The following is a 45684-nucleotide window of genomic DNA, read 5'->3' as shown; positions in this document are numbered from 1 at the left end:
GTCGGACAGCGTGCGCAGGTCGGAAGGGTGCACGCCCTTTTCATCGAAGGCGCGGCGGTAGTGCGGCACATGGTCGTAGGCATGCTGCAGCGACCAGCGCAGGCGCAGCAGCTGCAGCGAGGCGATCTCGTCGCGGCTGGCGGTTTCGATGGGATCGAGTTCGCCGGGGGCGGGGCGCTGGACAGGCATGGCTGGGTCTTTTCAGACGGGCTGGTTCAGGCCGGGCACGGTGGGCCGGCCCTTGAAGCTGTGCGAGCGGCCACGGAACAGCGCGATCACTTCCTGGCGCTGGTTGGTGACCTGCACGTCATAGACGCCCGTGCGGCCTGCGCGCGAGACTTCGCGGGCCTGGGCCGTGAGCACGTCGCCGGGCCGGCCGGGCGCGACGAAGTCCACGCTCAGGCCCGAGGCCACCGTCATCTCGTTGCGCGCATTGCAGGCATAGGCAAAGGCCGTGTCGGCCAGCGCCGTGATGAAGCCGCCGTGGCAGATGTCGAAGCCATTGAGCATGTCGTCGCGCACGGCCATCTCCATGCGCGCCGTGCCGGGCGCGATCTCGGTGATGCGCAGGCCCAGTCCTTGCGCGGCGCGGTCGCGCGCCAGCATGCCGTCGCGCACCTGCTCGGCCAGTCGCTGGGCGGCCTCGCCCGGGGTGTGGTTGTCTTGCATGGCGGGCTCCTCAGCGGTCCGAGAACACGGCAGCCCGCTTGCCCAGGAAGGCGGCCACGCCCTCCTGGTAGTCGTGGGCTGCGCCCAGCTGGCCCTGCTGGCGCGCCTCGCGCGTGAGCGCATGTTCGTAGTCCAGCAGCTGGGCCGAGTCCATGGCCTCCCGCGTGCGCGCCAGGGCCCGCACCGGCATGGCGGCCAGGCGCTGCGCCAGGGCCTGGGCCTCGCTGCGCAAATCGGCATCTTCCACGCAGCGCCAGATCAGGCCGATGCGTTCGGCCTCGGCCGCAGGCAGCTTGTCGCCCAGCAGCGCAAGGCCCAGGGCGCGCGCACGGCCCACCAGGCGCGGCAGCAGCCAGGTGCCGCCGCAGTCGGGCACCAGGCCGATCTTGGCAAAGGCCTGGATGAAGCTGGCCGAGCGTGCGGCCAGCACCAGGTCGCAGGCCAGCGCGATATTGGCGCCCGCGCCGGCAGCCACGCCGTTGACGGCGGCCACCACGGGCACGGGCATGGACTTGAGACGCAGGCACAGCGGCTGGTAGCGGCGCTCGATCAGGTCGCCCAGGTTCTGGTCGGGCGCGGCCTCGGGGTCGGACAGATCCTGGCCCGCGCAAAAGCCGCGCCCCGCGCCCGTGAGCACCACGCAGCGCACCGAGGCATCGCCGGCAGCCTGTTCCAGGGCCGAAAGCAGCTGCTCGTGCAGCTGCGCGTTGAAGCTGTTGAGCGCGTCGGGGCGATTGAGCACCAGGGTGCGGACGGCGTCGTGCTGCTCAACCAGAACCAGCGATGGGGGCATGGAAGTCTCCGTGGCCTGTCTGCCGTCTTTATGCGGCAGATCAAACATAATTTACCGAATGGTCGGTAAATGTTAGTCGCCAGACCCTTTCCACCACAAGCGCCCAGGCACCGAGGAAACCCTAGGCCCCATGAAAAATGACCCCCACGCTGCCCTTGCTGCGCAAGGTCCGCTGCCCCCCGAGGGGGCGTTTTTCATCTTGGGGCGGCCCGGCGATGAAAAAAGGCCCGCACGGGCCATTTTTCTTGAAGGTTCAGGGCTTGAAACCCGAGCGCTGCACCACCGGCGTCCACTGGGCGCGGTAGGCCTTGAGCATCTCGGCCGTCTGCGCGCTGCTGCTGGAGACCGGGGTCAGCCGGCTGGCCTCGAATTTCTGGCGCGTGTCGGGCTCCTTCATGATCTCCTGCACCATGCGCGACAGGCGCTCGGCAATGTCGGGCGCCATGCTCTGGGGCGCGAACAAGGTGTTCCAGCCCATGCCCGACAGGTTCAGGCCCGATTCCTTGAGCGTGGGGATGTCCGGCGCCATGGTGCTGCGGCGCTCGCCCGACACGGCCAGCACGCGGATCTTGCCGGCCTCGTGCTGGGGCAGCAGCACGTCGAAGGTGTCGATGGCCAGCGGCACCTGGCCGCCCACCAGGTCGGTCAGCAGCGGGGCCGAGCCCTTGTAGCCCACGGTTTCGGTCCGGACCTTGGCGGCCTCGCCCAGCATCAGCGAGAAGAAGTGCGGCAGGCTGCCCGTGGCCGGCACGCCCACGTTGGCCTGCTGCGGATTGGCACGCAGCCAGGCCAGCAGGTGCGACAGCTGCCTGACGGGCACGGCACTGGCCACGGCCACGCCGAATTCATAGCGATTGACCTCGCTGACCGGGCGGAAGTCCTTGTCGGGGTCGTAGCCCGAGTCGGGGAACACCAGGGGCGCCACCAGCATCACGGCCGGATTGGCCAGCAGCAGCGCAGGCTGGGAGGCCGGCGCGTTCTTCACATACTGGGCCGACAGGCGGCCGCCCGCGCCGGGCTTGTTCTCCACCACCACGGGCGAGCCCACGCGCGCCTGCAGCTTGTCGGCCACGATGCGCGCCACGCGGTCGGTGGCGCCACCGGGCGGGTAGCCCACGACGATGCGCAGCGGCGCCTTGCCCGGAAACAGCGGCTCGGCCGCCGTGGCACTTCCAGCCAGCCCGCTGGCAGCCCAAACGGCCGAGGCCGGTGCCAGGGCCAGGATCTGGGTCAGGGTTCTTCGCTGCATCGCAAACTCTCTCCTTGCATGGACGGATTCCCGTGCGGAACGCACGCCGCACAATGTAGCGGCCTCAAAAAGCCCGTTGCCGCCGATATTGACCAGGGTTAACCCGGGGCAAGACGCCCTGCGCTGCTCGGGCATCGCGGCAACCTGGCGAAGCCGACTCGGCGACAATCGCCCACCATGAGCTTCGCCCCCCTGACCAACGACACCTTCCTGCGCGCCTGCCGGCGCCAGGCCACCGACTACACGCCGCTGTGGCTGATGCGCCAGGCGGGCCGCTATCTCCCCGAATACAAGGCCACGCGCGCCCGGGCCGGCAGCTTCATGGGCCTGGCCACCAACGTGGACTACGCCACCGAGGTCACGCTGCAGCCTCTGGAGCGCTTCCCGCTGGACGCGGCCATCCTGTTCTCCGACATCCTGACCGTGCCCGACGCCATGGGCCTGGGCCTGTCCTTTGCCGAAGGCGAAGGCCCGCGCTTTGCCAAGGTGGTGCGCGACGAGGCCGCCGTGGCCGAGCTGGCCGTGCCCGACATGGACAAGCTGCGCTATGTGTTCGACGCCGTGACCAGCATCCGCCGCGCGCTCGATGGCCGCGTGCCGCTGATCGGCTTCTCGGGCAGCCCCTGGACCCTGGCCTGCTACATGGTCGAGGGCAAGGGCAGCGACGACTACCGCCTGGTCAAGAGCCTGATGTATGCGCGCCCCGACCTGATGCACCGCATCCTGTCCGTCAACGCCGACAGCGTGGCCGCCTACCTCAACGCCCAGATCGATGCAGGCGCCCAGGCCGTGATGGTGTTCGACAGCTGGGGCGGCGTGCTGGCCGATGGCGCCTTCCAGGAATTCAGCCTGGCCTACACGAAGCGCGTGCTGGCCGGACTCAAGCGCACGGGCGTCGATGGGCAGGACGTGCCGCGCATCGTCTTCACCAAGGGCGGCGGCATCTGGCTGCCCGACATGAAGGACCTGGACTGCGAGGTGCTGGGCCTGGACTGGACGGCCAACCTGGCCCGCGCCCGCGCCATCGTCGGCGGCGAGGTGGGCGGACCCGGCAAGGCGCTGCAGGGCAACATCGACCCCAATGTGCTGTTCGCGCCGCCCGAGCGCGTGGCCGAGCAGGCGCGCGCCGTGCTCGACAGCTTCGGCGCCCCGCACACCGACAGGACCACCACGGGCCCCACGCACATCTTCAACCTGGGCCACGGCATCAGCCAGTTCACGCCGCCCGAGCATGTGGCCGCCCTGGTCGAGGCCGTCCACGGCCATTCGCGCGCCATGCGCCAGCGCTGAGCGCCCGCCCTGCTCCTCATCACCCGCAAGGCCGGATGCCAGCGCAGCGCCGGCCCCCTGCCGTGACAGCCACCGGCCCGGCTGGGCCGCGCTGTCCACAGTCCGCGCGCCCGGCCGGCGCTTGCTGCACAAGATGGCCACAGACCATCTTATGCACAGAAAAATCTGAGCGAGGTCTTAGGACTCACAGTTGTCACCCGCGCCTGCACGCGGGCGACATATCGATATAAGCCGTTGTTTTTGAAGATTTTTTTTGATAGCACCGTTTTCAGAATGCACCACTCGGAAAGGTCAGACAAATGGGGGGATGGCCATAGATCCGAATAATCCCCACAAAGTTATCCACAGAAATTGACGATATACCCAGAAACCCGTAGCCACCGCCCGGGATGTCTGGTGTAGAACGCCGCTTCCCACGCCTCGGACGCTGCCCAAGGCTTATGCTTGGCGGCTTTGTTGCCGCTGTTCGTGCCCTGCGGCGCCAGCGTTTTCAGGCCCCGCTTTCTTCCCATGCCCCTTCCCGCCCATACCGTCCATGTCGCCGTCCAGACGCCGGCGCACAGCGCCGTGGGTGATCTGCTGAGCTACACCTGCGAGCAGCCGCTGGAGCCGGGCACCCTGGTGCGCGTGCCGCTGGGACGCCGGGAACTGCTGGGCGTGGTCTGGGACGCGCCGGCCCAGCCGCCCGCCGTGCCCGAAGGCGTGGAGCTGCGCGCCATCTGCGCCGTGCTGGAGGGCATCGCGCCGCTGCCGGCGGCCTGGCGGCGGCTGGTGGCCTTCGCCGCCTACTACTACCAGCGCAGCGTGGGCGAGATCGCCGTGACGGCCCTGCCGCCGCAGCTGCGCGACATGACGGCCGAGCAACTGGCGCGCCGGCTCAGGCCGACCAAGGCCGCGGCGAAGAGAGCGGCCAAGGCTGCAAAGGCGGAACAGGCGCAACCGGCGCCTGGCGCTGCGCCTGCATCAGCGCTCGCACCGGCCCCGGCCGCCGCAGACATTCCCCCCATCGTCCTCAGCGCCGAGCAGGCCGACGTCTTCACGCAGATCGCCGCCCACCCCGGCCCCTTCCTGCTCTACGGCAGCACGGGCAGCGGCAAGACAGAGGTCTACCTGAGGACCACCCAGGCCGCGCTGGATGCCGACCCCGGCGCCCAGGTGCTGGTGATGGTGCCCGAGATCAATCTCACGCCCCAGCTGGAGCAGCGCTTCCTGGCGCGCTTTGCGCCGCAGTACGGCGCGGCCTGCGTGGTCAGCATGCACAGCGGCATGACCAACCCGCAGCGGCTCAAGAGCTGGCTGGCGGCACACACGGGCACGGCGCGCATCGTGCTGGGCACGCGCATGTCGGTGTTCGCCAGCCTGCCGGGGCTGTCGCTGATCGTGGTGGACGAGGAGCACGACGCCAGCTACAAGCAGCAGGAAGGCGCACGCTACTCGGCGCGCGACCTGGCCATCTGGCGCGGGCGCGATACCGGCGCCAAGGTCATCCTGGGCAGCGCCACGCCCTCGCTGGAGAGCTGGCACGCCAGCCGCCCGCCCAATGCCGACGAGCCGCAGGGCGGCCGCTACCTGCGCCTGCACATGCCCAGCCGCATCGGCGCGGCCGCCCTGCCGCGCGTGCGCCTGGTGGACATGGGCCAGCAGCCGCGCAAGGCCGTGTTCTCGCCGCCGCTGATCGATGCCATCACCGAGCGTGTGCAGCGCGGCGAGCAAAGCCTGGTGCTGCTCAACCGCCGCGGCTTCGCGCCCGTGCTGTTCTGCGCCGACTGCGGCTGGAAAAGCGACTGCCCGCACTGCAGTGCCCACCAGGTCTTCCACAAGGCCGACCGCACGCTGCGCTGCCACCACTGCGGCTACACCCAGCGCGTGCCCATGGCCTGCCCCGGCTGCGGCAATCCCGACATCCTGCCGCTGGGCAAGGGCACGGAGCAGCTGGAGGAAGAACTGGCCCGCCTGCTGCGCAACGTGCAGCGCCCCGACCGCGAGCCCGCCCGCGTGGCGCGCATAGACGCCGACACCACGCGCGCCAAGGGCGCGCTGGAGGAGCAGCTGGCCCAGGTGCATGCCGGCGACATCGACGTGCTGGTCGGCACCCAGATGGTGGCCAAGGGCCATGACTTCCGGCGCATCACCCTGGTGGCCGCCGTGCAGCCCGACAGTGCGCTGTTTTCCAGCGACTACCGCGCGCCCGAACGCCTGTTCAGCCTGCTGATGCAGGCGGCCGGCCGCGCAGGGCGCGACGCGCACTACGTGGCCGCCCAGGGCAGCCATCCGGAGATGTGGATACAGACGCACGACCCGTCCCATCCCGTCTACACCGCGCTGCGCTCGCACGACTACCCAGCCTTTGCGGCGCGCCAGCTGCGCGAGCGGCGCGATGCGGGCATGCCGCCGTTTGCCTTCCAGGCCATCGTGCGGGCCGATGCGCGCAGCCAGGAGGCCGCCCAGGCCTTTCTGGCCGCCGCCGCCCAAGCCGCGCGCCAGGCCGGCCTGCCCCATGTGGACGATGTGTTTCTCTACCCGCCCATTCCCATGTCCGTCCAGCGCGTGGCCAATGTGGAGCGGGCGCAGATGCTGATCGAGTCGGCACAGCGGCCCGCCCTGCTGCGCTTTCTCTGGGCCTGGCAGGCGCATCTGCACTGGATCAGGGCACAGCCCGAGCACCGCGCCCTGGTGCGCTGGCTGGTGGACGTGGACCCGCTGGCCATCTGAACGTGGCACAGCCTCTGGAACGGCCCCAAAAAACCCCAAGCCTTTCAGGCCTTTGGTGCAATCCCACAAAGCGTTCACCGCTCCTTTTTCGGAAGCGCTTTTAGCGCATCCGCCGCACGGCTCCCATCGGGATTTGCGCTGATGCAGGCGGGGCATGTTTATTGCATCGTGCCGCATTCAGCCCACAAGGCTGGATCATTCAATGCCTTTCCAGGAGCGATACATGCCGTTCACCCCCTTCCGTATGACCTTGATGGCCGTCGCGCTTGCGCTGGCAGGCTGCGCGTCCCAGCCCGGCGCCAGCCAGGCCCCCGCAGCCGCAGCGCCCGCCGCGGCGACCGCCCCTGCACCCGCTCCCGCCGCACAGGCCGGCAAGCCCCATGTGGTCGTCCTGGCCACGGGCGGCACCATTGCCGGCGCGGGCGCCAGCGCCGTCAACAGCGCCACCTACACGGCCGCCAAGGTCCCCGTGGACAAGCTGCTGGCCGGCCTGCCCGAGCTGAGCAACATCGCCAACGTCTCTGGCGAGCAGGTCTTCCAGATCGCATCCGAAAGCTTCACCAACAAGGAGCTGCTGACGCTGGCACGCCGCGTCAACGAGCTGGCCAAGCAGCCCGGCGTGGACGGCATCGTCGTCACCCACGGCACGGACACGCTGGAGGAGACCGGCTACTTCCTGAACCTGGTGGTGCCCACCGACAAGCCCATCGTCATGGTCGGCTCCATGCGCCCCGGCACGGCCATCTCGGCCGACGGCGCGCTGAACCTGCTGGGCGCCGTGGCCACGGCCGCCTCCAAGGACTCGGCGGGCAAGGGCGTGCTGGTCAGCATGAACGACAACATCGACTCCGCGCGCGATGTGGCCAAGCTCACCAACATCAAGACCAATGCCTTCTCCAGCCAGTGGGGCCCGCTGGGCATGGTGGTCGAGGGCAAGACCTACTGGTTCCGCGCCCCCGTCAAGCGCCACACCAGGGGCAGCGAGTTCAACATCGAGCAGATCACCGACCTGCCCGCCGTGGACATCGTCTACGGCTACGGCAACGTGCCCGCCACGGCCATCGACGCGCTGGGCAAGGCCGGCGTCAAGGCCATCGTGCACGCCGGCACGGGCAACGGCTCGGTGGCCGACCGCATCGTGCCCAAGCTCAATGAACTGCGCCAAAAGGGCGTGATCGTGGTGCGCAGCTCGCGCGTGCCGGCCGGCTTCGTGCTGCGCAACGCCGAGCAGCCCGACGACAAGTACGACTGGGTCGTCGCCCATGACCTGAACCCGCAGAAGGCCCGCCTGCTGGCCGCCGTGGCCCTGACCAAGACGCAGGACACGAAGCAGCTGCAGCGCATCTTCTGGGAGTATTGATAGGCACCCCCTGAGGCGCTGGCGCGCCTTCCCCCCGTGGCACGGCGCCTCTCTACCCGCTTCGCGGGGGAGGGGGACGACAGCCTCGCTGCGGGGCGGCCCTTGCTTGCTGTCCCTTGCTTTGGGCCTCGTCGGTTTTTTGCGCTGCGCCCACATGGCCCGGTCCATTTTTGGCCGGGCCTTTTCTATTGCTGCTTCTTAGTTCGTTGTGAACAGCGGGGTGAGGGGGCCTTGGGCGATGTGGCAGTGCGCTTGTTCCAGGGCCTGGGCGAAGGCGTCGGAGCGCAGGTAGGCGTATTCGACGGCGCGCTGGGCGCCTATGGCGTCGCCCTGGACGGGGGCGGTGGCGGGGTGGCACATCATGAGGCTGCCGGGCTGCAGCTGGGCCAGCCATTGGGCCATGTGGCGGCCATAGCCTTCGGGCGTGGGCTGGTCGAAGGCGTAGACGCCGCCGAAGCCGTGGTTGAGCGGCACGCCCTGGCGGCGCAGGCGGCGGGTGGTGGTCCAGCCGCCGAGCAGGGCGATGATGGCGGCCTTGGGGTCGCGCCAGAGCTGGCCGGCCGGGGTGGTGGAGCGGACCCAGGGCAGGTCGTCGGCGTTGTCGCCATAGCGCTGGCGCAGTTCCTGCACCAGCGCGGCGCGCACGCCGGGCAGCTGGTGCACGTGCTGGTGGCCGTCGATGAAGTCGGGGGCCATGCCCAGCGCGTCCTCGAAGGCGTCGAGCTGGCGGCGCCAGGCGTCGCGCATGGCGCCGCCGCCGAGTGCACCGGCATAGGCGCGCGCGATCACGGCACCGATGCCGGCGGCGGGCTGCAGGCCGTGGCCTTCGGTCAGGTTGAAGTGCAGGCCCAGCGACAGGCGCGGGCGCAGCGCGGGCAGGCGCCTGGCCGCCTGCCTCCAGTGCGGCGAGGTGGTCATGCAGCTGGTGGCCGACAGCCGGCCCTGCAGCGTGAGCTGCTCCACGGCGTCGTCGACCAGGGGGTGCAGCGCATAGTCGTCGGCGCACAGGACGACGGTTCTGGCCGGGGACTTCTCCCCGTTTATGGCAGGCATGGTGTTCATGGGGATTCCTTGCGTCCGGGGGCCGCAAAGGCCCAGAACTTGGCCAGGACGAAGGTGCCCACCGCCACCAGCACCAGCACCAGGGCCAGGCTCCAGAAATAGTGCCAGTGCAGCCAGTGCAGGGCCGCCCAGTACAGCAGCTCATTGGCCACGAAGGAGACGCAGGCCACGGCGAAGTATTTGGCCACCACGGCCCGGCCACGCGCCTGGGTCTGCACGAAGGTGAACAGCGCATGGCCGTTGTAGCTGACCACGAAGGCCACGAGAAAGGCCAGCACATTCGCATGCAGCGGCGCCATGCCCGCCAGCTGCACCAGCAGGGCGACCACGGCCAGGTGCGTGGCGGCCGCGCAGCCGCCCACCAGCACGAACTGCAGCGCCTGCGGCAGGCGGCGCAGCTGCGCGATCACATCGTGCATGGCTACTCCCGCGGCGCCAGCGGGCTGCGGTCCTCGTCGCGCGCCAGCAGATAGGTGGGACGGCGCTTGACCTCGTCATAGATCCGGCCGATGTACTCGCCCAGGATGCCGATGGACATCAGCTGCACGCCCGAGAACAGCATGATGCTGGCCGCCAGCGTAGGCCAGCCGTCCAGCGGGTTGCCGAAGATCAGCGTCTCCATGGTGATCCACAGCCCGTAGAGCAGGGCCGCCAGCGAGATCATCCCGCCCACGATGCTCCACACGCGCAGCGGCAAGGTGGTGAACGAGGTCAGCCCCAGCAGGGCCAGCGAGCCCAGGCGCCGGAAATTGAAGCTGGACGCCCCGGCCGTGCGGTCGGCCGGCACGAACGGCAGTGCCGCCGCCTTGAAGCCCACCCAGGCGTACAGGCCCTTCATGAACCGGTGGCTCTCGGGCAGGGCCTTGAGCGCGTCGGCCACGCAGCGGTCCAGCCAGCGGAAGTCGCCGGCATTGGGCGGGATCTTCACCAGGTTGCCGGCATTCATGAGCCGGTAGAACAGGTTGGTGCCCACCCGCTTGGCGCCGCTTTCGGCGCCCCGGTCGGCGATCACGCCATAGACCATGTCGTAGCCGGACTGCCACAGCTCGCACATCTGGGGCAGCATCTGCAGCGGATGCTGGAAGTCGGCATCGATCAGCACCACGGCATTGCCGCGCGCATGGTCTATGCCGGCCGACAGGGCCGCCTCCTTGCCGAAGTTGCGAGACAGCGCCAGGTAGCGCACGGGCAGCTCCTGCGCCATGCGCAGCGCGATCTCGTGCGTGGCGTCGCGGCTGCCATCGTTGACGACGATCAGCTCGTAGTCGGGCGTCAGCGTGCGCACGGTCGCGTCCAGGGCCCGCAGGAACGCCTCCAGGTTGCCCTCTTCATTGTGGGCCGGCACCACGCAGCTCAGCCGCAGCGGCGCACGCGGCAGCATTCCCTTGGGAGCGGCCGGAGCAATGTCAGCATGCAATTCGGTCATAGGCCAGCATTGTCAGCGGGCTGGCTGCCCGCGCGCGGCAACACATCAAAAACCGCATACGCATAAGGTGTGGGCACAGGAAAACGCCAGCCCGAGCGTTGCAGCGTGAGCACACGCGGCTCCTGCGGCAGGCCCAGCTTCGCCAGCCAGGCCTGCGCCTGCCGCTCGCAATCGCGCGATTTCGCGGTCGGCCCGGGCTCGCCGGCCACGGGGCCGCGCGGGCACAGCAGCAGGCCGGGCTGGCGGCGCCAGTCCGGCAGCGCCAGCACACGCGCATATTCGCTGTCGGGCAGTCCGGGGATGGTGCGCAGATGCGGCTGTGCATAGAAGGAGAGCATGGCGTTTTCCGCCCAGTCGCCGCCCACCCACTGCAGCGGCTGCTCCGGGTGGCGCTGGTTCCAGGACAGCACGATGGCCTGGGCCGCATCGGCCGCGGGCCGGTAGTAGTCGGAGCTGCTCTTTCGCGCATTGCCCCAACCCGCGGCCACGCCAATCACCAGCACCACGGCCAGGCTCGGCCACCAGGCGCGGCGCAGCGCGGCCAGGGCGGCCTGCGTCGCGGCAGGCGCCTCGGCGTCCAGGTTGCGCAGCCACAGCAGCACGAAGGCATAGCCGATGGGAATGGCCCAGGGCGTGGACAGCTCCACCACGCCGGTGGCGCCAAAGCCCAGCGTCGTCAGCCAGGGCATGAGGGCCAGCCAGAACAAGGTGTCGCCCCGCCCCTGCCAGGCCCAGCTGCGGCGCAGAAAGCGCGCGCTCCAGCGCAGCCAGCCACCGCCTTGCTGGCGGGCCTGCATGAAGCCATACACCAGGCACACGGCCAGCCAGGCCGGCAGCCAGTAGAAGATGGGCGCCAGCGCAAAGCGCAGCACATAGCTCCACACCACCTGCCCGCCGCCCTGGTCCATGGCATAGCCCAGCGTCACCCACTGGTGGTGGGCAATCCAGGCCACATGCGGCGCCAGCGCCAGGCCAAAGGCTGCCAGCGCCACATAGGGACTGGGAGTGAGCAGCCACTGGCGACCTTCGCGAACCAGGAGGATGGGCAGCAGAAAACCGGCCAGGAACACGCCGCTGTAGTACTTGCTGAGCATGCAGGCGGCCGAGACCACGCCCAGGGCCACGCTGAAGGCCAGGCCCCGCACACCCTTTTCCTGCCAGCTGGCCAGCAGCAGGGCCGCCGCCCAGGGCCACAGGGACAGCAGCTGGCTGTTGGCGTTGAACTTGCCGGCCAGCGTCGTATACGGGAAGCACCACAGCAGCAGCAGCGCCCCCAGCGGCGCCAGGCGCGCCAGCCCCAGGCGCCGGCCCAGCACATAGACACCCCACAGGCCCACGCCCACATTGGCATAGGACAGCAGGCGGTAGAAGGCGTCGTTCTGCGGAAACACCATGAACCACAGGCCGACCACCCAGGCGAAGAACGGCGGGTGCTTGTGCGTGCCCAGCTGCAGCGGCTGGGACCAGGCATAGTTCTCCAGCATGTCGTGGTAGCCGTCCAGGTTGCCATTGGCCAGCCAGGACACCAGGGCCCAGAGCAGGCAGGCCAGCGTCACCATCCAGAGCAGGCCCGCGCCCGTGGGAGCGCCGGCCAGGGCAGAGGGGGAGGGTTTCATGCAATCCCGTCGAGGTGGTGAAAAAACATGGGCGCGATTGTAGAGAGCGCCAGCCTGCCGACAGGCCTGGACTGACCGGGCCTGCCCAGTCCTGCCGCTCGGACCTGCTCAGGCCATCAACGCCACGGCACCCGAGAAACTCAGGAAGGCCAGCACCGTGGACACCAGGATGATGCGGGCCACCCGCCCGCCATGCGCACCGAAGCGCTCGGTCAGCAGCGAGACATTGCTGGCGCTGGGCAGTGCGGCCAGCAGCACCAGGGCCACGAAGGCCTCCTCACCCAGCGGCAGGCCCAGCGCCATGGCCGCGCGGGCCACGGCCCAGACCAGCAGCGGATGGAGCAGCAGCTTGGCCAGCGCGATGGGCACGTAGTCGCGCGCGGCCACGCGCTCATGGCTGTTCATCTGCGAGCGCGCCAGCACGGCGCCTATGGTGAACAGCGCCACGGGCGAGGCCGCGCCCGCCAGCATGGCCACGGTGCGGTCGATGGGGCCGGGCAGCGTCCAGCCTGCCGCCGACGCCACTGCGCCCAGCACGATGGACCAGGGCATGGGGTTGGAGGCCATGCCCGCCAGCGCGCGGCGCAATGCCACCGTCACACCGTGCCCGCCCGGCATTCCGAGGCGCGACAGCGCAATGCACAGCGAGGTGGTCACCACCATGTCGATGGCCATGGTGACGATGACCGGGCCCGCCGCACGCTCACCCAGCAGCGCCACCAGCATGGGCACGCCCATGAAGCCGGTATTGGGGAAGGCGGCCACCAGCGCGCCGAAGGCCGCATCGTTCCAGCCCACGCGCCGCAGCGTGAGCGCCACGGTGGCGCCCACCATCAGCAGCGCGCACAGCAGGTAGACCACGGAGACGCCCACATCCAGCAGTTGCGCGATCGGCGTCTGCGCGCCAAAGCGAAACAGCATGCAGGGCAGCGCGAAATACAGCACGAAGGCGTTGAGCCCCGGTATCGCCGCCTGCGGCAGCACGCCACGCCAGGTGGCTGCGAAGCCGCAGGCCACGAGAGCGAAGAAGGGGAAGGTGATCAGCAGGACGGACAGCACGCGGCGATTCTGGCAGCAAGCCGGCGCGTACGCTGCGCGCCCGTGGCGCACCGGTGACGGCGGGCGAAAAAAACCTGCCGGAATCCGTCTCCGGCAGGTCTGGCGGCAAGAGCGCGGGCGCTCTCAGAGTGCCAGGTCCTTTTCGATCTCCTGCACCTTGCGGCGGGCCAGCGCCAGGTTGGAGCGGCTCTTGTCCAGCACCAGGTAGAAGAACACGCCTTCATGGGCGGCCACGGGCCGGATGACGTGGTACTGGTGGGTCAGGGTGATCAGGATGTCGTCGATGGCATCGTCCAGCTTGAGCATGCGCATGGTCTTGAGCTTGGCGCGCACCACCTCCGTGTTGCCGGCGGCGGCCAGCTCCATGTCGAGGCCGGAGCCCGCGCTGCCCATCAGCATGCCGCTGGTGCTGTCCACCAGGGCTGCGCACAGGGCGCCATCGATGCCCAGCAGGCCGTTCAGAGAATCATGTATCGAAGCCATATGCCACCTCTTTCAAATAGCAAGGGCAGGCGATGCGATGGACTCATCGCGCCCGCTCCTCGGGGGAGAAAACTCTTGAATCGGATACGGGGGTCAGAGACGGGACAGATCGCCGGCCACTTCGCCCGCGGCCCACAGCGCACGTCCCAGCAGGGCGCTTTGATCGACCACCATGCACAGGATGGCCGGGTGGCTGCCGCCCACGGCCTGGAAAAGGACGGTACCCAGTTCGGTCTCGAAGGTCAGGCGGTGGCAGGACTTGTGGCCTATCTCGGCGGCCACGGCCTTTGCCATGGCCATCAGCGAGCCCGCCATGGCAGACAGGCGCTCCGTCGGCAGCTCGCTCTTGACCCGCAGGGCCGTGATCTCGAAACCATCGGGCGTGCACAGCAAGGCGATATGCACGCCCTCGAGAGGCGCCACCACGCGATTGAGTGCAACTTGGCCAGCTTCGATCACGGTGGAGGAAATCTGGGGATGCGTTGGTGTCTTCATGCCTGACTTTGCAAGGAAAGCAAGGAAACGAGCACCCCCAGCGCATCCAGCAACTGCTGCCGGTCACGGGGGTCCGCCTGGATGACGGGCACTATACCGCGACCTCGATCGGCCAAGGCGGTGCTGAACGCCTCCTGCTGTTGTTCGCTGGCGTCACGGCAACTGAGCAGCAGCACCTGGGGTTCGACCTCCAGGGTGGCGATCTCGGACAGGAGCTGCGCGGCATAGTCCGGCGCCGAGGCATCGCCCACATCCACCATCAGCAGCACGCCCACCGAAGCATTGAGCACCCAGCGGCGCACGAAGTCGAAGCGGTCCTGGCCCGGGCTGCCCACCAGCTGCAGCCGCATTCCCTCGCCCAGGTCGATCTCGCCGAACTCCGCGCCCACGGTGGTGAACTCCTTGGAATGGGCGGCCCGGTCGAGATTGGGCACATCCGTTGCGGCCATCAGCGCTCCGCACAGGCTGCGCAGCGCCGTGGTCTTGCCGATGCCCATGGGGCCGATCAGGCTCACCCGCACCAGTCCCGCACCGGGCTGGTCGCTCATCCACATGCTCATGCCTGCCCTCCGCGGCGTATCCAGCCGGTCAGCCGCTGCACCCACTGGCGCGACAGGCCTGGCGCCACGACAGTGGCAGCCCCGTGCGCCTGCGCGCGGTGGCCGCCCAGCGGCGTTGGATCGTCCGCACGGGCCGGCCTCAGGCTGCAATCGAGCGTGCCGCGCAGCCGGGGGTGGCGCAGCAGTTCGGCCACGGCGGCAGGCTCCATGCCGCTGTGCTCGCACAGTGTGGCCACATCCATCGGGCCACGGCACAGCATGGCCAGGGCCCGCAGGGATTCGGCACTGTTCCAGGGCGCGGGCAGCGCCACCCATGCCTTGAGCCGGAATTGATAGCGGCAGCCCTCAGCCTGCTGCCGAAGGTCATCCAGGGCGCGCACCAGGGTCTGCGAGGACGCCACCTGCTGGCGCACCGTCCAGTCCATGAGAAAGACGGCGGCCCGGTCCAGCATGTCGATCAGGTCGGAGAGCGTGAAATCCAGATCCAGATAGGTGGCCAGGCGCTGGGGCGTGCGTTCCAGGTGCTGCCCCTGGGGCACACCGCCCACATAGACCACGCAAGGCAGCCATCCGGCCGCCTCGGGCACGGGCAGGCTGCCGTCCACCACCAGCACCTGGGCGCTGACCAGGGGCACCTGCCGCCAGCCGCGCAGCGACTTGCGGGACGCCACGGCAAACAATGTCTCAAAACGCTGCTTGAGCAGCGGCGACCACAGCTCGGCAGCCAGGCCAATCTCATCGGTAGTGCGAGCCAACTTCAACGCCTCCCCGGATAGCAGCGGGAAATGAACAGATCGAGGTCGCCTGGAGCAAATATAGGCGAGCGCTGATATTTTCGATAGTTTTCGCTCAACGATCACACCCATCAATGTGAACTTTTCTATCGGTGGCTGTACAGCCACAGACAGCTCCCCGCGGGTCGCGAGATTTGTCGCCGAATTCCAAGGGTGCTTACACCTGCCCGGACGGCCCCGACCCCCGAAGCGGTATGCTCCCGCTTCCCTCACTTCCACGCCTTTCCCCGCGCAACGCACCCATGTCCGCAGGACTCAATCTGGCCCAGCTCCAGGCCGTCCACTACACCGAAGGCCCCTGCCTGGTCCTGGCCGGCGCGGGCTCGGGCAAGACACGCGTGATCACGCACAAGATCGGACGCCTGATCGAGACGGGCATGGCGCCACGGCGCATCGCAGCCATCACCTTCACCAACAAGGCAGCGGCCGAAATGCGCGAGCGCGCGGCCGGCCTCATCGGCCGACAGGCCAAGGATGTGCTGGTCTGCACCTTCCACGCCCTGGGCGTGCGCATGGTGCGCGAGGACGGCCATGTGCTGGGCCTCAAGCCCCAGTTCAGCATCCTGGATGCCGACGACGTGACGGGCATCCTCAAGGACTGCTCGGGCGGCACCACCGACCTGGCCACGGCGCGCCAGTGGCAATGGACCATCAGCAACTGGAAGAACGCCGGCTGGGACAGCCGCAAGGCCCTGGCCATGGCCCAGGACGACAACGAACGCAGCACGGCGCTGATCATGCAGCGCTACGAAGAGCGCCTGACCGCCTACCAGAGCGTGGACTTCGACGACCTGATCGGCATGCCCATGCGCCTGCTCAAGAACCACGCCGAGGTGCGCGAGAAATGGCAGCGCCTGCTGGGCCATGTGCTGGTGGACGAATACCAGGACACCAACGCCACGCAGTACGAGCTGCTCAAGCTGCTGGTGGGCAGCCGGGCCCACTTCACGGCCGTGGGCGACGACGACCAGAGCATCTACGGCTGGCGCGGCGCCACGCTGGACAACCTCAAGAAGCTGCCGGTGGAGTTCCCGCAGCTCAAGGTGATCAAGCTGGAGCAGAACTACCGCTCCACCTCGGCCATCCTGCGTGCGGCCAACAACGTGATCCAGCCCAACCCCAAGCTCTATCCGAAGACGCTGTTCTCGGAGCTGGGCGAAGGCGAGCCCGTGCGCATCGTGGACTGCGACACCGAGGAGCACGAGGCCGAGCGCGCCGTGGCCCGCATCCAGAGCCTGCGCGCGGCCAGCAACCCGCCGCCGGACTGGAAGGATTTCGCCATCCTCTACCGCGCCAACCACCAGGCCAAGCCCTTCGAGAAGGCCTTGCGCAAGGCCAACATTCCCTACAAGGTCTCGGGCGGCACCAGCTTCTTCGACCGCGCCGAGATCAAGGACCTGTGCGCCTGGTTCCGGCTGTGGATCAACAACGACGACGACCCCGCCTTCCTGCGCGCCATCGGCACGCCCAAGCGCGGCATAGGCCACACCACGCTGGGCAAGCTGGGCGAGTTTTCCTCGCAGCACAAGCTCAGCATGTTCGGCGCCCTGTTCGCGCACATGCTGGAAGCGGCCCTGCCCAAGAAGGCGCATGACAGCCTGCTGGAGTTCGGCCGCTACATCAACGACCTCGAATACCGCGCCCGCCACACGCTGGGCGCCGAGCAGTCGCGCGGCTTCATGCTCGACTGGCTCAAGGAGATCGGCTACGAGCAGTACCTCTATGACAGCGAGGACAGCGAATCGGTGGCCGCCGCGCGCTGGAGCAACGTGCTGGAGTTCTGCGACTGGATGGCCCAGCGCGCCGGCGGCCAGATCGAGGATGCGGCGGGAACGACCACGCACACCGAGGTCAAGAGCCTGCTGGAGGTGGCGCGCAACATCGCCCTGCTGTCCACCATCAGCGAGCGCGAGAAGGAGCAGGACATGGTCATCCTGTCCACGCTGCACGCCTCCAAGGGCCTGGAGTGGCCGCATGTGATGCTGGTCGGCGTGACCGAGGGCATGCTGCCCTTCAAGCTCGACGACGACGATGGCCGCCAGCAAAAGGTCAGCGACGAGACGGCCCAGCGCCTGCAGGAAGAGCGCCGCCTCATGTACGTGGGCATCACGCGCGCCCGGCGATCGCTGGCCGTGAGCTGGACCAAGCGCCGCAAGAAGGGCCGCGAGATGGTCTCCACCCTGCCCAGCCGCTTCATCAAGGAAATGGGCCTGGACGCCGCCACCTCGCGCGAAGACCCGCGCGAGAAGCTGCGCCAGCTGCGCGCCGAGTTCGCGCTCAAGGCACAGCAGTCCACGCCCGCCGACTCCTGATTCCCCGAAAGACACCGCATGCGTTTTTACCGCCCCGTTCTCAGCCTGGCGCTGGTGGCCGTGACCGCCGCCTGCTCCAGCACCGCCTTGCAGCCCACTGCCCAGGCCACCGCCCAGGCCAAGGCCGCACCCAAGGCCGCCCGCACAGCCTCCGCACAGTCCCCTCTCTCATGCCCCGAGGGCGAGGAAATGAAGGACAGCCAGCTGCAGGGCGAATGGACCGGCACGGTCGAAGGCCAGGCCCAGCCCGTGCGCCTGCAGCTGGGACCGCACCCCCAGTGGAAGGGCAACGTCAAGGGCACGATCGCGCGCGGCGCAGACACCCGGCCCATGGTCGGCGACGTGGCCGATGACCACATCACGCTGGAAGAAAGCGCCGACGGCAAGCGCATCACCGCCACCTGGCTGGGCGATGTCGTCGAAGGCAGCTGCGCCCGCGAGATCCGCGGCAACTACCTCGAAGGCGAGGATGCCGCGCCCCGGCCCTTCGTGCTGCGCAAGCTCGCGCCCTGACCGGCCCCCGAGCCTGCACACGAGCCCCCTGCTGCCTCTTCACTCATTACCCCTTACTCTTCGCTCCTTCCATCACCGGACCCCTGCCATGACGAATCCTCCACACCTGGATCGCCGCAAGCGCCCAAGCCGCACGCCGACACCCCTGCAGTGGGCCCTGGCCATGGGCCTGGGCGCCACGCCCTGGCTCGGCGCCCAGGCGCAGACCGCGCCCCGCCCCCTGTCCGAGGACGCCTGGCGCCAGTGCGCCGCCACCACGGACAACCAGTCTCGCCTGGCCTGCTTCGACACCTGGGCACAGCAGCAGCAACCGCTGACCGCGCCGCCGGCCACCGGCTGGAGTGCTCCGGCCGCCAGCGCCGCAGCCGATCCTGGCGCCCTGCCCACGCCCGCCCCCGTGGTGACGGCCGACAGCGGCCAGGGCCTGGCGCTGCCCACCACCCCCACCAACGGCGGCTGCCGCGACCCGCGCTACAGCGAGCTGTCGCGCTACTACGAGCTGGAACCGGGCAGCGACTGCGGTACCTTCAGCTTCCGCGGCTATCGGCCCATGTCCGTGTCCGTGGTGACGGCCGACCATGTCAACCGGCAGCCCACCACGCCCGGCAAGGACCCTGCGCAGTCGCAGCCCTACAAGACCGAGGAAATGCGCGTGCAGCTGTCCGTGCGCACCAAGGTCGCCCAGGGCCTGCTGACCGGCAGCACCTCGGCGGGCAAGGACTCGCTGTGGGTCGGCTACACCCAGCAGTCGTACTGGCAGCTGTTCAGCCCCGCCATCTCGCGGCCCTTCCGCAACACGGACCACGAGCCCGAGATCTTCTACGTCTACCCCACCGATGCCCGGCTGCCCTTCGGCTGGCGCTGGCGCTACAGCGGCGTGGGCTTGGTGCACCAGTCCAACGGCCAGAGCGATCCGCTGTCGCGCAGCTGGAACCGCTGGTATCTGATGACCGGCTTCGAGCTGGACAACCGCTGGCAGCTGCACGCCAAAGCCTGGCAGCGCATCCGCGAAAGCGCCGAGCACGACGACAACCCGCGCATCCAGGACTACATAGGCCGGGGCGAGGTGAAACTGGGCTGGAACGTCAATGCGCAGAACTATCTGGGCTTCACTGCGCGCGGCTCGCTGGGCCAGGGCCGCGGCTCCGGCCGCGTCGAATGGCTGCGCACCCTAGGCGAAGGATGGAACGGTGGCAAGAGCAATTTGCGCCTGCATGTCCAGCTTTTCAGCGGATACGGTGACAGCCTGATCGATTACAACTACAAGCGCACCGTGCTCAGCGTGGGCTTCAGCCTTCTGGACTTCTAGAAGGCCGGCCCTCGCGGGCACGCTTTGCCGCTTGCCCTTCGCGGGGAAGCCCCGCCCCGCTGGCTGCATTGCCAGCGGCCGGGGCCATGCGTCAGAATGCGCCGATGCCCCGGGCCTTTGCAGGCAGGCCCGGAACCCGCCCCAGAACGAACCGCGGAGGTCCGCCATGGATTTGCAATACCAGCTCAAGGCCGGCAGTTACTGCCTGTACGACATGCGCGAGACGCCCAGTGCCATCACGGGCGAGCGCCGCTGCCGGCTCAGGACCGAGCTGGTGGCCATTGCCTTCGACCTGGTCACGGGCCAGGTCCATGAGCATGGCTCGCCCACGCGCATCCATGCCTGGGCGCTGTGCACGCGCAGGCGGCTGCGCGCGGCCGGCGACTGGGACCAGGCCGACAGCATCGTCGTGGTCTCCGGGCCCCTGCCGGTGGATGAGATCAACAAATGCCTGGGCATACGCGGCTACTGCCGCCGCATGTTCCAGCGCCTGGCCAGCCTGCCGCACGGCAAGCTGCAGCCCCACGCGCATTCGCACGCTCATGGTGCCCACGGCGCCTACGGAGCTTACGGCGCCCATGCAGGCCGGCACCAGAGCCATCAGGGCCAGCAGCGGCGGGCTGCCTGAAGGCCCGCGCGCCTGCCCGGCGCGGCCTCACTCGGGACTCAGGTCCTGCTCCTCATCTTCATCGCGCGGCTCGGCATGCTTGACGATGGTCACCGGCAGCCGGCTGTTGCGCGCCACCTCGCGCGAGACCGAGCCGATCAGCACGCGCCGCAGGCCGCCCTGGCCCAGCGCGCCGATGATGATCTGCTCGCAGCCCGTGCTCTCGGCAATGTCGGCCAGCGCGGCGGCGGGCTCGCCCAGGCCGATCTCCACCTCGTAGGAAATGCCGGCAGCCCGCACCAGGGCCACGGCCGGCGCCACCAGGTGCATACCGGCGTCCACGCTGGCGGCGGCGATCATGTCCGAGTCCTGCGTGGCCAGCTCGAACAGCGAGGCCTCCTGCTGCACATGGGCCAGCACGAAATGCGCCTGAAGGCCCTGGCGCACCAGGGAGATGGCGTGGTGCACGGCATCCAGCGAGGGCTCGGACCCGTCGACGGCAATCATGATCTTCAGCATGCAGACCTCCTTTTTTGTAGCTGGCGAATCGCAACCATCCCAGTGTAGACGCGGGCCGGCTAAGCCGGACGGGCTCCGGGGACAGTCGCGGCGCGTCCGACACGCGCATGCGGCCATCTGGGACAATGGAGGGCTATGCTGCAATTCGACCTGCTCAAGACCGATCCCTCCAGCCACGCGCGCCGCGGCCAGCTCACGCTCAACCACGGCGTGGTGCAGACACCCATCTTCATGCCCGTGGGCACCTATGGCACCGTCAAGGGCGTGATGCCGCGCAGCCTGCAGGAGATGGGCGCGCAGATCATCCTGGGCAACACCTTCCACCTGTGGATGCGCCCGGGGCTGGACATCATGCAGAGCTTCGGCGGCCTGCACGGCTTCGAGAAGTGGGACAAGCCCATCCTCACCGACTCGGGGGGCTTTCAGGTCTGGAGCCTGGGCGCCATGCGCAAGATCACCGAGGAAGGCGTGCACTTCGCCAGCCCCGTCAATGGCGACAAGCTGTTCATGTCGCCCGAAGTCAGCATGCAGATCCAGACGATCCTGAACTCGGACATCGTCATGCAGCTGGACGAATGCACGCCCTACGAGACCAACGGCCACAAGACCACCGAGGCCGAGGCACGCAAGAGCATGGAGATGAGCCGCCGCTGGGCCAAGCGCTCCAGCGACGAATTCCAGCGCCTGGGCAACCCCAATGCGCTGTTCGGCATCGTGCAGGGCGGCATGTACGAGAACCTGCGCGAGGAATCGCTGCAGGCCCTGGTCGAGATGGACTTCCCCGGCTACGCCGTGGGCGGCGTCTCGGTGGGCGAGCCCAAGGACGAGATGCTGGCCATCATGGCCCACACGCCCCACCGCCTGCCGGCCCACAAGCCGCGCTACCTGATGGGCGTGGGCACGCCCGAGGACCTGGTGCAGGGCGTGGCCGACGGCGTGGACATGTTCGACTGCGTCATGCCCACGCGCAATGCGCGCAACGGCACCATCTTCACTCGCTATGGCGACCTGAAGATCCGCAATGCACGCCACAAGACCGACCACCAGCCGCTGGACCCCAGCTGCACCTGCCACGCCTGCGCCGGCGCCAGCGGCGTGAGCTGGGAGCAAGGCGGACGCGACGGCTTCTCGCGCGCCTACCTGCACCATCTGGACCGCTGCGGCGAGATGCTGGGCCCCATGCTCACCACCATCCACAACCTGCACTACTACCTGAACCTGATGCAGGAAGTGCGCAATGCGCTGGAGGCGGGCAACTTCACTGAAATGCGCGCACGCTTCAAGGCCGAGCGCGCCCGGGGCGTCTGACGCCCCGCAGCCGATCGTTCAGGTCACTCAGGTGGCCAGGGTCGCTCAGGTCGCCATATCCTTGAGCGACCAGGACACGCCGGTCTCGAAGCCGGCGCGCATCTCGTCGGCCACGCGCTCCAGCTCGTCCAGAAACAGGCGCATGGCGGCCGCCCTGGTGTAGCCGATGCGCTGGTACAGACAGCTTGGCAGCTGTGCTCCTGCATCGTGCAGGGGCCGCCAGAGCAGGCGGCCGGCCGCCACATCCTCGGCCACGTTGTCGGGCACCAGGAATCCCAGGGCCGTGCTGCCGGCCACCAGGCGCCGCACCATGGGCACGGAGCTGGTCTCCACCAGCGGCCGCTGCTGGTGCAGGGCTGCGCTGTCCATCTGCTCCAGCATGCTGCGCAGCTCCATGCCCGGCGCCATCAGGATCAGCGGATAGGCCACGCAATCGCGCAGGCGCAGCAGGCGCGGCTCGGTGGCCAGCGGATGGCCGGGAGCCATCACCGCGCCCAGCGGCTGGGGCCAGGCCCGCACCTCCTGCACGCCGGGCGGCGGCGGGCGGCGCAGGCAATAGGCCACATCGATCTCGCCCTGCGCCACGCCGCGCAGCAGTTCCTCGCCCGTGCCCGAACGCACGCTGAAGGTGATGCCCGGATAGCGCCCGTGCAGGCTGGCGATCACCAGCGGCAGCAGGTACTCGGCCGTGGCATGCGACACACCCACGCGCACATGGCCCCGGCGCAGGGCGCGCAGGTCCTCCACCTGGGCCAGCGCGTTGTCGAAGTCACGCTGGCTGCGCCGCACGGCCGCCAGCATCAGCTCCCCGGCCGTTGTCAGCTGCATGCCGCGCGGCAGGCGGTCGAACAGCGGCACGCCGACCTGGGCCTCCAGATTGAGGATTTGCTGGTTCACGGCGGCCGCCGTCAGGTGCAGCGTGACGGCGGCCTTGCGCACCGAGCCACGGCGCGCCACCTCGTCAAAACAGCGAAAGGCCTGGGAGATTGCGGGCATGGCGCGGAGTGTAAATTTTTATCTGACACCTCATCCAAAACAAACAGCTATTCCTGACGCTTGCGACTGCCTACAGTGGCGCTCATTCCCCGCCCTCCTTTGAAAGCAGCCCATGGCAAGCACCGTAGACCAAGTCACCCAGCGCCGCCGCGGCGTCGGACTCATCGCCCACGACCCCGCCCTCTCGGCCGGCGGCTACACCCTGATCGCGCCGCAGACGGCCGACGGCCATGTCTACCTGGTGGACATCGAAGGCCGCGTGGCCCATGAATGGAAGCTGCCCGTGCGCGCGGGCCGCCATGCCGTGATCCTGCCCAACGGCAACCTGGGCTACAACGGCAACCATCCCCGCTCGCCCGACCGCTATGCGCCGTGGTCCATGTGGCACGGCGGCGATTTCTACGAGGTCACGCCGCAGGGCGAGATCGTCTGGCGCCACGAGGACCCGGACCACCACCATGACGCGCAATGGCTGCCCAACGGCCACCTGCTCTATGCCGCCTGCGCGCCCGTGCCTGCGGGCTTTGCCGAACGCGTGCCCGGCGGCACCGCGCACGGAACCGGCGAGGTGATGTACGGCGACGTGATCCGCGAGGTGGACCGCAGCGGCCGCCTGGTCTGGGAGTGGAAGGCCTGGGAGCACCTGGAGCCCGAGGATTTCCCCATCCACCCGGGCTTTGGCCGATACCACTGGCCGCTGGTCAATGGCCTGGGCGTGAGGGCCGACGGCAGCGTGCTCATGAGCCTGCGCACCACCTCCGGCATCATCGCCGTGGACAAGGCCAGCGGCGCGGTGACGCTGCACATTCCGCCTTCCGTGGTCTCGCACCAGCATGCGCCCGTGGCGCTGGCCAACGGCCACATCCTGGCCTTCGACAACGGCAACTTCCGCAAAGGCGCCCACGTGGCCTTCTCGCGCGTGGTGGAGATCGATCCGGTCGACCACCGCGTGGTCTGGAGCTACCAGGACGAGATGGTCAACGCCTTCTACACCGCCTTCATGGGCAATGCCCAGCGCCTGTGGAACGGCAACACCCACATCACCGAATCGGCCACGGGCCGGCTCTTCGAGGTCACGCCTGCGGGGGAAGTGGTCTGGGAATACATCCTGCCCTGGTTCGCCGAGTATCCCGATGCCGCAGCGCGCCGCACCGGCCCCGGCAGACTCAACAGCGTGTTCCAGACCTGGCGCTACCACGCGGACCAGCTGCCCTGGCTGGGCGCTGCCGGGAGGCTGGCATGAGCCTCAACCGCAGGCAACTGGCGGCCTGGATGCTGGGCGCGCCCTGGCTTTCGCCGGCAGCCCGCGCCTCCACGGCTGGGGCCGACGCCTGGCCCAGCCAGCCGCTGACCGTGGTGGTGCCCTTTTCGCCAGGCGGCAGCGTGGACGTGGCCGCACGCCTGGTCATGCCGAGGCTGGCCGAGCGGCTGCACCAGCCCGTGGTCATAGAGAACACGGTGCGCGCCTCGGGCACCATCGCCACCCAGCGTGTCACCAAGGCCCGGCCCGACGGGCACACCGTGCTGTTTGGCGTGGCCAGCTGCGTGCTGATCGCGCCGCTGGTCTCGCCAGAACGCTTTCGCTATGACGGCCTCAGGGAGCTGCTGCCCGTGGCGCCCGTGGCCTCTTCGGCCTTCGTGCTGGCAGGCCGCCCCGACCTGCCGGCCGCCACGGCGGCCGAGCTGGTGCAGCTGTCACGCCAGCAACCGGGCCGGCTGACCGTGGGCACCGACGGCGTGGGCACCAGCCTGCACCTGACGGCCGAAATGCTCCAGCAGCAGGCCGGCCTGTCATGGACGCATGTGCCCTACAAATCCGGCCCGCAGGCGCTGACCGAGCTGGCAGGCGGGCAGATCGACCTGGCCGTGCTGCCCGTGGCCCTGGTCCAATCCTTCGTGCGCGAGGGCAAGCTGCGCGGCCTGGGGGTGACATCGCGCCAGCGGGCCGCCACCTTGCCGCAGACACCCAGCCTGTCGGACACGGCGGTCTGGCAGGCGTTCGATGTCGAAGCCTGGCAAGGCCTGCTGCTGCCAGCCCGCACCGATGCCCGCATTGCAGAGCGCCTGGCCCGGGAGACCGCCGCCGTGCTGGCCGAGCCGGACCTGGTGCGCAAGCTGGCCGAGGCCGGCTTCAAGCCCATGGTCATGGAGCAAGCCCAGTTCACCGCCCACCTGCAAAGGGAGAGAAAGCTGCTGGAGGCCACCGTGCAGGCCGCCCGCCTGCAAGGCACAGGCTGACCCGGCCAGGCCCGGCCAGGCGCTGCTTGCGGTGCTACTGCAGGGCGCCGGGCGAGACAAACGAGAGGCCGGCCATCTGCACCAGGGTCCGGCCCCGGGTCAACGGGTAGGAGGGCGAAGGAGACAACGCGCGCGGCTGCAGCCGGAAAAAAGCCTTGCCGCCACAGCGCTGGCCCAGCATCTCGAACTCGGCGCCTTCCAGGCGGCAATCCACCTGCAGGCCCGGTGCGGGCTCATGGGCGATGCCAGACAGCTGCGACAGGCGCTGCAGCGCATCGGGCTCGGGCAGCACGGTGGTTTCGGCGCTGCCATCGACATGCTGGACATGCACGGGCCGGCCAGCCAGGACCTTGAGCGGATACACCAGCTCCAGGCCCGCCCGCCCGGCGCGCAGGCCCCGCTGCAGGCCGCCGTCGACATCCCCCTGGGCACGCGCCCAGCACGTGAAGCTCAGTCCGCGCGCCGAACCCACGATGCGCACGCGCCAGGCCAGGCTCAGCTCCTCGCAGTCCACCACCGTTTCGTAGAAGGCCTCGAAGCGGCCGGCCCGCTCGCGCAGGCTCAGTTCGCCCGCGCCATGCACACAGCGGTCACCCTGTCCGTCGCGCGCCACAAAGGCCATGGAGCGCAGGATGTCGACGCCGCCATAGCGGACATTGCGCAGGCCGCCGTCGGCCAGTTCGGCGCGGAGCGGGCCGGCCTGCAACTGGCGGGGGCCGGACTGCAGATGCCTATCCCAGCCTTGCGCAGACACCACGATGCCAGCGCCCTCGGGCCCGTTGCCGGCGATTTCAGCGAACCATTGGTTCATATTTGCACCCTTGTCCATTCCGAGCATGGATGCCGATGCTATGGACGATCGGTGCGCATGAATAACGATGTTTTCTGTCACTCGTCGTGAGCTGCACTCACAAGCGGTCAGGCATTCCGGCATCAGTCCGGGGAGCCGGTGCGCCGCTCAAGGCCTGCGGGGCCTGTTGCGGCTCCAGCACCGTGCAGTTGCGGCCCTGGGCCTTGCCTCGGTACAGCGCCGCATCGGCGCGCGCGATGGTGGCCTCCACCGATTCGCCCGTGCGGTACTGCGCCGCGCCCAGCGTGCAGGTGACGCGGGCGCCATCGCCCAGGGTGTGCGTCCACGGGGCTTCGGCAATGCGCAGGCGCAGGCGCTCCAGCAGTTCGCCGGCCTGGGCAAGGTCGGTGTCCGGCAGCACCAGCAGGAATTCCTCGCCGCCATAGCGGCCCACGCCATCTGTACTGCGCAGCTGCGACTTCAGCAGCGCGCCGAAAGCGCGCAACACGCGATCGCCGCCTTCATGGCCAAAGCTGTCGTTGATGCGCTTGAAGTGATCTATGTCCAGCAACGCGACGCACAGCACCTCGCCACGCTCCTGGGCTGCGGTGCGCACTTCGTGCAGCCGCTCCATCACGCCGCGCCGATTGCTGACGCCGGTCAGGTCGTCATGGCGCAGCAAGGCCTCGATCTGCGCCAGCGCAGCGGCCAGCTTGTCATTGGCGATGCCCAGCCGGTACTGCATGCTGCGAAAGAAGGTCGCCTGCACGCTGCAGCGCACCACGGCCCCCAGCACCACGCCGAAGGCCAGCAGCTGGCCCGCAGCCGTGTCCGTGGTCATGCGCATCAGCGGACCCCGCCAGCAGATGATGGCGGCCACGGCAACGAGGGTGCCTATCCACGTCAGCCAGAAGCTGGTGCGGCTGCGTGCGAGAAAACCGTCGGCGCTGAAGGCGATCAGCATCACCATCGACTGGAACGCCAGCGCGGGTGCCGCCATGACCATGCCCAGCACGCCGATGATGGACACCAGCTGGTGCGTGAGGAACATGCCCGGATCGCGCAGCTTGTGGCACCAGTCGCTGGCATAGGCCCAGGTGATGAAGCCCATGCCGGCCGCCACCCACAGTCCATAGCCCAGCACCACGGGCCAGGGCGCGTAGCCGGCCCATGCATGGCCCAGGAACAGCAGCAGCGCATAGAGATGGCTGAGCAGCACGGAGATGTGCAGCTGCCAGGTGCGGCGTTTCCAGCGCTCCAGGTGCAGCGCCTCGTCCACCAGCGGTGACGCCGGCTTCGGCCCCCAAAGGAGGCGGTCGGGAAGATTCCGGGAAATGGAGGAAAGCACGGGCATGCAATGAAGCGCGGCGGGCCGGCGGCCCCGATGGGCGCCCATTGTGACCGCATCCGGGAAATCCCGAGGAGCGCGCTCCCCCGCAGGGGATGAACAGGCCCTATCGCAGGCTGTGCGTCTAGGACGCGCGCGGCGGCCGCACATCCTCGGCCACCACGATCTGGTTGCGCCCGCAGGCGCGGCCATGCAACAGGGCTGCCTCGGCCCGCTGCACCAGCCGCTCCGAGGTCTCGCCCGCCTGGAACTCCGCCACGGCCAGGGTCAGGGTCAGCGGGTCCTTGTCGGGATCGGGGATGGGCGTTTCGCTCCAGCGCTGCTGGCGCACACCCTCGCGCACGCGCTGCAGGGCCCAGACGGCCTGGACCGAGGCGGTATCGGGCATCACCAGCATGAAGGTGTCGTCGCGGTAGCGGCCTATGCCGTCCACGGTGCGCAGATGCGTGACCAGCAGGCCGCTGAGCATGAGCAGCACGCGGTCCTGCAGCGAGGGGCCCTTGTAGGCCTGGTGAACACCCACGCGCTCCACCCACGGGTCCAGCTCCAGCAGCACCACGCAAAACGGCTCGGGCTTGCGGGCATGGCGTTCGCGCAGGCCATCGACCACATCCATCAAACGCGCGTAATTGGCCACGCCGGTGAGTGTGTCGCGCCCCGTGGGCAATTGCAGCGAGCCCACGCGTTTTTGCAACTGCTGCACATCGTCGGCCAGTTGGCCGCAATAGCTCGACAGCTGCGCCAGCTCCTCGGTGTACTGGCGCTGCATGCGGCTCAGCGCCTGCCACAGCGCCAGCGCATGCACGGCCAGCGGCAGCAGCACGCTGGCCAGCCACAGGATGCGCACGGCGACCGGGCCCGGCGCCATCTGCGGCATGGGCCTGGCCACCACCACGGCGCAGAGCATGGCCAGCATGGCGCACAGCACCACCACCTGGCCCGTGGGCAGATGCAGCGCCTGCTCGCGCTCGCCATCCCAGGGCAGCCAGGCGACGGCCGCCAGCCACAGCAGGGCACAAGCCCAGGCCAGGGTCGGCTGCCATGCCGCCAGCAGCAAGGCCATCGTGGCCTGTATCCAGCCATGGCCGCGCAGCGTCCGGGTCAGCGGCAAGCCGGCTGCATGGCAGCGCCAGATCCAGGCCATGCCGGCCAATGCCGACAGCGCGGCGTAGGCCGCCCATGCTTTCCATGAAGAAGGGCCCGCCAGCACATGACCTGCCAGAAGGGCCGCCCCCACGGCCCAGGCCGCAAGGGGAAGGACATGGGCGGACCCGCCGGCCGGTGGGTGGGCGGGTTGCGCTGGCGTGTGTTGTGGGGGATACGGCAGCTGGCGTGACATGGCATCCTCGCTGAAGACATCTGCGCCCCGGCCGAGCGCGCAAGCCATGGTGTACCACAACCCCGTGCAGCTTCAAGGGGCTTGGAGCCCCTGACGGCCAGGCCGGCTCAGCCTGGCGCCGGCCCGGGCTCCTGCGCCCGGGGCAGCACCGCGCCCGCCTTTCTGCTGTGGCCATCGGCCTGGGCGCCGCAGCTGTGGCAAAAGCGTACAAAGGCGCTCTTGCGGGTGTTGCAGCTGCCGCAGCGGTCGAACAGGCCGATGCCGCAGTGGGGACAGAAGTCGATGGCGCCGTCCTTCAGATCCACGGGGCGCTCGCAGCCCGGGCACACGCCCTTGGCCAGGCGGGCCAGGGCCACGTCGTAGCCCAGTTCCTGGCGCCGCTGCGTCTCCGGCAGCGATTCCTGCTGCTTTTGCCTTTCAAGATAGCGGTTCAGGCCCAGGATGGCCGCGCGCCCCAGCAGCACCGTCACCACGATACCGACCACATAGCGCACGTAGCCGCCGTAGTCGGGCAGGTACGGCACAAGTTCAACGAAGAAAGCGAACAGCGCAAAGAAGATGAATCCCCAGACGAAGGGCCACCAGGTGCTCTTGCGCTGTTTGGCGAACAGCCAGCCGGCCGCCAGCAGCAGCGGCAGGGTCAGCGCCAGGCGGTAGAGAAAGACACGCAGCTCGACGGCGCGCATCTCCGTGCGCCAGGATTCCATGGCCCCGTCGCGCAGATCGTCCCATTGGCGGTTGGCCGCGTCCAGGCGCTGCCGCGCCCGCAGGCTCGTATCCTGCAGCCGCTCCACGGAGGCGCGGGCGGTGTTCTCTTCCTGCTTGATGGCATCGAGCGCCTGGGTGCGCGACAGCAGTTCGCTGTCCTGCTCGGGCCGGGCGGTGGCACGGCGCGTGGCCACCCAGTTGTCGAAGGTCTCGCGCGCCGAGCGGTAGCGCGACTGCGCGGCCTGGTACTTGAGCCGTGCGTTCTCCAGCGCCGTTTCCGCCTTGTCGTGGTCGGCATCGGCGGCCTTGATCTCGGCCTTCACGGGCTCGGCCGCCTCGGGCGCGATGAAGTCCTCCACCGTGCGCGGCGACTCGACCTGGGGCAGGTCGCCCACCACCAGGCCGCCCAGGCCGATGAGGAAGGACGCGAACACCACCGCCACCAGCCACAGGCCTCGGCGGAACCATTTCTCGGGCAGACGCAGGGCCTTGCTCATGGGGAAACTCCTGTTTCAGTGGCCTGCGGCCGAGGAAGACCGCAGGCGGAGGAAGAGCCGGTCCGGCTCAGGGCAGCACGCGCACCGGACCCGCCAGCTGGCTGCGCTGCAGCCACTGCGTCACCGACTCCACGGTCACGGTCTCTATGCGGCTGGCATAGCGCTTGTCGTTGGGATGGTCGTCGAAGGCGATGTTGGCGGCCGTCACGCGCCCGCCCAGCCGCGACAGCGCGCGGATGACCAGCACGCCCGGCTCGTAGCCCTTGAACTGCAGCCAGGCCTGGGCCTGCTGGCGCCGCTGCACCGTGGCCGGCTCCATGGCGGCGGCCAGGGTTTCGGTGGCCCACTGGTTGGACTGCTGGTAGCGCTGGCCCCAGGCATAGCTGACCATGCTGTAGGGCTCGTGCTGCAGGCGCAGCACGGTCTGGGGCTGGGTCAGAAAGGTCCACAGCGCCTGCTGCACGGCGGGCGTGGGCACCTGAACGCCGGCCTCGTAGCGCCACAGGTCGTCCAGGAAGAACTCGCCCAGGCCCTGGCGGTAGACATGGCCGCCGGCCGTGCCGCATTCGTTGAGCTTGTGCGCCACGCGCCAGGGGCCTTCGGGGGTCCTGTAGGCCCAGCCGTAGTGCGAGTAGTGCAGGTCGTACTTGCTCAGGTCCTGGCCCACGCGCGCCAGCAGCACGACACGGGTGCCGTTCTTCGCGTACTCGGCATCCAGCGCCTGGGATGTGCGCTGGGCAAGGTCCAGCCCCTTTTGCAGGGACTGGGGCGTGAGGGGCTTGTCCTCGCAGCTGCGCCCTGCATGGGCCGTGCCCAGCGCGGCGGCCAGCAGCAGGCCCAGGCAGGCGGCACGGGCTGCAGGGGAAGGAGAAAGCGGCGGTTTCATGGCGGGCATCACAGGCGTTCGTTGTGCAGCAGGGCCTTGCCCATCTCGTTGGGGATGAAGGCCAGCACCTTGCCGGCCGCCGAGATGATGACGCCCGTGCCGATCACGCTGCAGGTCAGCACCGTGCCCACGGCGTAAGCCGAGGCGGAGGCGCCCCGCCCCACCACTTCCACGCTGGCCTGGGCGCCGTCGGAGGCACGCTCCAGCAGGTAGACCGTGCCCGTGGCCGAGGCCTGCACTGCCTTCACGGTCAGCACCGCGCCGCCCACCGACAAAGCGGCAGGCACGGCCACCACGGCGCCAGCGGCCGCCGAAGCCACCGAAGCCGTGCCCACCACGGAGGCCACGGGCAGCATGGACAGCGCCACCGAGGCCTCGCTTTGCGCATGGGCAGGCGCCATGGCCAGGGCTGCGCACAGCGCACCAGCGGCCAGCAGGGCACGCGGCAGGCGCGCGAAAACGGATTGGTTGACCATCATTGCTTGGACTCCTGGAAATGCGGGGAAGGGGTGGACATCACTCGGCGTCGGCCGGTTGCGCGGCCTCGCGGCGGCCATGCATGCGGGCCTGCGCCAGGTCGGCCTCGTGGCGGTCACGCAGCATCTTGGCCAGCGTGAAGGCGGTGGTGATGAGATAGAGCCAGCTCACGCCCAGGAAGGCCTTGTAGGTCACGTTGATGTCCATGCTCACCAGCCCCCAGCCGGTCAGCGCCATGGACACGGCAAAGCCGCCCCAGACCACCAGCTTCCACATGGGCGTGTCGCCTGCGCCGCTGCGGCCGCCCTCGTTGTCCCGCACGAACTTGGCCAGCACGAAGGCGGCCGAGAGGCAGAACACATAGCCCATCACCATGAAGGCCTGCTCCAGCTGCTCGCCGGGCAGCCATGCCAGGCCGATGGCGCACAGCGAGACCGCAATGCCGAACGACACCCACACCTGCAGTTGCCAGGCCCGGGTATCACGCTGAACGACGATGGGAGAAGAGGACATTTGCCGAGGTGCCCCTCAAGGGCATTGGTTGAACACGGGACGCATGGTGCCCAGACGTAACTTGCGTGTCTGCATTCAACCGTAACAGTGGCCAGACACAGGCCATCGAGTATCTTCAAACGGTACTTTTCAAGTTTTTGACTGTTGTTTACACCCCAAAAAGTTCCTGCATGTGACACCAGCACACAGGACATCGGGCACGGCACCTGGGCGACAGGAACCCTGCGGCGCGCCACAGACAATGCGCCCACCCCGGCTGCAGTGCAGCGGGCAATCGCACGTTCGCCACGCTGATTGATGGAGATCTCCCATGACCAAACCCTTTGACCTCGTCGTCCACGGCGCCACCGGCTTCACGGGCCGGCTGGTGGTGGAGTACCTGCTCAGGCGCTACCCCGCAGGCAGCGGCCTGCGCTGGGCCATGGGCGGGCGCAATGCCGCCAAGCTCGCGGCCGTGCGCGACGAGCTGGGCGCGCCCGCCGATACCCCGCTGGTGGTGACCGACACCGGCAATCCCGCAAGCCTGCAGGCGCTGATGGAGCAGGCCCGCCTGGTGCTGACCACGGTGGGCCCCTACCAGCTCTACGGCAACGAACTCGTGGCCGCCTGCGCCCGCGCCGGCGTGGACTATGTGGACCTGTGCGGCGAGCCAGCGTGGATGCGCCAGATGATCGATGCCCACGAGGCCGCAGCCCGGGCCAGCGGCGCGCGCATCGTGTTCTCCTGCGGCTTCGATTCCATTCCCTTCGACCTGGGCGTGTTCATGCTGCAGCGAGAGATGCAGGCCCGCTTCGGCCAGCCCGCCCAGCGCGTGCGGGGCCGGGTGCGCAAGATGAAGGGCACGTTCTCGGGCGGCACGGCGGCCAGCCTCAAGGCCACCATGGCGGCGGCCGCCGCCCAGCCGGGCGTGCTGGATCTGCTGCGCAATCCGTTCTCGCTCACGCCGGGTTTCGAGGGCCCGCGCCAGCCCTCGGGCAGCAAGCCCATGGTGGACGAGGTGCTGGGCCTGTGGGTGGCGCCCTTCGTGATGGCGGCCATCAACACGCGCAACGTGCACCGCTCCAACTTTCTGCTGGGCCATGCCTATGGCGCCGACTTTGTCTACGACGAGATGATGGTCACAGGCGCAGGCGAAAAGGGCGAGGCCCTGGCCAACGCCGTGGCGGCCGACAAGTCGCTGGGCGCGGACGACGGCCCCAAGCCTGGCGAGGGGCCATCGCGCGAAGAGCGTGAATCGGGCTTCTACGACGTGCTGTTCATCGGCACCGACACGGCCGGCCACAGCCTGCGCGTGGGCGTCAAGGGCGACCGCGATCCGGGCTACGGCTCCACGTCCAAGATGATCACCGAGGCCGCCGTCTGCCTGCTGCAGGACGCCCCGGACACGCCCGGCGGCATCTGGACCACGGCGCCTGCCATGGGCGACGCGCTCATCGCCAGGCTCAAGGCCAATGCCGGCCTGAGCTTCACGGTGGAGGAACAGAACCCCTCTTAGGCCGCCAGCAGCCGCTGCACGCGCTCGCGCAGCAGCGCGGGCTGCACCTCGGCCTGGGCCATGGGCTGGCCCACGTTCAGGCCCACACGGTTGAACAGGCCACGGCGGAAGGGCCGCACCATGGCGCCGCCCTGCTCGATGCGGCTGAAGTACGAGCCCCAGAGATTGGTCAGCGCCATGGGGACCACGGGCACCTGCAGGCCATCGGCCTGGGCGCGCTCGACGATCTTCATGATGCCGCCACGGAACTCCTGCAGCTGCCCGTCGCGCGTGATGCCGCCCTCGGGGAAGATGGCCAGCAGGTCGCCCTCGCGCAGCACCTGGGCGGCGCGCTCGAACGCAGCCTCGTAGGTGGCGGGATCTTCCTTCTGGGGCGCGACGGGGATGGCCTTGGCCAGGCGAAACAGCCAGCCCAGCACGGGCACGCGGAAGATGCGGTGGTCCATCAGGAAGTAGATGGGCCGGGGGCTGGCGGCCATGAGCAGCACGGCATCGACAAAGCTCACATGGTTGCAGGCCAGGATGGCCGCGCCGGTGGCCGGGATGTGCTCGTCGCCCTGCACCTTGAAGCGGTAGACGAAGCGCGAGACCACCCAGGCCACGAAGCGCAGCAGGTACTCGGGCACCAGCAAAAAGATGTAGGCCGCCACCACGGCATTGGCAATGCCCGTGATCAGGAAAACCTGGGGAATGCTGAAGCCCGCCGCCAGCAGCGCGCCGGCCAGCACGCTGGAGGCGATCATGAACAGCGCGTTGAGGATGTTGTTGGCCGCGATGATCCGCGCGCGGTGCGTGGGCTGGCTGCGCATCTGGATCAGCGCGTACATGGGCACGCTGTAGATGCCGGCCGACAGGGCCAGCATGCCCAGGTCGGCCATCACGCGCCAGTGCGCGGGCTGGGCAAAGAAGGCACCCACGCCCATCAGCTCGGAGGCCGGCAGTGCGCGCGAGGCAAAGAACAGGTCCACGGCGAACACGCTCATGCCGATGGCGCCCAGCGGCACCAGGCCGATCTCCACATGGCGGCGGCTGAACACCTCGCAAAGCAGCGAGCCCGTGCCGATGCCCACGGAAAACACCACCAGCAGCAGCGAGGCCACATGCTCGTCGCCATGGAGCACCTCCTTGGCAAAGCTGGGGAACTGGGCGAGGAACACGGCGCCGAAGAACCACATCCAGCTGATGCCCAGCAGCGAGCGGAACACGGCGGGCTGCTCGCGGGCCAGCTGCAGGTTGCGCCAGGTCTCGGTGAAGGGGTTCCAGTTGATGACCAGGTGCGGATCGGTGGCCGGCGCATTGGGGATGAACTGCGCAAAGATCCGCCCGATCACCGCCAGCGCCAGGCAAGCCACGGCCACCTGCAGATGGCCGACCTCGGGCACGGCCACCAGCAGGCCGCCGGCCACGTTGCCCAGCAAGATGGCCACGAAGGTGCCCATCTCCACCATGCCGTTGCCGCCCGTCAGCTCGCGCTCGCTGAGCACCTGGGGCAGGTAGGCGAACTTCACGGGGCCGAACAGCGTGGAGTGCAGGCCCATCAGGAAGACGCAGCCCAGCAGCAAGGGCACATTGGCCTGGATGAAGCCCCAGGCGGCCAGCGCCATGATGGCGATCTCCAGGTTCTTGACCAGGCGGAACATGCGCGTCTTGTCCCACTTGTCCGTCAGCTGGCCCGAGGTGGCCGAGAACAGCAGGAACGGCAGGATGAACAGCGCCCCGATCACCAGCCCCGCCATGGCCGAAGGCAGCCAGGAGACGCTGAGCTGGTAGGTCACCATCACGGTGAGCGCGAACTTGAACAGGTTGTCGTTGGCCGCCCCGGAAAACTGCGTCCAGAAGAACGGCGCAAAGCGCCGCTGGCCCAGCAGGGCGAACTGGTTGGGGTGCTCGTGCGCGGCCGATGGCACGGCGCCGGCCGTTGCGGTGGGGGCAGACGGGCTGCCGGTCTCTTGCTGGAACATCTTGTCTTCCCTCAACGGTTGGTGGCGCCGCCGTGGCCGCACGCATCGGCGCACATTGTGCCCGTACTGGCCATGCGCGCCGTGCCGGCCGCACGCAGCGCGGTGATCACGGGCAGGGCGGCGGCCGCCGCCACCACATGCTTGAGGCTGTGGCCGGACACCAGCCCGCCGGTGGCCTCGAAGACGGCCGCATCGCCCCACTCCAGCAGCTTGGCCGCGCCATACCAGGCGATCACCATGCCCAGGCGCAGCGCCAGCGCGCCATGGCGCGGCGCCACGCAGGCCAGGCCCAGCACCGCCAGCATGCCGCCGCCCTGCACCAGCGCCCAGGGCAGCAGGTTGCCGCCATGCAGCCAGACCAGCACCGAGGCCACGGCGGCGACCAGCATGGCCACCGCGGCGCGCACGGCCACGCGGTCGGCAATGCGCGATTGCAGCGCCAGTCCCAGCATGCCGGCAAAGGCCATGGACATGCCCAGCCGGTCGCCGGCCAGGGTGGCATCGTGGGGGGCCCAGTGGTAGACGGACGAACCTATGGCCGAACACGCCAGCCCCGTGAAGAACAGCGCGGCCAGCCAGCGCAGGGCCGGCGCCAGCGCCTGGCTACGCCGGTCCAGCAGCAGGCGCGCCCCCGTCACGGCAGCCCAGGCAAAGCCCAGGTTGCTGAGCACATCCAGCGCATGGGGCAGCGGCCCCCAGGCGCGCTGGTCGGCAAACGCGTGAAAGTCCTGGGGCTGCGGCACTGCAGGGCCAATCAAGGCGGCCAGCAGCAGCAAGGCGGCGCCCCAGTACAGCGCGCGTAGGGCGGCGGCCGGTGAAATCAATGTGGATGGCATGTGTTGCTCCTCGTGGAAAGTGGCGCGGAGTGTGGCGAGCCATCGGCCCTTCCAGCATCGTTTTTCTGCACCCGCCGCGCAAACCAGCACCTCGGGTATCGATAATCGCTACCCATGAGCACCACTGCCGACCTCGTCATCGCCCTCAAGAAGGAACTCAAGGCCGCCCAGATGACCTATGCCGACCTGGCGCGCGCCCTGGGCATGGCCGAGTCCAGCGTCAAGCGCATGCTGGCCAAGGGCGACATGCCGCTGTCGCGCATCGATGCCATCTGCCGCGCGCTGAGCCTGGACTTCGCCGACCTGGCGCGCCGCGTGGCCGACAGCCAGCCGCTGCTGCAGGAGATGACGCCGGAGCAGGAGAACGCCGTGGTCGCCGACCGCAAGCTGCTGCTGATGGCCATCTGCGTGCTCAGCCAGTGGACGCTGGAGCAGATCGTGGCCACCTACCGCATGACCGAGGCCGAAGGCATCCGCTACCTGGCCCAGCTGGACCGCATCGGCATCATCGAGCTGCGCCCCGGCAACCGCTACCGGCTGCGCCTGGCCAAGACCTTCCGCTGGCGCGCGCGCGGGCCGGTGATGGAGTACTTCCGCGAGAACGCCGTGCTCGACTATTTCGGCGGCGGCTTCGACCAGCCGGGCGAGGGCATGCTGATGGTGCACGGCTCCATCGGCCGGCATCTGGCGCCCAGCTTCGTGGAACGCATACAGCGGCTGGCCCATGATTTTTCCCAGCAGCACCTGCAGGACCAGCGCCTGCCGCCCGGCCAGCGCGAGGGCTACACCCTGGTGCTGGCCATGCGCAGCTGGGAATTCACGGCGTTCACGGCCCTGAGAAGAGGCACTGTCTGACGGCGGCTGCAGGACGGCAGCCTGCGCTGCAGCGCCTGGCAACAAGGCTTCACCAAGGCGATACACAAGATTGCAAGACTTCGCGTCGCGGCAACCCGGGCTTGACGCAGCACTCGCACCATGCAGTCATGGATTCCCGTCACAGGGACTCCAGCCCGATGAACCAAGGACAAGGAGCCGCCATGATTTCCCTTCGCACACCGCTGATCGCCGCGACCGTGGCCCTGGCCGGATGGGCCGGGACCGCGCAGGCCCAGGCCAACGTGACCTATGCGGCGCCGGGCGCCGCCATCTCTGTGCAGTTCGGCGCGCCTCCTCCCATGCGCTACGAGGCCGTTCCGGCACCGCGCCGCGGCTATGTGTGGGCGCCGGGCTACTGGCGCCCGCAAGGCCACCGCCATGCCTGGGTGGCCGGCCACTGGGTCAAGGCGCGTCCCGGCTATGTGTACCGCCAGCCCGTGTGGTCGCAGCACGGTGGTCGCTGGGGCTACGCACCCGGCCGCTGGGACCGTGACCGCGACGGCGTGCCGGACCGCCATGACCGCCGCCCCAACAACCCCTACCGCCATTGATGGGCGCTTGCGCCCGGCATGAAGCCCGCCCCATCGGCGGGCTTTTTGCTGAGCGCTGCGGCCATGCCCACACTGGCTTCATACCAACATATGCATATAAAAGTGGCTCATTAAGTTCTCAGGAAAATATGGGAATTGATTCACCGGATTTCCCTGCACACCATGCGCCCCTCGCTTTTCCGCTCCTGGATTCCCGCCGCCGCCGCGGCCCTGGCCGTCCTCGGCTCCACCGCAGCGGTGGCAGCCGATTCGGCGGCTTCGTGGCCGCACCAGCCCGTGACCATGATCCTGGGCTTCCCGGCAGGCTCGGGCGTGGACGTGATCGCGCGCGGCGTGCAGGAGCCGCTGTCCCAGCGCCTGGGCCAGCCCCTGATCATTGACTACAAGTCGGGTGCGGCCGGCAACATCGCCAGCGAGATCGTGGCGCGCGCCAAGCCGGACGGCTACACGCTGGCCTTCGGCACGGCGGCTACGCACGGCAGCAATGCGGCGCTTTACAAGAAGCTGCCGTTTGACGTGGAAACCGACTTCGTGCCCGTGGCGCCGCTGATCGATGTGTCCAACGTGCTGACCATCAACCCCAACGTGATCAACGTCAGGAACCTCAAGGAGTTCGTGGACGAGATCAAGGCCAACCCCGGCAAGTACAACTACGCCTCCACGGGCAACGGCGCGGGCACGCACATGGCCTTTGCAGAGTTCAATGCGCGCCTGGGGCTGAACATGGTCCACGTGCCCTACAAGGGCGGCCCCGAGGCCATCACCTCGGTGCTGCGCGGCGAGACCTGCTGCATCATGAACCAGGTCCAGACCGTGCTGCCGCACTACAAGAGCGGCAAGGTGCGCCTGCTGGGCGTGACCACGGCCAAGCCCGTGGAAGTGATCAAGGAAGTGCCCACCATCGCCTCCAGCGGCCTGACGGGCACCAAGGGCTTCGACAGCTCGATCTGGTTCGGCATCTTCGCGCCCAAGGGCACGGACCCGGCCATCGTGGCCAAGCTCGGCCAGGCCGTGCGCGAGGTGCTGGAGCTGCCCGAGGTGCGTGCGCGCTTCGAGTCCCAGGGCAATGCCATCCGCATAGAGACGCCCGAGCAGTTCAAGAAAACCGTGCACAACGACCGCCTGAAATGGGCACAGGTGGTCAAAGACGCGAAAATCAGCATCGATTGATGCCGCGCGCGCCCGCAGGCCCTGCCCCGCTGGCGCGCCTTTCCTCGTGAGTTCCTGGTGAGTCTATGTCCCTGACCGAACCGGCAGCCGCGGCCCCTGCGGGCCTGGCTGCCCTTGAAGAACGCCTGCGCGACGACCTCGTCGCCCTGGGCTGGCCTGCCAAGGCCTGGATCCCTCCCTCCACCCGCGACGGCCAGCCCGTGCACGATGTCCTGGTCATCGGCGCCGGCCAGGCCGGCCTGTCCCTGTCGGCCGCGCTGTCCCAGCTGGGCATCGCGGCCGTTTTGCTGGACAAGGCCCCGCTGGACTTCGAAGGCCCCTGGGCCACGACGGCGCGCATGGAAACCCTGCGCTCGCCCAAGGAGCTGACCGGCCCCGCGCTGGGCCTGCCCTCGCTGACCTTCCGCGCCTGGTTCATCGCCCAATGGGGCCGCGAAGCCTGGGCCGCGCTGGACAAGATCCCGCGCCTGCAGTGGATGGACTACCTGCGCTGGTACCGCCGCGTGATGCGCTGCGACGTGCGTAACGGCCATCAGGTCACGGCCATCCGCCCGCAGGCCGACGGCACGGTCGAGGTCGATGTGACGGCCGATGGCGCCTCGCGCACCTGGCTGGCGCGCCGCGTGGTGCTGGCCACGGGCCGCGACGGCCTGGGCGGCCCGCAGATCCCCGCCTTCATGCAGGGCGTGGACCGCAGCCGCTGGGCGCATTCCTCCGACGTGCTCGACTACCGCCGCCTGGCCGGCCTGCACGTGGGCGTGGTGGGCGCGGGCTCGTCGGCCATGGACAGCGCGGCCACCGCGCTGGAGAACGGCGCCGCCAGCGTGGACCTGCTGGTGCGCCGCAGCGACCTGCCGCGCATCAACAAATCCAAGGGCTCGGGCACGCCCGGCCTCACGCACGGCCAGTTCCTGCTGCCCGACGCCTGGAAATGGCGCATACGCCACTACATCAACGTGCAGCAGGTGCCACCGCCGCACGGCAGCACGCTGCGCGTCTCGCGCCACGCCAACGCCCACTTCAACCTGGGCTGCGCCGTGCAGAAGGTGGAGCAGGCAGGCGACAAGCTGCGCGTGAGCACGCCGCGCGGCGTGTTCGTGCTGGACTTCCTGATCGTCTCCACCGGCTTTGCCATCGACTGGCGCCAGCGCCCCGAGTTCGCCGACCTGGCGCCCCATGTGCGCATCTGGAGCGACCGCTTCGTGCCCGAGGCGGGTGCCGAGGACCAGGAACTGTCGGACTCGCCCGACCTGGGCCCGCTGTTCGAGTTCCAGGAAAAGACGCCCGGCGCCCTGCCCGGCCTGGACCATGTGCACTGCTTTTGCTATCCGGCCGCGCTGTCGCACGGCACGGTGTCGGGTGATATCCCCGCCATCAGCGACGGCGCGCGCAAGCTGGCCCAGGGCCTGGCCTCGCTGTTCTACCGCGAGGACCTGGAACACCACTACGCCCAGCTGCAGTCCTATTCCGAGCCCGAGCTCGACGGCAGCGAATGGACGCTCGCCGACCCCGAAGCCCGCGTGCGGGCCCTGGCAGACAAGACCTGAGATACCCATGACCACCGCCAACGACACCATCGACCGCCTGGCCGGCCTGACCGACCAGTCCCCCGTTTTCGCCACGCGCCGCCAGCGCGACAAGGTGGCCATCGCCACCCAGGCCTGCGAGGACCTGCTGCTGGGCGACGGCCTGGCCGACAGCCTGTCGCGCGCCGAGCGCCTGGTGCTGGCCAGCGAGCAATGCCGCGTCAGCGGCGTCCTGGCCCTGGCCGATGAATACCGCCAACGTGCCGAGTCCCTGGGCGACGCCCTGACGCCCGCGCTGCGCACCGTGCTGGCCCAGCCCGGCGCCCAGACCGGCAACGCCCGCCTGGATGCGGCCCTGCACTTCGTGCGCACCCTGGCCCTGCACCCGGCCGAGAGCGACCGCGCGGCCCTGCTGGCCATGCCCGAGTCCGGCCTGTCCATCGACGACACCGTGCTGGTGGCCCAGCTGGTGGGCTTCATCGCCTACCAATTGCGCCTGTTCGCGGGCGTGCAGGCCATGGTCGCGCTGGGCGGCCAGGCCAGCACGCCGGCTGCCGAAGCCGCCGCCGCACCCTTCGTGCACCCCGCCAACCTGCCGCCACCGGGCGAGCCGCTGCGCCGCAACGGCTACACCAGCGAGACGCTGGACTGGACGTCCTGGCTGCCCGTGCTCGACCCCGCCACGGCCACGGCCGAGCAGCAGGCCGTGCTGGACCTGAGCCACCCCAAGGCGCGCACGTCGGACTTCTACCTGCTGCTGGCCCGCCAGCCGCGCGTGCTGTCGGAGCGCTCGCAGGCCTTCAACGCCATCATGTACGCGCCCGGCGGCCTGTCGCGCGCCGAGCGCGAGGTGGCGGCCACGACCGTGTCGCGCTCCAACGGCTGCGTGTACTGCGCATCGGTCCACGCCCAGCGTTTCGAGCAGCTGGCCAAGCGCAACGATGTCATGGCCCAGATGTTCGATGACCCGGACACGGCCGGCACCAATGCGCGCGAACGCGCCATCATCCAGTCCTCGCTGGCCCTGACGCGCGCGCCGGGCAGCTTTGGCGCTGCCCAGCTGCAGCCGCTGCGCGATGCCGGCCTCACGGACCAGGAAATCCTGGACATGCTGCATTCGGCCGCGCTGTTCGGCTGGGCGAACCGGTTGATGCTCAATCTCGGCAAGGAGAGGTACATCACCCCCTGAGGCGCTTACGCGCCTTCCCCCGTATGCACGGCGCCCTCTCTCGCTACGCGGGAGGGGGACGACACCCTCGCGGCGGGGCGGCCCTTGCTCGGTGTCCCTGACTTGGGCCGCGCCAGTTTCATGCGCTGTGCATTAAGACGCGGCGCTTCACCTCAGTACACATCCCTGCGGTAACGGCCTTCGACGATCAGGTCTTCGACGGCGGTAGCGCCCAGGATGTCGGCCAGCGCGGCATCGACGCCTGCGGCCATGCCGTCGGCGCTGCCGCAGACGTAGAGCACGGCGCCATCGGCGATCCAGTCGCGCAGGGGTTCGGCGGCTTCGCGCAGGGCGTCCTGCACGTAGCGGCGCCGGGCCTGGTCGCGGGAGTAGATGAAGTCGGCGCGCTGCAGCTTGCCTGCGGCCAGCCAGCCGGAGACCTCGGCCTCGCAGTACCCGTCATGGGCCCGCTGGCGTTCGCCGAACAGCAGCCAGTTGCGGTGGCGGCCTGCGTGCATGCGCGCCAGCAGGTGGCCGCGCAGGCCGGCATAGCCGGAGCCGTTGCCGATGAAGATGGCCGGCGCATCGGGCTCGGCACCTGCCTCTTCGCGCGGCTCGAAGGCGCGGTTTTCCACCAGTCTCATGGCCACGGAGGTGCCCCGGGCCGCATGCGCCGTCAGCCAGCCCGACGCCACGCCCAGGCCGCCGTCATGGCGGGCCTGGCGCACCAGCAGCCGCACATGGCCGTCCTGCGGCAGCGAGGCGACCGAGTAGCTGCGCGGCAGCAGGGGCCGCAGCGCATCGGCCACGGCCTGGGGCGCGGTGCCGGGGGCGATGTCGCCCGGGGCCGGCAGCACGCTGGCGGCCAGCGCCTCGGCCAGCGTGCAGGTCTGCTGGCGCCATTGCACGGGGGCCGAACCGTCGCATTCCTGGACGGCCAGCCAGGCCTGCACGGTGGCTGCGCCATGGCGTGGCAGCACCTCGGCCAGCGCACCAGCCCGCCACAGCGGGGCCACGCCTTCGGGCGGTGCCAAGTCCAGCACATAAAGCCCTGCGCCCTGGCTGCCCGCGTTGCACAGGCTGCGCGCCTGCAGCGGCCATGAGGCAAAGGCCGTGGCATCGGCAAGCGGTTCCGCCGAAGACGCAGGCAGGGCATCGCACACGGGCAGCACGGCGCTGAAATGCCCTGCCAACGCCTGCTGCCAGGCATGCCAGGCCTGGGCGTCCTCGCCATCCATCTCGATCAGCGGAAACACGGGCTGTGCGCCCAGGCGGCGCAGCTGGTGGTCCAGCGCATGACCAAAGCCGCAGAAGGCCGCGTACTGCCGGTCGCCCAACGCCAGCAGGCCGTATTGCAGGTGCGGCAGGGCCGAGCCCGAGGCCGCGCCCAGCAGGCGGGCAAAGCGGCGCGCGGCATCGGGCGGGTCGCCTTCGCCAAAGGTGCTGGCCACGAAGAGCACGCGCCGATGGTGGCGCAGTTGCTCGGCATCCAGCGCCGCCACGGATTGCAGGCTGGCCGCCATGCCTGCGCCGCGCAACGCGGCCACGGTGGCCACGGCCAGGCGCTCGGCGCGGCCGGCCTGGCTGGCGAAGGCGACCAGCACGGTGTCCTGGCCTGCAGGCGCGGACGGTGGCGGGTCCGCCATCAGCGCCTGGCGCTCCTTGGCCAGGGCGCGCGCCTTGCGCCGGCGGTCCAGGTAGAGCATCCAGCCCGTGATGGCGAACAGGGGCATGATCAGCGAGGCCAGCGTCATGAAGATGCGCCCCGGCATGCCGAAATAAGTGCCCATGTGCAGCGGGTAGATGGCGCCCACGGCGCGGCGGCCCGTGGGCAGGTCGGCATAGCGCTCGTCGCGCTGCACCGTGCCATCGGGCAGCAACGCCATCTGGTTGCGCGCGCGCTCATGGGCGGCATCGGCATCCAGCCAGCTGATCTGCAGGGGCTGGCCCGCGCGCTCGGGCAGGCGCAGCTGGGCGAACTGCCAGCCATGGGCGATGCGCTCGAAGGCGGCCCAGCCGGGCGCGATGTCGATGGGCTGCTGCGCGCCAGTCGGCTCAGGCCGGCCGCCACCGGGTTTCGAGGACGGCGCCGCGGGAGCGGCCACGCGCGGCGGCACGCCGGCCCAGCCATCCACCGTGCTGCGCACCACGCCAAAGGCCCAGTACATGCCGGTGCAGGTGAACACCACATAGGCCACCAGGGCCCAGGTGCCCGCCACCGAGTGCAGGCCCCAGAGGAAGGAGCGGCCCTTGAGCGCCGGGTCGAAGGTCAGCCAGGTGCGCCAGGACAGCGGCCGGCGCGGCCAGCGCAGGTACAGGCCCGACAGCGACAGCATCAGCAACAGGCCGGCCAGGGTGCCCGTGATCGGCTTGCCGTCATCGCGCGACAGCAGCAGCCAGCGGTGCAGGCGCTCCACCCATTCGAAGAACTCCGTGCCGTGTTGCTCGGGCATCTGCGCGCCCGTGTAGGGATCGACAAAGACCGTCTGGCCCCGGCGCTGGCCGGCCGGCGGCTTGAAGGCCACCTGGGCCGAGCGGCCGGGCTCGGCAAAGACGGTGATGCGCTGGACCACGCGCTGCTCGCCGGCCTCGCGCAGCGCCTGCGCAATCTGCGGCGGCCCCAGCGGTGGGTCATCGCGCGCAGGCACGGAGACAGTGCCGGGATTCAGCCAGCCCAGGATCTCCTCATGGAACGAGAACACCGCGCCCGACAGCCCGATGACGATGAGCACCGTGCCGGCCGTAATGCCGGCGAACCAGTGCAACTGGAACCAGATTTTCTTGAAAGTCATGGGGAGCAGGCGGCGGCGTTCAGCGGTCCATCACGGTGCGCAACGGAACATCAGGACAGAACGGTGCATGGAAGGCAGGCGTGCAGGAATGAAGGGGCCAGGCGCCTGTGCGTCGGCCGGGACCCAGGGATGCAAGGCACCCATCAGCGCGAAATTCTAAATTGTTCTCATTTACGGCGTGTTGCACGCGCGATAGGCCCGCAAGGCGGCCTGGGGTTTCGTGCAGGCTTGAGCCGCCGGGATGCAGCGCCTCTACCCAATGGAAATCGCCTGCCGAAACAGGTTCGGCAGGCGATGGTTCAGCGCCTCTTCAACCGTGTGTCAACCGCGTCTGCGGCGCAGATTCCACAGGCCTGCAGCCAGCATCAGCAGCATGGCCATGGCGAGCATGCGCGGTTCGAGGGCAGGGATCGGCCGGGCACCCGATGCCGCCCCCACACGCGCCGGACCGCTGGGATCCACGATCACGCCATTGGCTGCGCGATCGTCATCACCCTGGCCGCCATCGGTGACCACCACCGAGGTCGTATTGCCCGACACCACCGCACCCGCAGGCTGATACCAGGAGTCCGCCGCCCCTGCGGATGCTGGACCGAACTTCCAGTACGCCATGCCGGTCACCGGCCCCGGCCAGGTGACGCTGACCGTGATCGAGCTGCTGGGCGTACAGCCACGGGCCACGAAGTGCACATTGCCGTACGGGAAGCTCAACTGGCCAGGCGCACCCGCCGCAGCCGCGACGAAGGACGACTGCGACACATCGAACCCGCAGCCCGCGCCACCACCGCTCAAGGTCGCCGTGGCGTTGCCTGCCCCGGTGGCTGTCGGACCCGTGAAGGTCGTTCCGAGCACGTTGAGCGAAGTCGTTGTGGCAGGTCCGGTGTTGCCATTGCCAGGATTGGTCTGGGTCGCGCTGATCGTGTGCAGACCCGGCGTCGGCAAGCCGCCGCCCGGCGTGCAGCTCCACGTCTGATCGGCCGCGACGATTGCCGTACACAGCGTCGTCGAGCCATCCTTCACCGTGATCGTGTAGCCCGGCGTGCCGGTGCCGGAAATCTGCGGATAGCCTCCCACCGTGGTCGGCGAAACCGTCAGCGTCGGAGCCACCGGCACCTGCGTGCTGGGAGTGACCGGCGTTGCTGGTGTCGATGCACAGTTCACAGTGCAACCTGCCGTCGGATTGACCGGGCTGATGCCGCCCGACGGATCGTAGGAGGCCGTGTTCGTGCTCGAGCCCACCGCCGTCGGAACAGCTGGCAGGTTGAAGCTGGTGCTGCCACCGGCCGCCACTGCCGCAGTGAAGTTCACCGTGCACGTCAGCACGGAGCTGCCATTGCCCGCAAACGGGAAGGTATTGGGCGTGCAGGTCGCACTGGCCACA

The 45684-nt window shown here is 69.1% G+C and carries 41 protein-coding genes and 1 pseudogene; 16 read left to right on the top strand and 26 right to left on the bottom strand.

Annotated elements, in window-relative coordinates; genetic code table 11:
• The 4 genes and pseudogenes from DTS01S_RS26570 to DTS01S_RS26555 form a co-directional block, all read right to left on the bottom strand.
• Positions 1-189 (bottom strand): annotated as a pseudogene (locus DTS01S_RS26570) (phenylacetate--CoA ligase); the annotation flags it as partial.
• A 12-nt stretch (positions 190-201) separates the two neighbouring features.
• Positions 202-669 carry a hydroxyphenylacetyl-CoA thioesterase PaaI gene (paaI, locus tag DTS01S_RS26565; protein WP_016450385.1) on the bottom strand — a complete coding sequence of 156 codons (468 nt, stop codon included), beginning with the start codon at positions 667-669 and terminating at the stop codon, positions 202-204.
• A gap of 10 nt (positions 670-679) precedes the next feature.
• Entirely contained in the window at positions 680-1462 is a 783-nt protein-coding gene (locus tag DTS01S_RS26560; protein ID WP_013800319.1) for an enoyl-CoA hydratase-related protein, read from the bottom strand.
• Between the two features lie 253 nt (positions 1463-1715).
• Positions 1716-2711: a tripartite tricarboxylate transporter substrate-binding protein gene (locus DTS01S_RS26555; RefSeq protein WP_016450384.1), complete on the bottom strand. Its 996-nt coding sequence runs from the start codon at positions 2709-2711 to the stop codon at positions 1716-1718.
• 177 nt (positions 2712-2888) lie between these two features.
• Between DTS01S_RS26555 and hemE the strand changes: the two genes are divergently transcribed.
• From hemE to DTS01S_RS26540, 3 genes are all read left to right on the top strand, one after another.
• Complete coding sequence (gene hemE, locus DTS01S_RS26550; protein ID WP_046987045.1) at positions 2889-4001, top strand: uroporphyrinogen decarboxylase; 1113 nt, start codon at positions 2889-2891, stop codon at positions 3999-4001.
• A gap of 510 nt (positions 4002-4511) precedes the next feature.
• Positions 4512-6713, top strand: a complete 2202-nt coding sequence (gene priA / locus DTS01S_RS26545) for a replication restart helicase PriA (RefSeq protein WP_061289716.1) — start codon at positions 4512-4514, stop codon at positions 6711-6713.
• 223 nt (positions 6714-6936) lie between these two features.
• Positions 6937-8073, top strand: coding sequence for an asparaginase (locus DTS01S_RS26540; RefSeq protein WP_026062837.1), 1137 nt, complete (start codon positions 6937-6939; stop codon positions 8071-8073).
• 198 nt (positions 8074-8271) lie between these two features.
• On the opposite strand, the gene DTS01S_RS26535 is transcribed toward DTS01S_RS26540, so the two are convergent.
• From DTS01S_RS26535 to DTS01S_RS26495, 9 genes are all read right to left on the bottom strand, one after another.
• A complete protein-coding gene (locus DTS01S_RS26535) occupies positions 8272-9135 on the bottom strand; it encodes a ChbG/HpnK family deacetylase (RefSeq protein ID WP_017406516.1) in 864 nt (287 codons plus the stop codon).
• Positions 9132-9554: a GtrA family protein gene (locus DTS01S_RS26530; RefSeq protein WP_017406517.1), complete on the bottom strand. Its 423-nt coding sequence runs from the start codon at positions 9552-9554 to the stop codon at positions 9132-9134. The genes DTS01S_RS26535 and DTS01S_RS26530 overlap by 4 nt, the downstream gene beginning before the upstream one ends.
• Positions 9555-9556: 2 nt before the next feature.
• On the bottom strand, positions 9557-10561 hold the full coding sequence (locus tag DTS01S_RS26525) for a glycosyltransferase family 2 protein (RefSeq protein WP_016454509.1): 1005 nt from the start codon (positions 10559-10561) through the stop codon (positions 9557-9559).
• On the bottom strand, positions 10558-12177 hold the full coding sequence (locus tag DTS01S_RS26520) for a glycosyltransferase family 39 protein (protein ID WP_017406519.1): 1620 nt from the start codon (positions 12175-12177) through the stop codon (positions 10558-10560). Before DTS01S_RS26520 ends, DTS01S_RS26525 begins: the two co-directional genes overlap by 4 nt.
• Positions 12178-12285: 108 nt before the next feature.
• Positions 12286-13236, bottom strand: coding sequence for an AEC family transporter (locus DTS01S_RS26515; RefSeq protein WP_017406520.1), 951 nt, complete (start codon positions 13234-13236; stop codon positions 12286-12288).
• Positions 13237-13359: 123 nt separating this feature from the next.
• The gene (locus DTS01S_RS26510; RefSeq protein ID WP_016450375.1) at positions 13360-13719 is read right to left on the bottom strand and encodes a hypothetical protein; all 360 of its coding nucleotides are present in this window, start codon (positions 13717-13719) and stop codon (positions 13360-13362) included.
• Positions 13720-13812: 93 nt separating this feature from the next.
• Complete coding sequence (locus DTS01S_RS26505) at positions 13813-14214, bottom strand: roadblock/LC7 domain-containing protein (protein ID WP_016450374.1); 402 nt, start codon at positions 14212-14214, stop codon at positions 13813-13815.
• The gene (locus DTS01S_RS26500; RefSeq protein ID WP_016450373.1) at positions 14211-14774 is read right to left on the bottom strand and encodes a GTP-binding protein; all 564 of its coding nucleotides are present in this window, start codon (positions 14772-14774) and stop codon (positions 14211-14213) included. Before DTS01S_RS26500 ends, DTS01S_RS26505 begins: the two co-directional genes overlap by 4 nt.
• Positions 14771-15529, bottom strand: coding sequence for a hypothetical protein (locus DTS01S_RS26495; RefSeq protein ID WP_026062675.1), 759 nt, complete (start codon positions 15527-15529; stop codon positions 14771-14773). The genes DTS01S_RS26500 and DTS01S_RS26495 overlap by 4 nt, the downstream gene beginning before the upstream one ends.
• Positions 15530-15810: 281 nt before the next feature.
• On the opposite strand from DTS01S_RS26495, the gene DTS01S_RS26490 reads away from it, so the two are divergent.
• The 4 genes from DTS01S_RS26490 (at position 15811) to DTS01S_RS26475 (ending at position 20330) form a co-directional block, all read left to right on the top strand.
• The gene (locus DTS01S_RS26490; protein WP_016450371.1) at positions 15811-17880 is read left to right on the top strand and encodes an ATP-dependent helicase; all 2070 of its coding nucleotides are present in this window, start codon (positions 15811-15813) and stop codon (positions 17878-17880) included.
• Positions 17881-17898: 18 nt separating this feature from the next.
• Positions 17899-18393 carry a hypothetical protein gene (locus DTS01S_RS26485; RefSeq protein ID WP_017406522.1) on the top strand — a complete coding sequence of 165 codons (495 nt, stop codon included), beginning with the start codon at positions 17899-17901 and terminating at the stop codon, positions 18391-18393.
• 88 nt (positions 18394-18481) lie between these two features.
• On the top strand, positions 18482-19702 hold the full coding sequence (locus DTS01S_RS26480) for a phospholipase A (protein WP_016450369.1): 1221 nt from the start codon (positions 18482-18484) through the stop codon (positions 19700-19702).
• Between the two features lie 166 nt (positions 19703-19868).
• A complete protein-coding gene (locus DTS01S_RS26475) occupies positions 19869-20330 on the top strand; it encodes a hypothetical protein (RefSeq protein ID WP_026062676.1) in 462 nt (153 codons plus the stop codon).
• Between the two features lie 27 nt (positions 20331-20357).
• Here the strand turns inward: DTS01S_RS26475 and DTS01S_RS26470 are convergent, their stop codons facing one another.
• The gene (locus tag DTS01S_RS26470; protein ID WP_016450367.1) at positions 20358-20828 is read right to left on the bottom strand and encodes a universal stress protein; all 471 of its coding nucleotides are present in this window, start codon (positions 20826-20828) and stop codon (positions 20358-20360) included.
• A gap of 135 nt (positions 20829-20963) precedes the next feature.
• Here DTS01S_RS26470 and tgt point away from each other — a divergent pair, with 135 nt between their 5' ends.
• Positions 20964-22136: a tRNA guanosine(34) transglycosylase Tgt gene (tgt, locus tag DTS01S_RS26465; protein ID WP_016450366.1), complete on the top strand. Its 1173-nt coding sequence runs from the start codon at positions 20964-20966 to the stop codon at positions 22134-22136.
• Positions 22137-22181: 45 nt separating this feature from the next.
• Here tgt and DTS01S_RS26460 read toward each other — a convergent pair whose 3' ends face one another.
• Positions 22182-23132 carry a LysR family transcriptional regulator gene (locus DTS01S_RS26460; protein ID WP_017406524.1) on the bottom strand — a complete coding sequence of 317 codons (951 nt, stop codon included), beginning with the start codon at positions 23130-23132 and terminating at the stop codon, positions 22182-22184.
• 112 nt (positions 23133-23244) lie between these two features.
• Here DTS01S_RS26460 and DTS01S_RS26455 point away from each other — a divergent pair, with 112 nt between their 5' ends.
• Together DTS01S_RS26455 and DTS01S_RS26450 are read left to right on the top strand one after the other, a co-directional pair.
• Positions 23245-24375, top strand: coding sequence for an aryl-sulfate sulfotransferase (locus tag DTS01S_RS26455; RefSeq protein WP_017406525.1), 1131 nt, complete (start codon positions 23245-23247; stop codon positions 24373-24375).
• A complete protein-coding gene (locus tag DTS01S_RS26450) occupies positions 24372-25370 on the top strand; it encodes a Bug family tripartite tricarboxylate transporter substrate binding protein (protein WP_061289710.1) in 999 nt (332 codons plus the stop codon). The genes DTS01S_RS26455 and DTS01S_RS26450 overlap by 4 nt, the downstream gene beginning before the upstream one ends.
• Before the next feature lie 34 nt (positions 25371-25404).
• On the opposite strand, the gene DTS01S_RS26445 is transcribed toward DTS01S_RS26450, so the two are convergent.
• The 7 genes from DTS01S_RS26445 to DTS01S_RS26415 all read right to left on the bottom strand — a co-directional run bounded on the left by DTS01S_RS26445 (position 25405) and on the right by DTS01S_RS26415 (position 31928).
• Entirely contained in the window at positions 25405-26181 is a 777-nt protein-coding gene (locus tag DTS01S_RS26445) for a hypothetical protein (RefSeq protein ID WP_017406527.1), read from the bottom strand.
• A gap of 97 nt (positions 26182-26278) precedes the next feature.
• Complete coding sequence (locus DTS01S_RS26440) at positions 26279-27439, bottom strand: GGDEF domain-containing protein (RefSeq protein ID WP_017406528.1); 1161 nt, start codon at positions 27437-27439, stop codon at positions 26279-26281.
• 193 nt (positions 27440-27632) lie between these two features.
• Entirely contained in the window at positions 27633-28847 is a 1215-nt protein-coding gene (locus DTS01S_RS26435; RefSeq protein WP_016450360.1) for a GGDEF domain-containing protein, read from the bottom strand.
• Positions 28848-28954: 107 nt separating this feature from the next.
• A complete protein-coding gene (locus DTS01S_RS26430) occupies positions 28955-30052 on the bottom strand; it encodes a zinc ribbon domain-containing protein (RefSeq protein WP_017406530.1) in 1098 nt (365 codons plus the stop codon).
• A 67-nt stretch (positions 30053-30119) separates the two neighbouring features.
• On the bottom strand, positions 30120-30938 hold the full coding sequence (locus DTS01S_RS26425) for a DUF2145 domain-containing protein (protein ID WP_026062678.1): 819 nt from the start codon (positions 30936-30938) through the stop codon (positions 30120-30122).
• An 8-nt stretch (positions 30939-30946) separates the two neighbouring features.
• A complete protein-coding gene (locus DTS01S_RS26420; protein ID WP_016454497.1) occupies positions 30947-31417 on the bottom strand; it encodes a hypothetical protein in 471 nt (156 codons plus the stop codon).
• 37 nt (positions 31418-31454) lie between these two features.
• Positions 31455-31928, bottom strand: coding sequence for a YiaA/YiaB family inner membrane protein (locus tag DTS01S_RS26415; RefSeq protein WP_012202471.1), 474 nt, complete (start codon positions 31926-31928; stop codon positions 31455-31457).
• A 310-nt stretch (positions 31929-32238) separates the two neighbouring features.
• On the opposite strand from DTS01S_RS26415, the gene DTS01S_RS26410 reads away from it, so the two are divergent.
• The gene (locus DTS01S_RS26410; protein ID WP_017406532.1) at positions 32239-33423 is read left to right on the top strand and encodes a saccharopine dehydrogenase family protein; all 1185 of its coding nucleotides are present in this window, start codon (positions 32239-32241) and stop codon (positions 33421-33423) included.
• Here DTS01S_RS26410 and DTS01S_RS26405 read toward each other — a convergent pair.
• Both DTS01S_RS26405 and DTS01S_RS26400 read right to left on the bottom strand, forming a co-directional pair.
• A complete protein-coding gene (locus tag DTS01S_RS26405; RefSeq protein ID WP_026062679.1) occupies positions 33420-35384 on the bottom strand; it encodes an MFS transporter in 1965 nt (654 codons plus the stop codon). The two genes, DTS01S_RS26410 and DTS01S_RS26405, sit on opposite strands and share 4 nt — an antisense overlap.
• A gap of 11 nt (positions 35385-35395) precedes the next feature.
• Positions 35396-36220, bottom strand: a complete 825-nt coding sequence (locus tag DTS01S_RS26400) for a hypothetical protein (protein ID WP_026062680.1) — start codon at positions 36218-36220, stop codon at positions 35396-35398.
• A 114-nt stretch (positions 36221-36334) separates the two neighbouring features.
• Here DTS01S_RS26400 and DTS01S_RS26395 point away from each other — a divergent pair, with 114 nt between their 5' ends.
• From DTS01S_RS26395 to DTS01S_RS30070, 5 genes are all read left to right on the top strand, one after another.
• Entirely contained in the window at positions 36335-37075 is a 741-nt protein-coding gene (locus DTS01S_RS26395; protein WP_012202467.1) for a helix-turn-helix domain-containing protein, read from the top strand.
• A 182-nt stretch (positions 37076-37257) separates the two neighbouring features.
• The gene (locus DTS01S_RS26390; RefSeq protein WP_016450353.1) at positions 37258-37647 is read left to right on the top strand and encodes a YXWGXW repeat-containing protein; all 390 of its coding nucleotides are present in this window, start codon (positions 37258-37260) and stop codon (positions 37645-37647) included.
• Positions 37648-37809: 162 nt separating this feature from the next.
• On the top strand, positions 37810-38817 hold the full coding sequence (locus DTS01S_RS26385) for a Bug family tripartite tricarboxylate transporter substrate binding protein (protein WP_017406536.1): 1008 nt from the start codon (positions 37810-37812) through the stop codon (positions 38815-38817).
• Between the two features lie 65 nt (positions 38818-38882).
• Positions 38883-40364, top strand: a complete 1482-nt coding sequence (locus tag DTS01S_RS26380) for a SidA/IucD/PvdA family monooxygenase (RefSeq protein ID WP_017406537.1) — start codon at positions 38883-38885, stop codon at positions 40362-40364.
• A 7-nt stretch (positions 40365-40371) separates the two neighbouring features.
• Positions 40372-41532: a CMD domain-containing protein gene (locus DTS01S_RS30070; RefSeq protein WP_074931931.1), complete on the top strand. Its 1161-nt coding sequence runs from the start codon at positions 40372-40374 to the stop codon at positions 41530-41532.
• Positions 41533-41684: 152 nt separating this feature from the next.
• Here the strand turns inward: DTS01S_RS30070 and DTS01S_RS26370 are convergent, their stop codons facing one another.
• Positions 41685-44303, bottom strand: a complete 2619-nt coding sequence (locus DTS01S_RS26370; protein ID WP_017404942.1) for a PepSY domain-containing protein — start codon at positions 44301-44303, stop codon at positions 41685-41687.
• A gap of 321 nt (positions 44304-44624) precedes the next feature.
• Positions 44625-45684, bottom strand: a 1060-nt coding sequence (locus DTS01S_RS30970) for a choice-of-anchor U domain-containing protein (RefSeq protein WP_303621427.1), incomplete at its 5' end; no start/stop codon positions are given.

The organism is Delftia tsuruhatensis NBRC 16741 (assembly GCF_001571325.1).
GTDB lineage: Bacteria > Pseudomonadota > Gammaproteobacteria > Burkholderiales > Burkholderiaceae_C > Comamonas > Comamonas tsuruhatensis.
Note: the sequence above shows the minus strand (reverse complement) of the source record. Positions and strands in the feature narration are given on the sequence as shown.

Excerpts from the sequence above, each read along its gene's own strand:
- paaI (WP_016450385.1), bottom strand. The coding sequence starts at position 669 with ATGCAAGACAACCACACCCCGGGCGAGGCCGCCCAGCGACTGGCCGAG.
- DTS01S_RS26560 (WP_013800319.1), bottom strand. The coding sequence starts at position 1,462 with ATGCCCCCATCGCTGGTTCTGGTTGAGCAGCACGACGCCGTCCGCACC.
- DTS01S_RS26555 (WP_016450384.1), bottom strand. The coding sequence starts at position 2,711 with ATGCAGCGAAGAACCCTGACCCAGATCCTGGCCCTGGCACCGGCCTCG.
- hemE (WP_046987045.1), top strand. The coding sequence starts at position 2,889 with ATGAGCTTCGCCCCCCTGACCAACGACACCTTCCTGCGCGCCTGCCGG.
- priA (WP_061289716.1), top strand. The coding sequence starts at position 4,512 with ATGCCCCTTCCCGCCCATACCGTCCATGTCGCCGTCCAGACGCCGGCG.
- DTS01S_RS26540 (WP_026062837.1), top strand. The coding sequence starts at position 6,937 with ATGCCGTTCACCCCCTTCCGTATGACCTTGATGGCCGTCGCGCTTGCG.
- DTS01S_RS26535 (WP_017406516.1), bottom strand. The coding sequence starts at position 9,135 with ATGAACACCATGCCTGCCATAAACGGGGAGAAGTCCCCGGCCAGAACC.
- DTS01S_RS26530 (WP_017406517.1), bottom strand. The coding sequence starts at position 9,554 with ATGCACGATGTGATCGCGCAGCTGCGCCGCCTGCCGCAGGCGCTGCAG.
- DTS01S_RS26525 (WP_016454509.1), bottom strand. The coding sequence starts at position 10,561 with ATGACCGAATTGCATGCTGACATTGCTCCGGCCGCTCCCAAGGGAATG.
- DTS01S_RS26520 (WP_017406519.1), bottom strand. The coding sequence starts at position 12,177 with ATGAAACCCTCCCCCTCTGCCCTGGCCGGCGCTCCCACGGGCGCGGGC.
- DTS01S_RS26510 (WP_016450375.1), bottom strand. The coding sequence starts at position 13,719 with ATGGCTTCGATACATGATTCTCTGAACGGCCTGCTGGGCATCGATGGC.
- DTS01S_RS26505 (WP_016450374.1), bottom strand. The coding sequence starts at position 14,214 with ATGAAGACACCAACGCATCCCCAGATTTCCTCCACCGTGATCGAAGCT.
- DTS01S_RS26500 (WP_016450373.1), bottom strand. The coding sequence starts at position 14,774 with ATGAGCATGTGGATGAGCGACCAGCCCGGTGCGGGACTGGTGCGGGTG.
- DTS01S_RS26490 (WP_016450371.1), top strand. The coding sequence starts at position 15,811 with ATGTCCGCAGGACTCAATCTGGCCCAGCTCCAGGCCGTCCACTACACC.
- DTS01S_RS26485 (WP_017406522.1), top strand. The coding sequence starts at position 17,899 with ATGCGTTTTTACCGCCCCGTTCTCAGCCTGGCGCTGGTGGCCGTGACC.
- DTS01S_RS26480 (WP_016450369.1), top strand. The coding sequence starts at position 18,482 with ATGACGAATCCTCCACACCTGGATCGCCGCAAGCGCCCAAGCCGCACG.
- DTS01S_RS26475 (WP_026062676.1), top strand. The coding sequence starts at position 19,869 with ATGGATTTGCAATACCAGCTCAAGGCCGGCAGTTACTGCCTGTACGAC.
- DTS01S_RS26470 (WP_016450367.1), bottom strand. The coding sequence starts at position 20,828 with ATGCTGAAGATCATGATTGCCGTCGACGGGTCCGAGCCCTCGCTGGAT.
- tgt (WP_016450366.1), top strand. The coding sequence starts at position 20,964 with ATGCTGCAATTCGACCTGCTCAAGACCGATCCCTCCAGCCACGCGCGC.
- DTS01S_RS26460 (WP_017406524.1), bottom strand. The coding sequence starts at position 23,132 with ATGCCCGCAATCTCCCAGGCCTTTCGCTGTTTTGACGAGGTGGCGCGC.
- DTS01S_RS26455 (WP_017406525.1), top strand. The coding sequence starts at position 23,245 with ATGGCAAGCACCGTAGACCAAGTCACCCAGCGCCGCCGCGGCGTCGGA.
- DTS01S_RS26450 (WP_061289710.1), top strand. The coding sequence starts at position 24,372 with ATGAGCCTCAACCGCAGGCAACTGGCGGCCTGGATGCTGGGCGCGCCC.
- DTS01S_RS26445 (WP_017406527.1), bottom strand. The coding sequence starts at position 26,181 with ATGAACCAATGGTTCGCTGAAATCGCCGGCAACGGGCCCGAGGGCGCT.
- DTS01S_RS26435 (WP_016450360.1), bottom strand. The coding sequence starts at position 28,847 with ATGTCACGCCAGCTGCCGTATCCCCCACAACACACGCCAGCGCAACCC.
- DTS01S_RS26430 (WP_017406530.1), bottom strand. The coding sequence starts at position 30,052 with ATGAGCAAGGCCCTGCGTCTGCCCGAGAAATGGTTCCGCCGAGGCCTG.
- DTS01S_RS26425 (WP_026062678.1), bottom strand. The coding sequence starts at position 30,938 with ATGAAACCGCCGCTTTCTCCTTCCCCTGCAGCCCGTGCCGCCTGCCTG.
- DTS01S_RS26420 (WP_016454497.1), bottom strand. The coding sequence starts at position 31,417 with ATGATGGTCAACCAATCCGTTTTCGCGCGCCTGCCGCGTGCCCTGCTG.
- DTS01S_RS26415 (WP_012202471.1), bottom strand. The coding sequence starts at position 31,928 with ATGTCCTCTTCTCCCATCGTCGTTCAGCGTGATACCCGGGCCTGGCAA.
- DTS01S_RS26410 (WP_017406532.1), top strand. The coding sequence starts at position 32,239 with ATGACCAAACCCTTTGACCTCGTCGTCCACGGCGCCACCGGCTTCACG.
- DTS01S_RS26405 (WP_026062679.1), bottom strand. The coding sequence starts at position 35,384 with ATGTTCCAGCAAGAGACCGGCAGCCCGTCTGCCCCCACCGCAACGGCC.
- DTS01S_RS26400 (WP_026062680.1), bottom strand. The coding sequence starts at position 36,220 with ATGCCATCCACATTGATTTCACCGGCCGCCGCCCTACGCGCGCTGTAC.
- DTS01S_RS26395 (WP_012202467.1), top strand. The coding sequence starts at position 36,335 with ATGAGCACCACTGCCGACCTCGTCATCGCCCTCAAGAAGGAACTCAAG.
- DTS01S_RS26390 (WP_016450353.1), top strand. The coding sequence starts at position 37,258 with ATGATTTCCCTTCGCACACCGCTGATCGCCGCGACCGTGGCCCTGGCC.
- DTS01S_RS26385 (WP_017406536.1), top strand. The coding sequence starts at position 37,810 with ATGCGCCCCTCGCTTTTCCGCTCCTGGATTCCCGCCGCCGCCGCGGCC.
- DTS01S_RS26380 (WP_017406537.1), top strand. The coding sequence starts at position 38,883 with ATGTCCCTGACCGAACCGGCAGCCGCGGCCCCTGCGGGCCTGGCTGCC.
- DTS01S_RS30070 (WP_074931931.1), top strand. The coding sequence starts at position 40,372 with ATGACCACCGCCAACGACACCATCGACCGCCTGGCCGGCCTGACCGAC.
- DTS01S_RS26370 (WP_017404942.1), bottom strand. The coding sequence starts at position 44,303 with ATGACTTTCAAGAAAATCTGGTTCCAGTTGCACTGGTTCGCCGGCATT.